The organism is Comamonas sp. w2-DMI, assembly GCF_040187735.1.
Lineage (GTDB): Bacteria > Pseudomonadota > Gammaproteobacteria > Burkholderiales > Burkholderiaceae_C > Comamonas > Comamonas terrae.
On the sequence record NZ_JBANEL010000021.1, the window covers coordinates 1 to 53337 of the forward strand.

At 63.9% G+C, this 53337-nt stretch carries 68 protein-coding genes (1 of these 68 only partly in view); 41 read left to right on the top strand and 27 right to left on the bottom strand.

Features of this window, described 5'->3' with window-relative positions; all coding sequences use genetic code 11:
* From V8Z74_RS19255 to V8Z74_RS19345, 19 genes are all read left to right on the top strand, one after another.
* Positions 1–382 (top strand): DUF4115 domain-containing protein (locus tag V8Z74_RS19255; RefSeq protein WP_349710717.1); only part of this gene is annotated, 382 nt, incomplete at its 5' end.
* Positions 383–399: 17 nt separating this feature from the next.
* Positions 400–1686, top strand: coding sequence for a flavodoxin-dependent (E)-4-hydroxy-3-methylbut-2-enyl-diphosphate synthase (ispG, locus tag V8Z74_RS19260; protein WP_349710719.1), 1287 nt, complete (start codon positions 400–402; stop codon positions 1684–1686).
* Positions 1687–1898: 212 nt separating this feature from the next.
* Entirely contained in the window at positions 1899–3167 is a 1269-nt protein-coding gene (gene hisS / locus V8Z74_RS19265; RefSeq protein ID WP_349710721.1) for a histidine--tRNA ligase, read from the top strand.
* Positions 3168–3206: 39 nt separating this feature from the next.
* Positions 3207–3884 (top strand): YfgM family protein, encoded by a 678-nt coding sequence (locus V8Z74_RS19270; RefSeq protein ID WP_349710723.1) that lies wholly within the window; start codon positions 3207–3209, stop codon positions 3882–3884.
* Positions 3885–3919: 35 nt separating this feature from the next.
* Complete coding sequence (bamB, locus tag V8Z74_RS19275; RefSeq protein WP_245633265.1) at positions 3920–5059, top strand: outer membrane protein assembly factor BamB; 1140 nt, start codon at positions 3920–3922, stop codon at positions 5057–5059.
* 59 nt (positions 5060–5118) lie between these two features.
* Positions 5119–6462, top strand: coding sequence for a ribosome biogenesis GTPase Der (der, locus tag V8Z74_RS19280; RefSeq protein WP_349710725.1), 1344 nt, complete (start codon positions 5119–5121; stop codon positions 6460–6462).
* Positions 6463–6564: 102 nt separating this feature from the next.
* Positions 6565–6819, top strand: coding sequence for an RNA chaperone Hfq (gene hfq, locus V8Z74_RS19285; protein ID WP_066471490.1), 255 nt, complete (start codon positions 6565–6567; stop codon positions 6817–6819).
* Positions 6820–6885: 66 nt separating this feature from the next.
* Positions 6886–8088, top strand: a complete 1203-nt coding sequence (gene hflX / locus V8Z74_RS19290; protein WP_066471488.1) for a GTPase HflX — start codon at positions 6886–6888, stop codon at positions 8086–8088.
* A 71-nt stretch (positions 8089–8159) separates the two neighbouring features.
* A complete protein-coding gene (gene hflK / locus V8Z74_RS19295; protein WP_066471485.1) occupies positions 8160–9551 on the top strand; it encodes an FtsH protease activity modulator HflK in 1392 nt (463 codons plus the stop codon).
* 9 nt (positions 9552–9560) lie between these two features.
* Positions 9561–10451 (top strand): protease modulator HflC, encoded by an 891-nt coding sequence (hflC, locus tag V8Z74_RS19300; protein WP_066471483.1) that lies wholly within the window; start codon positions 9561–9563, stop codon positions 10449–10451.
* Positions 10452–10537: 86 nt separating this feature from the next.
* Entirely contained in the window at positions 10538–10726 is a 189-nt protein-coding gene (locus V8Z74_RS19305; protein ID WP_066471481.1) for a DUF2065 domain-containing protein, read from the top strand.
* 93 nt (positions 10727–10819) lie between these two features.
* Positions 10820–11968 carry an ATP phosphoribosyltransferase regulatory subunit gene (locus tag V8Z74_RS19310; protein ID WP_349710728.1) on the top strand — a complete coding sequence of 383 codons (1149 nt, stop codon included), beginning with the start codon at positions 10820–10822 and terminating at the stop codon, positions 11966–11968.
* Between the two features lie 37 nt (positions 11969–12005).
* Entirely contained in the window at positions 12006–13382 is a 1377-nt protein-coding gene (locus V8Z74_RS19315; RefSeq protein WP_066471478.1) for an adenylosuccinate synthase, read from the top strand.
* Between the two features lie 47 nt (positions 13383–13429).
* Entirely contained in the window at positions 13430–13954 is a 525-nt protein-coding gene (locus V8Z74_RS19320) for a phosphoribosyltransferase (protein WP_066471472.1), read from the top strand.
* 130 nt (positions 13955–14084) lie between these two features.
* Positions 14085–14390, top strand: coding sequence for a hypothetical protein (locus V8Z74_RS19325; protein WP_349710730.1), 306 nt, complete (start codon positions 14085–14087; stop codon positions 14388–14390).
* A 285-nt stretch (positions 14391–14675) separates the two neighbouring features.
* Positions 14676–15620 carry a YncE family protein gene (locus V8Z74_RS19330; RefSeq protein WP_349710875.1) on the top strand — a complete coding sequence of 315 codons (945 nt, stop codon included), beginning with the start codon at positions 14676–14678 and terminating at the stop codon, positions 15618–15620.
* 129 nt (positions 15621–15749) lie between these two features.
* Complete coding sequence (locus tag V8Z74_RS19335; RefSeq protein ID WP_349710731.1) at positions 15750–16595, top strand: polysaccharide deacetylase family protein; 846 nt, start codon at positions 15750–15752, stop codon at positions 16593–16595.
* Positions 16596–16611: 16 nt separating this feature from the next.
* Positions 16612–17592 carry a sterol desaturase family protein gene (locus V8Z74_RS19340; RefSeq protein ID WP_349710732.1) on the top strand — a complete coding sequence of 327 codons (981 nt, stop codon included), beginning with the start codon at positions 16612–16614 and terminating at the stop codon, positions 17590–17592.
* 71 nt (positions 17593–17663) lie between these two features.
* Positions 17664–18572 (top strand): EI24 domain-containing protein, encoded by a 909-nt coding sequence (locus V8Z74_RS19345; protein ID WP_349710733.1) that lies wholly within the window; start codon positions 17664–17666, stop codon positions 18570–18572.
* A 26-nt stretch (positions 18573–18598) separates the two neighbouring features.
* Here V8Z74_RS19345 and V8Z74_RS19350 read toward each other — a convergent pair whose 3' ends face one another.
* Positions 18599–18757 carry a hypothetical protein gene (locus V8Z74_RS19350; RefSeq protein ID WP_349710734.1) on the bottom strand — a complete coding sequence of 53 codons (159 nt, stop codon included), beginning with the start codon at positions 18755–18757 and terminating at the stop codon, positions 18599–18601.
* Positions 18758–18814: 57 nt separating this feature from the next.
* Here V8Z74_RS19350 and glnA point away from each other — a divergent pair, with 57 nt between their 5' ends.
* The 5 genes from glnA (at position 18815) to V8Z74_RS19375 (ending at position 24784) form a co-directional block, all read left to right on the top strand.
* Positions 18815–20230: a type I glutamate--ammonia ligase gene (gene glnA, locus V8Z74_RS19355; protein ID WP_066471460.1), complete on the top strand. Its 1416-nt coding sequence runs from the start codon at positions 18815–18817 to the stop codon at positions 20228–20230.
* A gap of 199 nt (positions 20231–20429) precedes the next feature.
* A complete protein-coding gene (locus V8Z74_RS19360) occupies positions 20430–20930 on the top strand; it encodes a hypothetical protein (RefSeq protein ID WP_349710736.1) in 501 nt (166 codons plus the stop codon).
* A 126-nt stretch (positions 20931–21056) separates the two neighbouring features.
* The gene (gene glnL / locus V8Z74_RS19365) at positions 21057–22106 is read left to right on the top strand and encodes a nitrogen regulation protein NR(II) (protein ID WP_066471954.1); all 1050 of its coding nucleotides are present in this window, start codon (positions 21057–21059) and stop codon (positions 22104–22106) included.
* Positions 22107–22151: 45 nt separating this feature from the next.
* The gene (gene ntrC / locus V8Z74_RS19370; protein WP_349710738.1) at positions 22152–23693 is read left to right on the top strand and encodes a nitrogen regulation protein NR(I); all 1542 of its coding nucleotides are present in this window, start codon (positions 22152–22154) and stop codon (positions 23691–23693) included.
* A gap of 233 nt (positions 23694–23926) precedes the next feature.
* Positions 23927–24784 (top strand): hypothetical protein, encoded by an 858-nt coding sequence (locus V8Z74_RS19375; protein WP_349710740.1) that lies wholly within the window; start codon positions 23927–23929, stop codon positions 24782–24784.
* Between the two features lie 91 nt (positions 24785–24875).
* On the opposite strand, the gene xth is transcribed toward V8Z74_RS19375, so the two are convergent.
* The 8 genes from xth to V8Z74_RS19415 form a co-directional block, all read right to left on the bottom strand.
* A complete protein-coding gene (gene xth, locus V8Z74_RS19380; protein ID WP_349710742.1) occupies positions 24876–25655 on the bottom strand; it encodes an exodeoxyribonuclease III in 780 nt (259 codons plus the stop codon).
* Positions 25656–25788: 133 nt separating this feature from the next.
* Positions 25789–26079 (bottom strand): helix-turn-helix domain-containing protein, encoded by a 291-nt coding sequence (locus tag V8Z74_RS19385; protein WP_349710744.1) that lies wholly within the window; start codon positions 26077–26079, stop codon positions 25789–25791.
* Positions 26080–26115: 36 nt separating this feature from the next.
* A complete protein-coding gene (locus tag V8Z74_RS19390; protein WP_349710746.1) occupies positions 26116–26334 on the bottom strand; it encodes a hypothetical protein in 219 nt (72 codons plus the stop codon).
* Entirely contained in the window at positions 26331–27446 is a 1116-nt protein-coding gene (locus V8Z74_RS19395; RefSeq protein ID WP_349710748.1) for a phage Gp37/Gp68 family protein, read from the bottom strand. Before V8Z74_RS19395 ends, V8Z74_RS19390 begins: the two co-directional genes overlap by 4 nt.
* Positions 27447–27495: 49 nt before the next feature.
* Complete coding sequence (locus V8Z74_RS19400; protein ID WP_349710749.1) at positions 27496–27888, bottom strand: hypothetical protein; 393 nt, start codon at positions 27886–27888, stop codon at positions 27496–27498.
* A 62-nt stretch (positions 27889–27950) separates the two neighbouring features.
* Positions 27951–28313, bottom strand: a complete 363-nt coding sequence (locus V8Z74_RS19405; protein ID WP_349710751.1) for a hypothetical protein — start codon at positions 28311–28313, stop codon at positions 27951–27953.
* Positions 28313–28507 carry a hypothetical protein gene (locus V8Z74_RS19410; protein WP_349710753.1) on the bottom strand — a complete coding sequence of 65 codons (195 nt, stop codon included), beginning with the start codon at positions 28505–28507 and terminating at the stop codon, positions 28313–28315. The genes V8Z74_RS19405 and V8Z74_RS19410 overlap by 1 nt, the downstream gene beginning before the upstream one ends.
* Before the next feature lie 50 nt (positions 28508–28557).
* Positions 28558–28992: a hypothetical protein gene (locus V8Z74_RS19415; protein WP_349710754.1), complete on the bottom strand. Its 435-nt coding sequence runs from the start codon at positions 28990–28992 to the stop codon at positions 28558–28560.
* A 56-nt stretch (positions 28993–29048) separates the two neighbouring features.
* On the opposite strand from V8Z74_RS19415, the gene V8Z74_RS19420 reads away from it, so the two are divergent.
* Positions 29049–29234 (top strand): hypothetical protein, encoded by a 186-nt coding sequence (locus tag V8Z74_RS19420; RefSeq protein ID WP_349710756.1) that lies wholly within the window; start codon positions 29049–29051, stop codon positions 29232–29234.
* A 29-nt stretch (positions 29235–29263) separates the two neighbouring features.
* Here the strand turns inward: V8Z74_RS19420 and V8Z74_RS19425 are convergent, their stop codons facing one another.
* The 16 genes from V8Z74_RS19425 to V8Z74_RS19500 all read right to left on the bottom strand — a co-directional run bounded on the left by V8Z74_RS19425 (position 29264) and on the right by V8Z74_RS19500 (position 41346).
* Positions 29264–29500 carry a hypothetical protein gene (locus tag V8Z74_RS19425; protein WP_349710758.1) on the bottom strand — a complete coding sequence of 79 codons (237 nt, stop codon included), beginning with the start codon at positions 29498–29500 and terminating at the stop codon, positions 29264–29266.
* Positions 29500–30201: a hypothetical protein gene (locus V8Z74_RS19430; protein WP_349710760.1), complete on the bottom strand. Its 702-nt coding sequence runs from the start codon at positions 30199–30201 to the stop codon at positions 29500–29502. Before V8Z74_RS19430 ends, V8Z74_RS19425 begins: the two co-directional genes overlap by 1 nt.
* Positions 30202–30403: 202 nt before the next feature.
* The gene (locus V8Z74_RS19435; RefSeq protein ID WP_349710762.1) at positions 30404–31420 is read right to left on the bottom strand and encodes a hypothetical protein; all 1017 of its coding nucleotides are present in this window, start codon (positions 31418–31420) and stop codon (positions 30404–30406) included.
* Positions 31421–31434: 14 nt separating this feature from the next.
* The gene (locus V8Z74_RS19440) at positions 31435–31719 is read right to left on the bottom strand and encodes a hypothetical protein (RefSeq protein WP_349710764.1); all 285 of its coding nucleotides are present in this window, start codon (positions 31717–31719) and stop codon (positions 31435–31437) included.
* A gap of 127 nt (positions 31720–31846) precedes the next feature.
* Complete coding sequence (locus V8Z74_RS19445; protein WP_502879585.1) at positions 31847–32299, bottom strand: class I SAM-dependent methyltransferase; 453 nt, start codon at positions 32297–32299, stop codon at positions 31847–31849.
* An 86-nt stretch (positions 32300–32385) separates the two neighbouring features.
* On the bottom strand, positions 32386–34533 hold the full coding sequence (locus V8Z74_RS19450; protein ID WP_349710767.1) for a DNA cytosine methyltransferase: 2148 nt from the start codon (positions 34531–34533) through the stop codon (positions 32386–32388).
* 67 nt (positions 34534–34600) lie between these two features.
* Entirely contained in the window at positions 34601–34906 is a 306-nt protein-coding gene (locus V8Z74_RS19455) for an H-NS histone family protein (protein ID WP_349710769.1), read from the bottom strand.
* A gap of 14 nt (positions 34907–34920) precedes the next feature.
* On the bottom strand, positions 34921–35274 hold the full coding sequence (locus V8Z74_RS19460) for a hypothetical protein (RefSeq protein WP_349710771.1): 354 nt from the start codon (positions 35272–35274) through the stop codon (positions 34921–34923).
* A 145-nt stretch (positions 35275–35419) separates the two neighbouring features.
* The gene (locus V8Z74_RS19465) at positions 35420–36403 is read right to left on the bottom strand and encodes a recombination-associated protein RdgC (RefSeq protein ID WP_349710773.1); all 984 of its coding nucleotides are present in this window, start codon (positions 36401–36403) and stop codon (positions 35420–35422) included.
* Positions 36404–36430: 27 nt separating this feature from the next.
* The gene (locus V8Z74_RS19470; protein WP_349710775.1) at positions 36431–36610 is read right to left on the bottom strand and encodes a hypothetical protein; all 180 of its coding nucleotides are present in this window, start codon (positions 36608–36610) and stop codon (positions 36431–36433) included.
* Positions 36591–36866 carry a hypothetical protein gene (locus V8Z74_RS19475; protein WP_349710777.1) on the bottom strand — a complete coding sequence of 92 codons (276 nt, stop codon included), beginning with the start codon at positions 36864–36866 and terminating at the stop codon, positions 36591–36593. Before V8Z74_RS19475 ends, V8Z74_RS19470 begins: the two co-directional genes overlap by 20 nt.
* Positions 36867–36969: 103 nt before the next feature.
* Entirely contained in the window at positions 36970–37299 is a 330-nt protein-coding gene (locus V8Z74_RS19480; RefSeq protein WP_349710779.1) for a hypothetical protein, read from the bottom strand.
* A 762-nt stretch (positions 37300–38061) separates the two neighbouring features.
* Positions 38062–38286 carry a hypothetical protein gene (locus V8Z74_RS19485; RefSeq protein ID WP_349710781.1) on the bottom strand — a complete coding sequence of 75 codons (225 nt, stop codon included), beginning with the start codon at positions 38284–38286 and terminating at the stop codon, positions 38062–38064.
* Positions 38287–38810: 524 nt separating this feature from the next.
* Positions 38811–39884: a type II toxin-antitoxin system antitoxin DNA ADP-ribosyl glycohydrolase DarG gene (darG, locus tag V8Z74_RS19490; RefSeq protein WP_349710783.1), complete on the bottom strand. Its 1074-nt coding sequence runs from the start codon at positions 39882–39884 to the stop codon at positions 38811–38813.
* Positions 39885–40547 (bottom strand): type II toxin-antitoxin system toxin DNA ADP-ribosyl transferase DarT, encoded by a 663-nt coding sequence (gene darT / locus V8Z74_RS19495; RefSeq protein WP_349710785.1) that lies wholly within the window; start codon positions 40545–40547, stop codon positions 39885–39887. It abuts the gene before it with no gap.
* 49 nt (positions 40548–40596) lie between these two features.
* Positions 40597–41346, bottom strand: a complete 750-nt coding sequence (locus V8Z74_RS19500) for a LexA family transcriptional regulator (protein WP_349710787.1) — start codon at positions 41344–41346, stop codon at positions 40597–40599.
* A gap of 84 nt (positions 41347–41430) precedes the next feature.
* On the opposite strand from V8Z74_RS19500, the gene V8Z74_RS19505 reads away from it, so the two are divergent.
* A complete protein-coding gene (locus tag V8Z74_RS19505; protein WP_349710789.1) occupies positions 41431–41685 on the top strand; it encodes a transcriptional regulator in 255 nt (84 codons plus the stop codon).
* Positions 41686–41834: 149 nt separating this feature from the next.
* Here V8Z74_RS19505 and V8Z74_RS19510 read toward each other — a convergent pair whose 3' ends face one another.
* On the bottom strand, positions 41835–42071 hold the full coding sequence (locus V8Z74_RS19510) for a hypothetical protein (protein WP_349710791.1): 237 nt from the start codon (positions 42069–42071) through the stop codon (positions 41835–41837).
* 89 nt (positions 42072–42160) lie between these two features.
* Between V8Z74_RS19510 and V8Z74_RS19515 the strand changes: the two genes are divergently transcribed.
* Entirely contained in the window at positions 42161–42568 is a 408-nt protein-coding gene (locus tag V8Z74_RS19515) for a hypothetical protein (protein WP_349710793.1), read from the top strand.
* A 111-nt stretch (positions 42569–42679) separates the two neighbouring features.
* Here the strand turns inward: V8Z74_RS19515 and V8Z74_RS19520 are convergent, their stop codons facing one another.
* Complete coding sequence (locus V8Z74_RS19520) at positions 42680–42940, bottom strand: hypothetical protein (RefSeq protein ID WP_349710795.1); 261 nt, start codon at positions 42938–42940, stop codon at positions 42680–42682.
* 84 nt (positions 42941–43024) lie between these two features.
* On the opposite strand from V8Z74_RS19520, the gene V8Z74_RS19525 reads away from it, so the two are divergent.
* The 14 genes from V8Z74_RS19525 to V8Z74_RS19590 all read left to right on the top strand — a co-directional run.
* Positions 43025–43744: a phage antirepressor KilAC domain-containing protein gene (locus tag V8Z74_RS19525; protein WP_349710796.1), complete on the top strand. Its 720-nt coding sequence runs from the start codon at positions 43025–43027 to the stop codon at positions 43742–43744.
* The gene (locus V8Z74_RS19530) at positions 43741–44784 is read left to right on the top strand and encodes a hypothetical protein (RefSeq protein WP_349710798.1); all 1044 of its coding nucleotides are present in this window, start codon (positions 43741–43743) and stop codon (positions 44782–44784) included. Before V8Z74_RS19525 ends, V8Z74_RS19530 begins: the two co-directional genes overlap by 4 nt.
* Positions 44771–45427 carry a DUF6475 domain-containing protein gene (locus V8Z74_RS19535; RefSeq protein ID WP_349710799.1) on the top strand — a complete coding sequence of 219 codons (657 nt, stop codon included), beginning with the start codon at positions 44771–44773 and terminating at the stop codon, positions 45425–45427. The genes V8Z74_RS19530 and V8Z74_RS19535 overlap by 14 nt, the downstream gene beginning before the upstream one ends.
* Positions 45424–46170: a hypothetical protein gene (locus tag V8Z74_RS19540; RefSeq protein ID WP_349710800.1), complete on the top strand. Its 747-nt coding sequence runs from the start codon at positions 45424–45426 to the stop codon at positions 46168–46170. Before V8Z74_RS19535 ends, V8Z74_RS19540 begins: the two co-directional genes overlap by 4 nt.
* Positions 46171–46397: 227 nt before the next feature.
* A complete protein-coding gene (locus tag V8Z74_RS19545; RefSeq protein WP_349710801.1) occupies positions 46398–46730 on the top strand; it encodes a PDDEXK family nuclease in 333 nt (110 codons plus the stop codon).
* Positions 46730–46987, top strand: a complete 258-nt coding sequence (locus V8Z74_RS19550; protein ID WP_349710802.1) for a hypothetical protein — start codon at positions 46730–46732, stop codon at positions 46985–46987. The genes V8Z74_RS19545 and V8Z74_RS19550 overlap by 1 nt, the downstream gene beginning before the upstream one ends.
* Positions 46978–47292: a DUF4406 domain-containing protein gene (locus tag V8Z74_RS19555; protein WP_349710804.1), complete on the top strand. Its 315-nt coding sequence runs from the start codon at positions 46978–46980 to the stop codon at positions 47290–47292. Before V8Z74_RS19550 ends, V8Z74_RS19555 begins: the two co-directional genes overlap by 10 nt.
* The gene (locus V8Z74_RS19560) at positions 47286–47810 is read left to right on the top strand and encodes a hypothetical protein (RefSeq protein WP_349710805.1); all 525 of its coding nucleotides are present in this window, start codon (positions 47286–47288) and stop codon (positions 47808–47810) included. Before V8Z74_RS19555 ends, V8Z74_RS19560 begins: the two co-directional genes overlap by 7 nt.
* An 11-nt stretch (positions 47811–47821) precedes the next feature.
* A complete protein-coding gene (locus V8Z74_RS19565; RefSeq protein ID WP_349710806.1) occupies positions 47822–48382 on the top strand; it encodes a hypothetical protein in 561 nt (186 codons plus the stop codon).
* 87 nt (positions 48383–48469) lie between these two features.
* Positions 48470–49198 carry a hypothetical protein gene (locus V8Z74_RS19570; protein ID WP_349710807.1) on the top strand — a complete coding sequence of 243 codons (729 nt, stop codon included), beginning with the start codon at positions 48470–48472 and terminating at the stop codon, positions 49196–49198.
* Positions 49195–50508, top strand: a complete 1314-nt coding sequence (locus tag V8Z74_RS19575) for a PBSX family phage terminase large subunit (RefSeq protein WP_349710808.1) — start codon at positions 49195–49197, stop codon at positions 50506–50508. Before V8Z74_RS19570 ends, V8Z74_RS19575 begins: the two co-directional genes overlap by 4 nt.
* A gap of 8 nt (positions 50509–50516) precedes the next feature.
* Positions 50517–52250, top strand: a complete 1734-nt coding sequence (locus V8Z74_RS19580) for a portal protein (RefSeq protein ID WP_349710809.1) — start codon at positions 50517–50519, stop codon at positions 52248–52250.
* On the top strand, positions 52135–52806 hold the full coding sequence (locus V8Z74_RS19585; RefSeq protein ID WP_502879584.1) for a hypothetical protein: 672 nt from the start codon (positions 52135–52137) through the stop codon (positions 52804–52806). The genes V8Z74_RS19580 and V8Z74_RS19585 overlap by 116 nt, the downstream gene beginning before the upstream one ends.
* A gap of 212 nt (positions 52807–53018) precedes the next feature.
* A protein-coding gene (locus V8Z74_RS19590; RefSeq protein WP_349710813.1) for a hypothetical protein crosses the window boundary here: on the top strand, positions 53019–53337 show its beginning. It continues 662 nt past the right edge of the window; the window shows 319 of its 981 coding nt (coding positions 1–319); the start codon lies at positions 53019–53021; its stop codon lies off the right edge, out of view.

A 53337-nucleotide genomic window follows, 5' to 3' on the forward strand; every position in this document is an offset into this window, starting at 1 on the left:
GGCCGACGCGGTCAATGCGGCCACGCCGGTGCAGCCGCCTGCCGCAGCAGCGCCCGCGGCGGAGCCGGCCGGTTCCGCAGCGGCGGCAAGTGCAGCCGGCAGCGCTGCTGCCCAGGCTCCGGTGGCCGCCGCCCCTGCGCAAGCCTCTGGCGCCGTCCTGGAAATGCGCGCCAGCGCACAATCGTGGGTCAAGGTCCGGGATGCCAAGGGCAAGGTGGTGCTGGAAAAGACGCTGGCCAAGGATGAGGCCGTGACCGCCGGCGGCGAGCTGCCCCTGTCCGTGATCGTGGGCAATGCCAAGGGTACCCAGGTACTGGTGCGCGGCGAGCCGCTGGACATCGCGGGCACGCGCGACAACGTGGCCCGCTTCGAGGTGAAGTGATCCTCAAGGTGACAAGAGTGCAAGATTCCGAGAATTCGCAGCAGCCGGGCGAGGCGGCACCCATCGCGATCGCATCGCCGCTGCCGCGCCGCTCGCGCCAGGCGCGCGTGGTCTGGCGCAACAACGTGGTCACCGTGGGCGGCGACGCGCCCGTGCGCGTGCAGTCCATGACCAATACCGACACCGTGGATGCCGTGGAGACTGCCATCCAGGTGCGCCAGCTGGCCCAGGCGGGCTCGGAGATGGTGCGCATCACCGTCAACACGCCCGAGGCCGCGGCCGCCGTGCCCTATATCCGCGAGCAGCTGGACCGCATGGGCGAGTACGTGCCGCTGGTGGGCGACTTCCACTACAACGGCCACCGCCTGCTGACCGACTACCCGGCCTGCGCCGAGGCGCTGTCCAAGTACCGCATCAACCCCGGCAACGTGGGCAAGGGCGACAAGAAGGACCGCCAGTTCGGCCAGATGATCGAGATTGCCGCCAAATACGACAAGGCAGTGCGCATCGGCGTGAACTGGGGCTCGCTGGACCAGGAAATCATGGCCGAGCTGATGGATGCCAACAGCCGGCGTGCCCGTCCCTGGGATACGCGCCAGGTCATGTACGAGGCGCTGATCACCTCGGCCGTCTCGTCCGCGCGCCGCGCCGAGGAGATGGGCCTGAACGGCGACAACATCATCCTCTCGTGCAAGGTCAGCGGCGTGCAGGACCTGATCTCGGTCTACCGTGCGCTGGCGCAGCGCTGCGACTATGCGCTGCACCTGGGCCTGACCGAGGCCGGCATGGGCACCAAGGGCACGGTGGCCTCCACCGCCGCGCTGTCCGTGCTGCTGCAGGAAGGCATCGGCGACACCATCCGCGTCTCGCTCACGCCCCAGCCCGGCGAGGCGCGCGCGCAGGAAGTGGTGGTGGCCTCCGAAATCCTGCAGGCCCTGGGCCTGCGCGTGTTCGTGCCCAGCGTCACGGCCTGCCCGGGCTGCGGGCGCACGACCAGCACCACCTTCCAGGAGCTGGCCAAGCGCATCGACGACTTCCTGCGCGGCGAAATGCCGGTCTGGCGTGCCCGCTATCCGGGCGTGGAAGCCATGAAGGTGGCCGTGATGGGCTGCATCGTCAACGGTCCCGGCGAGAGCAAGCATGCCGACATCGGCATCAGCCTGCCGGGCACGGGCGAGGCGCCTGCGGCGCCGGTCTTCATTGATGGCGAGAAGGCGATGACGCTGCGCGGCGAGCGCATTGCCGAAGAGTTCCAGGCCATCGTCCAGGACTATGTGCAGCGCCGCTACGGCGCCCGCGGCTGAACCGGCAAACAGGGGAAGGAGCGGCTTGCTGGCACAATGGTCGCAAGCCTGTCTCAGGAATTGATAGCAGCTAGCGCGCTATCCATATGAATTTGAGTATGGTTTCTCTTTGAAATCGAGGTTTGCTGCGCGCAGCAAGCTCCTGTTTTCAGAGTAACCCAGATGTGAGATTTCACGTGGCCAAGAACGAAAAACTGACCGCCATCAAAGGCATGAACGACATCCTCCCGCCCGATTCCGCGCGCTGGGAGTGGTTCGAGGGCAAGGTGCGCGACCTGATGGGACGCTTTGCCTACCGCAACATCCGCACGCCCATCGTCGAGCCCACGGCCCTGTTCGTGCGCGGCCTGGGCGAGGTGACCGACATCGTCGAGAAGGAGATGTACTCCTTCGAGGACAAGCTCAACGGCGAGCACCTGACCATCCGTCCCGAAGGCACGGCCGGCGTGGTGCGCGCCATCGTCGAGAACAACCTGCTGTACGACGGCGGCAAGCGCCTGTTCTACATCGGCCCCATGTTCCGCCACGAGCGCCCGCAGCGCGGCCGCTACCGCCAGTTCCACCAGGTGGGCGTGGAAGCCATGGGCTTTGCCGGCCCCGAGCTGGACGCCGAAGTCATCCTGCTGGCCGACCAGCTCTGGAAGGAGCTGGGCATCGAGGGCGTGCGCCTGGAGCTCAACAGCCTGGGCCAGCCCGAGGAGCGCAAGGCCCACCGCGAGGCGCTGGTCGCCTATTTCGAGCGGCACACCGGCGTGATGGACGAAGAGGCCAGGCGCCGCATGTACACCAACCCGCTGCGAGTGCTGGACACCAAGAACCCAGCCATGCAGGAAATGGTCAACGCCGCGCCCAAGCTGTTCGACTACCTGGGCGAGGCTTCCAAGGCCCACCTGAAGGCCGTGCAGGACATCCTGGATGCCAACGGCGTGGCCTGGACGCTGAACCCGCGCCTGGTGCGCGGCATGGACTACTACAACCTCACGGTGTTCGAGTTCATCACCGACAAGCTGGGCTCGCAGGGCACGATCTGCGGCGGCGGCCGCTACGACTACCTGATCGAGGAAATCGGCGGCAAGCCCGCTCCGGCCGTGGGCTGGGGCATGGGCATCGAGCGCGTGCTCGAGCTGCTCAAGGAAATCGGCGCCGAGATCCCGCAGCCCGCGGCAGACGCCTATGCCATCATTCCCGATGCAGGGGCGCTGCCCCAGGTCTTCCAGACCGTGCAGCGTCTGCGCGCTGCCGGCGTGGCCGTGCAGATGCATGCGGCCGCCGGCGGCTCCGCCGAAGGCATGGGCTCGATGAAATCCCAGTTCAAGAAGGCCGATGCCTCGGGTGCGCGCTTTGCGCTGATCTTCGGTGCGGACGAGCTGGCCCAGGGCATGGTCACGGTCAAGGCGCTGCGTGACGGGCAGGGCGCGCAGCAGCAGCAATCCCTGGCGCAGGTTCAGGACTGGGCCGACACCCTAAAATCGGCCGACTGAGCTCCATCCCGTTAACGACCCAGCACAACAACACAAGCCATGGCAAGTCATTTCGACCTTGAAGAACAAGAGCAACTCGATCAGCTCAAGCATTTCTGGAACACCTGGGGCACGCTGATCACCAGCGTGCTGGTGGTGATCTTCCTGGGCTTGGCCGGCTGGAATGGCTACCAGTACTGGCAAAAGCGCCAGGCCGTGCAGGCGGCGGCGCTCGAGCATGCCGTCGACGTGGCCCTGGCCGGCAAGGACCAGGCCCGTGCCGACCAGGCGTTTGCCGAGCTCAAGAGCAAATTCGGCGGCACCGTGCAGGCGACCCAGACCGGCCTGCTGGTGGCCAAGGCTGCGGTGGATGCGGGCAAGTTCGACGATGCCAGGGCCGCGCTGGCCTGGGTGGCCGAGACGGGCGACGAGGGCTACAAGGCCATCGCCAAGATCCGCCTGTCCACCGTGCTGGAGCAGCAAAAGCAGTTCGACGAAGGCCTGAAGGCGCTGGAAGGCTCCATGCCCGAATCCTTCTCCGGGCTGCAGGCCGACCGCCGCGGCGACCTGTATGCGGCCCTCGGCAAGCCGCAGGAGGCCGTGGCCCAGTACCAGATCGCCTACAAGGCGCTGGACAAGGATCTGGACTACCGCCACCTGATCGAGTTCAAGCTCAATGCGCTGGGCGCCACGCCTGCCACCGTGGCCCAGGCCAAGACAACGCCATCGGAGAACTAATCTTGAAGACTTTTGCCTGCTCAATGAAGTCCGCAATGAAATCGCCTGCCGTGCCGCGCTGGCTGGCCGTGTCCGCGCTGTCCATGGCCCTGGGCGCCTGCTCCATCTTCAGCAGCAGCGGCGAAAAGCCCAAGCCGCTGGACCTGGGGCCCAATCCCGGCCTGATCCAGGTTCACCAGGCCTGGACGGCCAAGCTGGGCAGCGAAGCGCCCCTGGCCATGCCGGCGCTGGTGCGCGGCGATACCGTGACCCTGGTGGCCAAGGACGGCAGCGTGACCACGCTGGACGGCCGCACCGGCAACCAGCTGGGCAAGATCAGCGCGGGCGAGCCTCTGACCACCGGCGTGGGCAGCGATGGCGAGCGCACGGCCATGGTGACCGGCAGCAACCAGCTGCTGGTGTTTGCCGAAGGCAAGAAGCTGTGGTCCCACAAGCTGCAGGCCGCCGTCTACACGCCGCCGCTGGTGGCCGGCGGGCGCGTGTTCGTGATGGCTGCGGACCGCTCGCTGTCGGCCTTCGATGCCAACACCGGCCGCGAGCTGTGGTTTGCCGACCGTCCGGGCGAGCCCCTGATCCTGCGCCAGCCGGGCGTGCTCATCGCCGTGGGCAACACGCTGGTGGCCGGCCTGTCGGGCCGTCTCGTGGGCGTGGACCCGGATTCGGGTTCCGTGCGCTGGGAGGCTCCCCTGGCCAGCCCGCGCGGCACCAATGACGTGGAGCGCCTGGTGGATCTGGTCGGCCATGTCAGCCGTATCGGCAGCAGCGTCTGCGCACGCGCCTTCCAGGCCTCCGTCGGCTGCGTGGACACCAACAATGCCACGGTGCGCTGGACCCAGAACTCCAAAGGCAGCGACGGCATCGACGGCGACGAGCAATCCGTGTTCGGCGCCGAAAGCAACGGCACGGTGCAGGCATGGCGCCGCGCCGACGGTTCGCGCCTGTGGTCCGTCGACAAGCTGCAGTACCGCAAGCTGACGGCACCGCTGGTACTGGGTCGCTCGGTGGTGCTGGGCGACGACCTGGGCACGGTGCACTTGCTGTCGCGCGAGGACGGCTCGGCCCTGGCGCGCCTGGAAACCGACAAGACCGGTGTGGCCACGGCCCCGGTGGCGGTGGCCGATACGCTGGTGGTGGTCGGCCGCAGCGGAACTGTGTACGGCTTCCGGCCGGATTGATAAGCATGATCTGCCCGGGCTCTCGCGGGCCTTGCAGATCCCAATAGGTATTTTTGGTAATGAAGCCAGTTATTGCCCTGGTAGGGCGCCCCAATGTGGGCAAGTCGACGCTCTTCAACCGGCTCACGAAGTCGAGGGATGCCATCGTCGCCGACTTTGCAGGGCTGACGCGTGACCGCCATTACGGCCAGGGCCGTCAGGGCAAGCACGAATACATCGTCATCGACACCGGCGGTTTCGAGCCCGATGCGACGCGCGGCATCTTCAAGGAGATGGCCAAGCAGACGCAGCAGGCCGTGGCTGAGGCCGACGTGGTCGTCTTCGTGCTCGATGCGCGCGCAGGCCTGTCGGGCCAGGACCATGAGATCGCACAGTACCTGCGCCGCCTGAGCAAGCCCACGGTGCTGGTGGCCAACAAGGCCGAGGGCATGAAGGACGGTGCGCAGCTGTCCGAGTTCTATGAGCTGGGCCTGGGCGAGGTGATGGCGGTATCGGCCGCGCACGGTCAGGGCGTGCGCAGCCTCGTGGACGTCGCACTGGGCATGCTCAACCTGCCCGAACCCGAAGAGGAAATCTTTGGCGACGACGACCAGAAGCCCGTGCGCCTGGCGGTGGCGGGCCGGCCCAATGCGGGCAAGTCCACGCTGATCAACACCTGGCTGGGCGAAGAGCGCCTGGTGGCCTTCGACATGCCCGGCACCACGCGCGATGCGATCACCGTGCCGTTCGAGCGCAACGGCCAGAAATTCGAGCTCATCGACACGGCCGGCCTGCGCCGCAAGGGCCGTGTGTTCGAGGCCATCGAGAAGTTCTCGGTGGTCAAGACGCTGCAGGCCATCGAGACCGCCAATGTGGTGCTGCTGCTCATCGATGCCACGCAGGGCGTGACCGACCAGGACGCCCACATCGCGGGCTACATCCTGGAAAGCGGCCGCTCCGTGGTGCTGGCCATCAACAAATGGGATGCGGTGGACGAATACCAGCGCCAGATGCTGGAGCGCTCCATCGAATCGCGCCTGTCCTTCCTGAAGTTCGCTCCGCTGCACTTCATCTCGGCCCAGAAGCGCCAGGGCATCGAGCCGCTGTGGAAGTCCATCATCCAGGCCCACCGCGCGGCCACCTGCAAGATGCCCACGCCGGTGCTCACGCGCCTGCTGATGGAGGCCATTCAGTTCCAGACGCCCAAGAAGGTCGGCGCCTACCGTCCCAAGATGCGCTATGCCCACCAGGGCGGCATGAATCCGCCGGTCATCGTGATCCACGGCAATTCGCTGGAGCTGGTCACCGATGCCTACAAGCGCTTCCTGGAGACCCGGTTCCGCAAGGAGTTCAATCTCGTGGGCACGCCGTTGCGCATCGAGATGAAAACCTCCCATAATCCTTTCGCCGACAAGAACAAATGACGTGCCGCAGCGCGTAGGGGAAAACCCTTTTTTGCATGGACCCTGATGGCGCTGTGGTAACGTGTCGGTTTACAACAACACTCTTCGAACACGGAGAATATCGTGAGCAATAAAGGTCAACTCCTCCAAGATCCGTTCCTGAACGCGCTGCGCCGCGAGCATGTGCCGGTTTCCATCTACCTGGTCAACGGCATCAAGCTGCAAGGCCAAATCGAGTCGTTTGACCAATACGTGGTGCTGCTGCGCAACACCGTGACCCAGATGGTCTACAAGCACGCTATCTCCACCATCGTTCCCGGCCGCGCCGTGAATTTCTCCGCCGCAGCCACTGCGGACAACGAAGCCGCCGCCGCTTGATCGGCCGTGCCGCGCTGATGCCTCGCAGCACTGCCTGCGAGGCTCCTCACCCCACGGGAGAGGTATTTGAGTTCTGAATTCTTTGAACGCTCCGCGTCTGCACCGGTGCTGCTGGTGGGCGTGGATTTTGGCTTTCCCCATTTTGACGACGAGCTGGAGGAGCTGGGCCTGCTGGCGCAGACCGCCGGCCTGCAGCCCGTTGCACGCCTGACCTGCAAGCGCAAGGCGCCCGATGCCGCACTGTTCGTGGGCAGCGGCAAGGCCGACGAGATCCGCATGCTGGCCCAGATGCACGGCGCCAAGGAAATCTGGTTCGACCAGGCCCTGAGCCCGGCCCAGCAGCGCAATCTGGAGCGCCATATCCAGATGCCGGTCAACGACCGCACCATGCTGATCCTGGAGATCTTCGCCCAGCGGGCCAGAAGCCACGAGGGCAAGCTGCAGGTGGAACTGGCCCGGCTGCAGTACGTCAGCACGCGCCTGGTGCGCCGCTGGAGCCACCTGGAGCGGCAGATGGGCGGCATCGGCGGCCGCGGCGGCCCGGGCGAAAAGCAGATCGAGCTGGACCGCCGCATGATCGACGAGGCCATCAAGCGCACCAAGGAGCGCCTGAAGAAGGTCAAGAAGCAGCGCACCACCCAGCGGCGCCAGCGCGCGCGCCACGAGGTCTTCAATATTTCGCTGGTGGGCTACACCAATGCCGGCAAGTCCACGCTGTTCAACGCCATGGTCAAGGCCCGCGCCTATGCGGCCGACCAGCTGTTCGCCACGCTGGACACCACCACGCGCCAGATGTATCTGAACGAGGCGCAGGAATCTGTGTCGCTGTCCGATACCGTCGGCTTCATCCGGGACCTGCCGCACGGGCTGGTCGATGCCTTCCAGGCCACGCTGCAGGAAGCCATCGACGCGGATCTGCTGCTGCACGTCGTGGATGCATCGAACCCCGGCTATCCGGAACAAATCCAACAAGTCCAAAAAGTTCTGGCTGAAATCGGGGCTCATGATGTGCCCCAGATCCTGGTCTTCAACAAGCTGGATGCCATCGAGCCCGAGCGCCTGCCTGCCGCGCTGCAGGACGACTACGAGCTCGACGGCGTTCCTGTGCCGCGCGTGTTCGTCAGCGCCCGCTCGGGGCAGGGGCTGCCGCAGCTGCGCCAGATGCTGGCGGACCGGGTATTGCAAGCACGAGAGGGGGCTGGCAACGCAGACGATGAAAGGCAGGACGAATCCTCCGGGATGTCCCCTGATTCCGACGCGCAATACTAGGGACTCATGTCTCTATTGGGCACAATGCCAGCCATGGTTCATGTCTTTTTGGAAATACAGAGACTTCTCGCATGAATTTTTCACAACGCGTCCATCGCTGGGCGGTGCTGCCACAACGCATTCGCGGGATGTTCAATCTGAACGATCCCCGCTGGGGCCGCAGCGACAACAACAACGAAGAAGGCTCGCGCCCTGACGGCCAGCGCCCCGACAGCGAACGCCCGGAACTTCCGCCCGCCCCCGAGCAGCGTCCGCGGCCGCCTTCCCAGCAGGGCCAGCCGCCGGACCTGGACGAGCTCTGGCATGACCTCAACCGCAAGCTTTCCGGCCTGTTTGGCGGCAAGCCGGGCCGGGGCCTGCCGCCCGGCCGCAGCGGCGGCCAGCCTTCCGAGCCCTTCAATGCCGGCAAGGGCATCTTCGTGATCGCTGGCGTGGCCGTGCTGATCTGGCTGGGCACGGGCTTTTTCATCGTGCAGGAAGGCCAGCAGGCCGTCATCACCCAGTTCGGAAAGTACAAGAGCACCGTGGGCGCGGGTTTCAACTGGCGCCTGCCGTATCCGATCCAGAAGCATGAGCTGGTCTATGTCTCGCAGATCCGCTCGGCCGACGTGGGCAGCGACAACATCGTGCGCAGCACGGGCCTGCGCGAGTCGGCCATGCTGACCGAGGACGAGAACATCGTCGAGATCAAGTTTGCCGTGCAGTACCGCTTGAACGACGCGCGCGCCTGGCTGTTCGAAAGCCGCAGCCCGTCGGAAGCCGTGGTGCAGGTGGCCGAGTCGGCCGTGCGCGAAGTCGTGGGCAAGATGCGCATGGATTCGGCCCTGGCCGAGGAGCGCGACCAGATCGCGCCGCGCGTGCGCGATCTGATGCAGACCATTCTGGATCGCTACAAGGTGGGCGTGGAAGTGGTGGGCATCAACCTGCAGCAGGGCGGCGTGCGTCCGCCCGAGCAGGTGCAGGCGGCCTTCGACGACGTGCTCAAGGCCGGCCAGGAGCGCGAGCGCGCCAAGAACGAGGCCCAGGCCTATGCCAACGACGTGATTCCGCGCGCTGCCGGCTCGGCGGCGCGGCTGGGCGAAGAGGCGGCTGCCTACAAGGCCCGCATCGTGGCGCAGGCGCAGGGCGATGCCGGGCGTTTCAGCTCGCTGTTCACCGAGTACCAGAAGGCGCCGCAGGTCACGCGCGACCGCCTGTACATCGACGCCATGCAGCAGATCTACAGCAACGTGACCAAGGTGCTGGTGGAGTCCCGCCAGGGCTCGAACCTGCTGTACCTGCCGCTGGACAAGATCATGCAGAGCGTGAGCAGCAACACGGCCGCCGCAGGCGCGGCCGATGCCTCCGGGGTGCCGGCTGCCGGCGCCCCGGCATCGTCGGTGCCGCCTGCCGTGCGTGTGACGCCGGTGCCCGCGGGCGAGGCCCGCAGCCGTGACCGCAGCCGTGAACGTGAATCGCGCTAGGAGAATGCAGTGAATCGAATCGGATTTTTTGTCACCAGCGTTCTGGTCGTGCTGGCTTTGCTGAGTTCCACGCTGTTCGTGGTCGACCAGCGCCAGTTCGGCGTGGTCTATGCGCTGGGCCAGATCAAGGAAGTGATCACAGAGCCCGGACTGAACTGGAAGCTGCCGCCGCCGTTCCAGAACGTGCGCTACATCGACAAGCGCCTGCTGACGCTGGACAGCACCGACACCGAGCCCATGCTGACGGCCGAAAAGCAGCGCGTGGTGATCGACTGGTATGTGCGCTGGCGCATCTCCGACCCGTCGGAATACATCCGCAACGTGGGATTGGATGAAAGCGCGGGCGCGCTGCAGCTCAACCGCGTGGTGCGCAATGCCTTCCAGGAGGAAATCAACCGCCGCACCGTGCGCGAGCTGCTGTCGTCCAAGCGCGAGGCGCTGATGGCCGACGTCAAGCGCGAGGTGCTGGAGACCGTGCGCGGCGCCAAGCCCTGGGGCGTGGACATCGTGGACGTGCGCATCACCCGTGTGGACTATGCCGAGACCATCACCGAATCGGTCTACCGCCGCATGGAGGCCGAGCGCAAGCGCGTGGCCAACGAGCTGCGCTCCACCGGCGCGGCCGAAGGCGAGAAAATCCGTGCCGAGGCCGACCGCCAGCGCGACATCACGATTGCCAATGCCTACCGCGACGCGCAGAAGGTCAAGGGCGAAGGCGATGCCGAAGCCGCGCGCGTCTATGCCGAAGCCTTCGGCAAGGATCCGCAGTTCGCGCAGTTCTACCGCAGCCTGGAAGCCTACAAGGAAAGCTTTGCCAAGAAGAGCGACGTGCTGGTGCTCGATCCGTCGCAGAGCGATTTCTTCAAGGCCTACCGCAACGGCGGCGCCGCTGCCCGGTAGGACCGGCAGGACTGTCATCGCAATGGCCCCTTCGCGGGCCATTGTTCATTGTGTTGCGACCCAGTGAGGGAGATGGAGAGCGGGATATGGAGTGGAGCGATTCCCTGGGCCTGGCCCTTGCGCTGATGCTGATCTTCGAGGGGCTGATGCCGCTGTTTGCGCCGCAGCAGTGGCGCCAGCTGTTCCTGCAGCTCATGCAGCTGCGCGACGGGCAGCTGCGCTTTTGCGGCCTGCTCTGTATCGCAGCGGGAGTCATTTTGCTGATCCTGCTCTGAATACCGCAAATATCGGCCAGGCCTTGCGGGGCAAATTGGGCATGCCCGGCAAAGCCGGTAGAATCGCGTTTTTAACAGCCTCCCCCTTTCTCCATGTCTGCTTGGGTCCTGCCGGATCACATTGCCGATGTTTTGCCCTCCGAGGCGCGGCACATCGAAGAATTGCGTCGAGGACTGCTCGATACCGCGCGCGGCTATGGCTATGAACTGGTCATGCCGCCCATGCTGGAGTACCTGGACTCCCTGCTGACCGGTACCGGCGAAGCCCTGGATATCCAAACCTGCAAACTGGTCGACCAGATCTCCGGCCGCACCATGGGCCTGCGCGCCGACATGACGCAGCAGGTGGCACGCATCGACGCCCATTTGCTCAACCGCAAAGGCCTGACCCGGCTGTGCTACTGCGGCCCCGTGGTCCATGCGCGGCCCGACCGCCCGCGCGCGACGCGCGAGCCGCTGCAGTTCGGCGCCGAGATCTACGGCCACGAAGGGCTGGAAGCCGACCTGGAAGCCCTGCATCTGGCGCTCGATTGCCTCAGGAGCGCCGGCGTCACCGACATCAGCGTGGACCTGGCCGATGTCCGCATCGTGCGCAATCTGCTGGCCGGCGTGATGGTGGAGGCGCAGGTGCTGCGCAACGTGCATGCGGCATTGGCCTCCAAGGACGCGACCGAGCTGGCCCGCCTGACGCGGGATTTCCCCGCAGCTTCGCGCGAAGGCCTGCTGGCGCTGCTGCAGCTGTATGGCGGCATGGAAGTGCTGGACCAGGCCGAAAAGCTGCTGGAGCGCACGCCCGGCGTGCGCAAGCTGCTATCGCATCTGCGCTGGCTGGCCGAGCGGCTGAGCGGCGTGAAGGTGAGCTTCGATCTGGCCGACCTGCGCGGCTATTCCTATTACAGCGGCACGCGCTTTGCGATCTACGTGCCCGGCGGCAGCGATGCGCTGGTGCGCGGCGGCCGCTATGACGAAGTCGGCGCTGTCTTCGGGCGCAACCGCCCGGCGGCCGGCTTCAGCCTCGATATCAAACAACTGGTGGCTGTCGTGCCCGAGCGCCCGCTCAAGGCTGCCATTCGCGCTCCCTGGGGCGATGACGTGCAGGTGGCCGCGGCCATCGCCGCATTGCGCCAGAAGGGCGAGACGGTGGTCTGCGTACTGCCGGGGCACGAAAGCGAAGTGGACGAGTTCCACTGCGACCGCGAGCTCGTCCAGCAGGGCGGGCAATGGGTCGTGCAAGCCATTTAAGGCTTTTGACTAATTCTTCGATTTACCGGATTGGAATATGAAAACATCCAAAGGTCGCAATGTGGTCGTGGTCGGCACCCAGTGGGGTGACGAGGGCAAGGGCAAGCTGGTCGACTGGCTGACCGAGAGCGCCAACGGCGTCGTGCGTTTCCAGGGCGGCCACAATGCCGGCCACACGCTGGTCATCAACGGCGTCAAGACCGCGCTGCACCTGATCCCCAGCGGCATCATGCGCCCCGGCGTGAAGTGCTACATCGGCAACGGCGTGGTGCTGTCCGTGGGCAAGCTGTTCGAGGAAATCGAAGGCCTGGAAAAGGCCGGCGTGCAGGTGCGCGACCGCCTGCGCGTATCCGAAGCCTGCCCGCTGATCTTGCCTTTCCACCAGGCGCTGGACGTGGCCCGCGAAGCGGCCCGCGAGCAGGGCGGCGTGCAGAAGATCGGCACCACGGGCAAGGGCATCGGCCCCGCCTACGAGGACAAGATCGCCCGCCGCGCACTGCGCGTGCAGGACCTGAAGCACCCCGAGCGCTTCGCCGCCAAGCTGCGCGAACTGCTGAACCTGCACAACCATATCCTGGTGAACGTGCTGGGCTCGAAGAGCTTCGACTTCGGCGCCGGCCTGGCTCCGTACATGCGGGACGGCGAAGTCCAGTTCGACGCGGTGTACGACGAGGCCATGCGCCATGCCGAGTTGCTCAAACCCATGATCGCCGACGTGTCGCGCGAGCTCAACGAAGTGCACGCAGCCGGCGGCAACCTGCTGTTCGAAGGTGCGCAGGGCACGCTGCTGGACGTGGACCACGGCACCTATCCCTACGTCACCTCGTCCAACTGCGTGGCCGGCAATGCGGCTGCCGGCGCCGGCGTGGGCCCGGGCCTGCTGCACTACATCCTGGGCATCACCAAGGCCTACTGCACCCGCGTGGGCGGCGGTCCCTTCCCGACCGAGCTGGAATGGGAAAAGGAAGGCACGCCCGGCTGGATCATGAGCACCGTGGGCGCCGAGAAGGGCGTGACCACCGGCCGTTCGCGCCGCTGTGGCTGGTTCGACGCCGCGCTGCTCAAGCGCTCGGCCCAGATCAACGGCCTGTCGGGCCTGTGCATCACCAAGCTGGACGTGCTCGACGGCATCGAGGAGCTGCAGCTGTGCGTGGGTTATGAACTCGACGGCGAGAAGATCGACCTGCTGCCCCTGGGCGCGGACGATATCGAGCGCTGCAAGCCCATCTACGAATCCATTCCCGGCTGGACCGAATCCACCGTGGGCGTGACCGAATACGACAAGCTGCCCGTCAATGCGCGCCGCTACCTGGACCGCATCGCCGAAGTGACCGGCGTGCCGATCGCCATGGTCTCGACCAGCCCGGACCGCGACCACACCATCCTGATGCACAACCCGTACAGCGCGCAATAACGGCGGCTCACGGTTTTTACTGAACCCACCATTCAATAGGACCCCATATGCTGACGGAAGACGGCAAGCACCTGTATGTAAGCTATGACGAGTACCACGGTCTCATCGAGAAGCTGGCAATCAAGATCCACCAGTCGGGCTGGGAGTTCGACACCATCCTGTGCCTGGCCCGTGGCGGCCTGCGCCCCGGCGACATCCTGAGCCGCATTTTCGACAAGCCCCTGGCCATCATGTCCACCAGCTCCTACCGTGCCGAAGCCGGCACGGTGCAGGGCCATCTGGATATCGGCCGCTTCATCGCCACGCCCAAGGGCGAGATCGCCGGCCGCGTGCTGCTGGTGGACGACCTTGCGGACTCGGGCGCCACGCTCAAGGCCGTGATCGCCATGCTCAAGACCAACTACCAGCCCATCACCGAGCTGCGCAGCGCCGTGATCTGGACCAAGGGCATCTCGACCTTCGAGGCCGATTACTCGGTGGACTTCCTGCCGACCAACCCCTGGATCCACCAGCCGTTCGAAGGCTACGACACGCTGCGCCCCGAAAAGCTGCTGGAAAAGTGGAAGATCTGAGCGTACAGCCTGTCTTTGCGCCCGCCAGAAAGAGCCCTTGGGGCTCTTTTTTCATGGGACGGTCCCTGTGTGGTTTGCTCCTGGATCACGAGCTGCAAGCGCATGAAAATAAATGAGTTCAAGGTGTTTTATGTTTGAAGTCATTGAATATCAGGCGCAAGCAGCTCACTTTTTTCATGCAAGGCTGGGTACGGCGTCTGTGCAAGGCGGCGATTTCGCCATGTCTTGCGGCAGCGCAAATGCCGTGCAGTTGGTGGGCAAGGCCGGGCCAGCTGTGGTTTTTTTGCCGGCGGCCCGGGTGGACGGGCGCAGTTCCCACGCCGTGGCCGGCGTTCCATGCCCGGCGGTGCCCCAGCATTTTTCACAGTTCGCAGCCGGCTATTGGGCCCTGAGTCCGGCGGGCTGTCCGGGCGCGGCTACACTGCGTCAATTCTGAGAAGGTGGTGGTTTTGTGAGACGTCTCTCTATTGGGCGCATCAGTGTGCTGGGCGCGGTCGTGGTGCTCGCGGTGGGCGGCGGAGCCGCCGCATGGCTGGCCACTTCGGGTTGGCCGGGCTTGAAGCCGGCCAGGGCGGCTGTGGCGCAGCCCGCGGCACCGGCGGCTGCGGCTCCGGCGGCCGGCGGTGCAGCCGCTGCTGCACGCAATACGGCTGCCAGCCCGGCTGGCCAGGGGCAGGCGGCAGCGCCGGCGGCCTCTCTCGCGGCACCCGTGGGTGCCGTGATGCCGGCCAAGGCCGCGCAGTCCGTGCAGGGCACCACGCCCATCTTCGTGCTCAATTCGCTCGACGCCTCCATCAGCGTGATCGACCCCGTGGGCTGGAAGGAGCTGTCGCGCATTCCCACGGGCAAGGAGCCCCATCACCTGTACCTGACGCCCGACGAGAAATCCCTGGTCGTGGCCAATGCGCTGGGCGACTCGCTCACGCTGGTGGACCCGCGCACGGGCGCCGTGCAGCGCGTGATCCGCGACATCGTGGACCCCTACCACCTGCGCTTTTCGCCGGACATGAAGTGGTTCATCACCGCGGCCAACCGCCTCAACCACATCGACTTCTACCGCTGGGATGCGGCCACGCAGACGCCGCAGCTGGTCAAGCGTGTGTCCACGGGCAAGACGCCCAGCCACCTGTTCATCGACGCGGACAGCAAGACCGTGTATTCGACCATGCAGGACAGCGACGCCCTGGTCGCCATCGACATCGCCACGCAGACCATCAAGGCGCGTGTGCCCACCGGCCCCATGCCGGCCGACGTCTACGGCAGCCCCGACGGCAGAAAGCTGTTCGTGGGCCTGACCGGCGGCGATGGCGTCGAGGTCTTCGACATCACCGGCCCCGAGCCGCGCAGCCTGGGCCAGATCAAGACCGCGGCCGGCGCCCATGCCTTCCGCGCCGCCGGCGACAACCGCCACCTGTATGTGAGCAACCGCGTGGCCAACACCATCAGCAAGATCGACATGGTGACCGACCAGGTCGTGGCCAGCTACCCGGCGCCCGGCGGCCCGGACTGCATGGATGTCTCCGCCGACGGCCGCTACCTGCTGGTCAGCTCGCGCTGGGCGCGCAAGCTTTCGGTGATCGACACCGTGGAAAAGAAGGTGGTGCAGCAGGTGAACGTGGGCAAGTCGCCGCACGGCGTGTGGACGCTGGCCCACGCGGCACGCTGATCGCCGCGGAACTTCGCGCCTGCGTCCGGCTCCATCCAGGCAGCCGGGGCCGCGGCGCGGCCTTTCGGCCGGCTGCCGCTTCCGTCCGCATGCGGCGGACCGGCAATCCGGCCACCTCAAGGAGGGTGGATGCTAAGACGTCAATTCATCTCGGCCACGGCGGCATTCGCCGGTTCCGGCCTCTGGGCGCTGCAGGCTTCGGCCGCGGCGGCGCAGGGCGGTGCGCCCGCTACGCCGGGCTGCGGCAAGCCCGTGTACCTGACCTTCGATACCGGCCACATGGGCATTGCCCAGTTCGTGGCCCAGGTGCTGCAAAAGCACCGGGTGCCGGTCACCTTCTTCGCGGCAAACGAGCCCACGAAGGAGGGCGGCAGCAGCCTGGGCGACTTCTGGGCGCCCTGGTGGAAGGCGCGCGCCGAAGAAGGGCATCGGCTGGCCTCGCACACCTATGACCACATGTACTGGGTGGCGGACATACGCGATTCGGCAACGGGCCAGGTGACGCATTTCAAGGTCCGGCCCTCGGCCGGCGAGCGTGCCAACCAGACCTTCGTGGTCTCGGCGGACGAGTATTGCGCCGAGATTGCCAAGGCCGCGAATCGTCTTGAAAGCATCACGGGCCACAAGACACTGCCCCTGTACCGCGCGCCGGGCGGCAAGACATCGCCGGCCCTGATCGCCGCGGCGCAAAAGGGCGGCTACCAGCAGGTGGGCTGGGCGGCGGCAGGCTTTCTGGGCGACGAGCTGCCCAGCGACAGGTATCCGAATGACAAGCTGCTGGATCGGGCGCTGAAGAACATCCGTAACGGCGATATTCTGCTGGCGCATCTGGGGATCTGGTCGCGCAAGGACCCATGGGCGCCGGCGGTGCTGGAGCCCTTGATCGTGGGCCTGCTGGAAAGAGGCTTCTGTTTTCGAACGCTGGCCGAGCATCCGGCGTACCAGGGCTGGATCGCCCGACCGCATGCGGCCTGAGTGTTAGGAGAAAGTTGTGGACTGGCTGGTTCAGTTGTTTGGGGATGCGCAGCAGCGCCTGTTCGAAGGCGTGGTTCAGCCTGTGCTGTTCCACGCGGGCCTGGCGAACCTGCTGGAGGATGGCTATGCGGCCACCGGCTGGCTGCTGGTGGGCCTGTTGCAGATCGTCGTCATGGTGGCCGTGATCGCGCCGCTGCAGCGCTGGATGCCCGTGGAGGCCGTGACCGACCGCAAGGCCATCCGCGTGGACATTTTCTACACGCTGATCCATCGCCTCGGTCTGTTTCGCCTGGCGCTGTTCTTCACGCTGGACCCGCTGTGGGACCTGGTCATGGGGCGCCTGCATGTCTGGGGACTGCCGGTGTTCCACCTGGACGATATCTGGCCCGGCGTGACCGACAACGCATGGATCAGCCTGATCCTGTACCTGCTGGTCTTCGACCTGGTCGAATACTGGATCCATCGCGGCCAGCACCATTACCGCTGGTGGTGGAAGCTGCATGCGCTGCACCATTCCCAGCGCCAGATGACGGTCTGGAGCGACGACCGCAACCATCTGCTCGATGATGTGATCCACGACACCATCGTGGTTCTGGTGGCCCAGCTCATCGGCGTGGCGCCAGGGCAGTTCGTGGCCATCGTGGCGCTGACCCAATTGAGCCAGAGCTTCCAGCATGCCAATGTGCGCATCTGGTTCGGCAGGCTGGGCGAGCGCCTGTGGATCAGCCCGCGCTTCCACCGCCGCCACCATGCCATCGGCATAGGCCACGAAGCCATGGCGCCGGTGCGCAACAAGCGCGCCCGCGGCAACAACTTCGGCGTGCTGCTGCCCTGGTGGGACATGGCCTTCGGCACGGCCAATTTCGATCTGCGCTACGACCCCACGGGCGTGCGCGACCAGGTACAGCCCGATGCCCAGGGCCGGCTGCGCGACTATGGCCGGGGATTCTGGGCCCAGCAGTGGCGCGGCATTCTGCGGCTGGTGGGGCGGGCCTGAGGCGGCGCGGGGCCTGAACAGTTCCTCACAATCGTAAACACGCTTTTGGCAAGCTCGGGTATGCTTTGCCCATGGGCTTGCTACTCGACTCTTTCTGGCGTGCGATGGCGTATTGCCTCCATAGGCGGGTGATTGCGTGGTCGCTGTTTCCGCTGGTGCTCATGGCCGTGATGGTCTGGGTGCTCGGCTATTTCTTCTGGGCGCCGGCCGTGCTCAAGGTCCAGCAACTGCTGGACGGCGTGGGCTGGCTGCACTCCCTGTGGCTGTGGCTGCAGAGCCATGGCGTGGGCTATGCGTCCGAGCTCGTGGCCTCGGTGCTGGTGGTTCTGGGATCCACGCCCATCGTCATCGTCGTCTCGCTTCTGCTGGTCTCGCTGTTCATGACTCCGGCGCTGACCCGCTGGGTGGCCCAGAGACGCTTTCCTGCACTGGAGAAAAAACATGGGGGCGGTACGCTGGCCAGCATCACGTGGTCGGGCGGCTCCACCCTGATTGCGCTGATCGCCTTGCTGGTCACGCTGCCGTTGTGGTTCATGCCGCCGCTGATGCTGGTGCTGACGCCGCTGATCTGGGGCTGGCTGACCTACCGCGTCATGGCCTTCGATGCGCTGGCGGAGCATGCGAGCAAGCAGGAGCGTCGCCGACTGTTCGTGCGCAACCGGCTGGCCCTGATGCTCATCGGGGTGATCTGCGGCTATCTGGGCGCCGCGCCTGGCATCGTCTGGGCCTCGGGCCTGGTGTTCATCGCCGCGTTCTGGATTCTGGTGCCGATTGCGATCTGGATCTATGCATTCGTGTTCGCCTTCTCCTCGTTGTGGTTTGCCCACTATTGCCTGGCGGCGCTGCAGCAGATGCGCGAGAGCCGGGTGGGTGGACAGGACGAACTGCAGGTTCCCTTCGCGCCCGAAGCCGCTGCAGGCCATGCCCCGCAGGCAAGAGCCGGCGGTCCCCGTGGCTCCATGCCCTTCACCGGTGCATGAATGTGGAATGCGCTTTTTTGGTGCAATCAATATGCACCAATCAAGTGCATTTCAACGGGCGCTTCAGGCAATGAGACAATGCGCACCGATTTGGTGAAGGTGCGTGGCATCTCGCGGGCAGGCTCCAGCCGTGCCTGTGCGGCAGGAAAGCCGTGTGTCCGGCGCTGCGGCAGATTGGCACGCAAACTGCTTATCCCTATCTATCTTTTATTTTGATCAGCCAATTTGGCGGGAGTGATCCGATGGCAAAGACCGTTGCAGACGTCATGCAGATGGTGGAAGAAAACGAAGTCAAGTTCGTGGACTTCCGTTTCACCGATACCCTGGGCAAGCAGCACCACACCACGGTGCCCGTGTCGCATTTCGACGAGGAAAAATTCTCCTCGGGCCATGCCTTCGACGGTTCGTCGATTGCAGGCTGGAAGGGTATCGAAGCTTCCGACATGCAGCTGATTCCCGACCCGAACACGGCCAACATCGATCCGTTCTTCGAAGAGACCACGCTGATCCTGAGCTGCGACGTGATCGAGCCCAGCGACGGCAAGGCCTATGACCGCGATCCGCGCTCGGTGGCCAAGCGCGCCGAAGCCTATCTGAAGGCATCCGGCCTGGGCGATACCGCCTACTTCGGTCCCGAACCCGAATTCTTCATCTTCGACGGCGTGCGCTGGAGCACCGAGCCCGGCAGCACCTTCTATGAGATCGAAGAGTACGAAGCTCCCTGGAACACGGGCGCCAAGTTCGACACCGGCAACCGCGGCCACCGTCCGCGCGTCAAGGGCGGCTACTTCCCCGTGCCCCCGGTGGACACCACGCAGGACCTGCGCGCCGAGATGGTGCTGATCCTGGAGCAGCTGGGCATTCCGGTCGAAGTATTCCACCACGAAGTGGCCGGCGCCGGCCAGAACGAAATCGGCACCAAGTTCTCGACCCTGGTCGAGCGCGCCGACTGGACCGTGCTGCAAAAGTATGTGATCCAGAACGTGGCCAACAGCTACGGCAAGACCGTGACCTTCATGCCCAAGCCCTACCACGGCGACAACGGCTCGGGCATGCACGTGCACCAGTCGGTCTGGAAGGACGGCAAGAACCTGTTCGCAGGCGACGGCTATGCCGGCCTGTCGGACTATGCGCTGTACTACATCGGCGGCATCATCAAGCACGCCCGTGCCCTGAACGCCATCACCAACCCCGGCACCAACAGCTACAAGCGCCTGGTGCCGCACTTCGAAGCTCCGGTCAAGCTGGCCTACTCGGCCAAGAACCGTTCCGCCTCGATCCGCATCCCTTATGTGGCCAATCCCAAGGGACGCCGCGTGGAAGCCCGCTTCCCCGATCCGCTGATGAACCCCTACCTGGGCTTTGCGGCGCTGCTGATGGCCGGCCTGGACGGTGTGGAAAACAAGATCCACCCCGGCGAAGCCGCCACCAAGGACCTCTACCATCTGCCGCCCGAGGAAGACAAGCTGGTGCCCACCGTGTGCCACAGCCTCGACCAGGCACTGGAAGCCCTGGATGCAGACCGCGCCTTCCTGACCAAGGGCGGCGTCTTCACCGACAGCATGCTCGACGCCTACATCGAACTGAAGATGCAGGAAGTCACGCGCATGCGCATGTCGGTGCACCCGGCCGAATACGATATGTATTTCTCGCTGTAATGGCAGCGCAGGTGCAACATCTGCATCGGCAAAAAGGCGGCTTCGGCCGCCTTTTTCATGGGCGCGATGATTCAACAGCCGCAACCTGGTGAACCAAACAGGGGCAGGAGAATCAGGCAATGGCAGCTGTTTGCACGTATGGAGCGATACTTGCTGCATTGACCGGCCGAGTGGGGCCGGGGACTGCCCGAGGAAACTGATGAAAAAAATGTTGGTGCCATTGCTGATCGCCCTGCTGGCGGGGGCAGCATGGTCGCAAAGCGTGATCTACCGCTGCGGCAACGAATACACGAACAATGTCTCGCAGGCCAAGGCCAAAGGATGCAAGCCCGTGGACGGCAGCGGCGTGACCGTGATCCATGGCTCTTCCCGCCCGGCGGGCAGCGGTGCCGATGCTGCCCGTCCCAAGCCGGCCGCGCCGGCTGCGGGCAGCCCGGCACCCGCGCGCGTGGACAACAGCGCCCAGCGCGCGCGCGATGCCGATGCGCGGGCCATTCTGCAGAGCGAGCTGGCCAAGGCCCAGGCACGGCTTGCCGAGCTGAAGACCGAATACAACGACGGCAACCCGGTGCGCACGGCCCTGGAGCTGCGCAATCCCCAGGGCTATCCCGAGCGCGTGGAAAAGCTCAAGGCCGATATTGCGCGCCAGGAAAGCGATGTGGCGGGTATCAAGCGGGAACTGGACCGCTTGCCCAACTGATCCCTGAGTGGCTCCGCCCGGCTCCAGCGGGAGCGAGGGCCGCGTGGCGGCCCATGCCGCCTTGCGCGCCTGGATTGCGCCGCCTTCATGGTCGGTTATGAATAATTGGCAGGAGGCTTGCCCTTCATGAAAAGTTACCAGGCATTGGACTGGCTGTGCACGCTGATCGCCGTGCTGGACGAGCAGGGCTGCGTGTGCTTCGCCAACGCCGCGCTGGAAAATGCGCTGGGCCAGTCCCGCAGGACCATGGACGGCAGCGAGTTCGCGGTCTGCTTTGCAGAGCCGGCCTTGCTGGAAAAGGCGTTGTCCGGGGCGCGCGACAACGACTTTGCGGCTCTGCGCTTCGAGGCCAGCCTGTTGCGCCAGGGGCAGGATGCGCTGCCGGTGCATGTCACCGTGTCCTTGATGGAACCCGAAAGCCAGGTGCTGGTGGAGATGTGGCCGCTGGAGCAGCAGGCGCGCCAGGACAGGGAAGAGCGGCTGCGCGAGCAGGCGCAGGCCAACAAGGAGCTGATCCGCAACCTGGCCCATGAGATCAAGAATCCGCTGGGCGGCATTCGCGGCGCGGCCCAGTTGCTGCAGATGGACCTGGATTCTCCCGAGCTGCGCGAATACACCACGGTCATCGTCCATGAGGCCGACCGCCTGCAGGCCCTGGTCGACCGGCTGCTGGCGCCGCACCGCCACCCGCACGAGGTGGGCGATGTCAATATCCATCAGGTCTGCGAGCGCGTACGCTCCCTGGTGCTGATCGAATATCCGCAGGGGCTGTCCATTGCACGCGACTACGATATTTCCATTCCGGAATTCAGGGGCGACAGCGCCCAGCTGATCCAGGCCCTGCTCAACATCGTGCAGAACGCGGCCCAGGCGCTGCACCGCCACATTGCCGCAGGCGATGCGCAGATCACGCTCAAGACCCGGGTGGCGCGCCAGGTCACATTGGGAAAGCAGCGCTACAGGCTGGCACTGGAATTGCATGTCATCGACAACGGACCAGGCGTGCCCGATGCCATCAAGGAGCGGATTTTCTATCCTCTGGTGTCGGGGCGGGATGGCGGCTCCGGCCTGGGGCTGACGCTGGCGCAGACGTTCGTGCAGCGCCACCATGGCTTGATCGAATGCGACAGCCAGCCCGGCCGCACGGATTTCCGCATACTCATTCCGCTGCCGTGACGCCTGGAGGCACAGCTAGCTATTGAAGGGAAGGATGCAGCACCAATGAAGCCAATCTGGATTGTGGATGATGACCCTTCCATCCGTTTCGTGCTGGAAAAAGCGCTGGCGCGCGAAGGCTGGGCCACGCGCAGCTTCACCCAGGCGCGCGAGGTGATCCACGCGCTGGCGGATGCCAGCTCCAGCGATCCCGAGCGCCTGCCGCCTCAGGTGCTGGTCAGCGACATCCGCATGCCGGGCGGCTCGGGGCTGGAGCTGCTCGAACAGGTGCGGGCGCAGCAGCCCGGCCTGCCCATGATCATCATGACGGCCTATTCAGACCTGGACAGCGCTGTCTCGGCCTTTCAGCGCGGGGCGTTCGAATATCTGCCCAAGCCCTTCGACGTGCCCAAGGCCGTGGAGCTGATCCGCCGCGCGGTGGAGGAAAGCCAGCGCGAGGAGGAGTCCGAGGTCCATGCGCCGCTGCAGGCCGAGATGCTGGGCCAGGCGCCGGCCATGCAGGATGTGTTCCGGGCCATAGGCCGGCTGAGCCAGAGCCAGGTCACGGTGCTGATCACCGGCGAGTCCGGTTCCGGCAAGGAACTGGTGGCCCGGGCACTGCACAAGCATTCCCCGGTCAGCGCCGGGCCGTTCGTGGCCATCAACACGGCAGCCATTCCGCGCGATCTGCTCGAGTCCGAGCTGTTCGGCCACGAGCGCGGCGCCTTCACGGGCGCACAGACCCAGCGCCGCGGCCGCTTCGAGCAGGCCGAAGGCGGCACGCTGTTCCTCGATGAAATCGGCGACATGCCGTTCGAGCTGCAGACCCGCCTGCTGCGCGTGCTCTCGGACGGGCACTTCTACCGTGTGGGGGGACACCAGGCGGTAAAGGCCCATGTGCGCGTGATCGCCGCCACCCACCAGGACCTGGAGCGCCGGGTGCGCGAAGGTGAATTCCGGGAAGACCTGTTCCACCGCCTCAACGTGATCCGCCTGCGCCTGCCGGCACTGCGCGAACGCCGCGAGGACGTGCCCATGCTGACCCAGCATTTTTTGCTGCAAAGCGCGCGCCAGCTGGGGGTGGAGCCCAAGCGCATCGGCGCGGCGGCGATGGAGAAGCTGCAGGCCTTCAAATTCCCCGGCAATGTGCGCCAGCTCGAGAACATCTGCCACTGGCTGACCGTCATGGCGCCGGCGCAGCAGATTGCCGTCAAGGACCTGCCTCCCGAGGTGCTGGGCACGGATTCCACGGTGGCGGAGCCACCGCTTGCACCTTCTCCGGCGCAGCCGCCGGCGGCGCATGCGGAAGCGGCCATGACCCTGCTGGCTTCCTCCTTCCCGCCGCCGCGCCTGGCGCCGTTCGCAGGAGACGGCGACATGCAGGACTGGCTGCAGGGGCTGAGCCAGGAAGCCAGGCAGTTGCTGGCGCAGGGCGACAACGATGTGTGGGATCAGCTGTCGCGCAAATTTGAAGCCCAGCTGCTGCGCGCGGCCCTGGCGGCCACGCATGGCCGGCGCGTGGAGGCTGCCAACCGCCTGGGCATAGGCCGCAACACCATCACGCGCAAACTGCAGGAACTGGGGCTGGACGACGAAGTTTTTGAGTAGTTTGTGAGCGCGCAGGCGCCTGCCGGCAAGCATTTGCGAGTGAAAATTCCTCGAAGACAAGGTAGATCAAGCGAAAGAAGCTCACTTTTCAGGAGTTTATTTGTAGGCATGCTCCTAATCCGAGCAGCTGCGAGGACTGACGGAGTGACTCCGCGGGCAAGGCAATAATTTGCCTCGTGTCCTTTCCTGGATTGCCGGCAGCCATGGTGGCTGGCTGCTGGCACCCGTACCGCATGTTCTCGTCATTCTTTCGTCGTTCCGCGCTGGCCGTAACCCAGCTGGCCAAGGAGCGCACCTCCCAAAAAACAGGTACGCAAAGCATCGGCCTGCCTCTTGCGGAAGATCTGTTCTGGCATGAGCACTATTTGTCGGAACCGTATTTCGTGGCCGGCCGCGGCTACGACCAGTACCAGCCCGCCTATGCGCTGGGCTGGCAGGCCGCGCAATCGCAATCCGCGCCGGTGCCGCTCTCGGCCGAAGCCTGCAGGCAGGAGTTTGCCGCCCGCGAGTCGGAGCTGTGCGAGCGCTGGAGCCGGGAGCACGCCTCCAGTTTTCTGACTTGGCCGCAGGCACGGCTTGCGGTGAAGGCAGCCTGGGAGCGCGCGCGCCTACCGCGCACGATGGTGCCTGCGGTGCGGCTGGAACCGGAAACCGTGGAGCGCATCCAGCGGGTGATCAGTACCGGCCGGCGCGTACAGCGCAGCTATGAAGCCTGCCTGGGCGAAGAGCCCGAGGGCATGCTGCGTTCGGTACTGCTGCGCTTTGCCCGCGAGCATCCGGTTCTGCTCAGGGAGCTGGAACAGACTTTTCTGCCGCTCAGCCCCCGGCTTGCGCGCAAAAATGTCAGGTTGCGTGTGGGGGCTCGCTACAAGCAGGTCGAGAAAATAGTGTCCGAATGGCGTGATTCGGGCCTCATGGTGCAAGAGCCCATCGAGGGGCTGATCGACGAGCTGCAGGCCTGGCTCGACAGCTACGGGCGCATCGACACCGGCAGCTTGCCCCTGCCTGCCGCGCAGGTGATCAAGCGGCAGATGCTGGTCATCCGCGGGCATCTGGACGCCGTGCTGCTGCTGGGCCGGGATGCGGCCTGACCGCGGCGGTAGCCGCGGTCCTTATTACGGTCCATGAAAAAAGCCAGGAGGCGCCTCCTGGCTTTTTTCATCTGCGCAGGGCTGCGGCCGGCTAGAGGTCCAGGCACACGACAACGGGCGCATGGTCGCTGGGCTGCTTGTTCTTGCGCGGCAAGCGGTCGATGGAGCAGGCGCTGACGCGGCTCTTGAGTTCGCTGCTGACCAGGATGTGGTCGATGCGCAGGCCCCGGTTCTTCTGGAAGCCCAGCATGCGGTAATCCCACCAGGAAAAGCTCTTCTCGGGTTGCTCGAACAGGCGGAAGGCGTCGCTCAGGCCCAACTGCAGCAGCTGCTGGAAGTGGGTTCGCTCCTCCACCGTGTGGTGGATGGTGTCTTTCAGTCCCACGGGATCGAAGGAGTCGCGGTCCTCCGGGGCGACATTGAAGTCCCCGACCAGCACCAGGCGCGGATGCAGCGCCAGTTGCCCCTGGACCCAACTGTGCAGCGCTTGCAGCCAGCGCATCTTGTACGCAAACTTGTCGGTGCCGGGCGCCTGACCGTTGACGAAGTAGCCGTTGATCAGCCGGATATCGCCCGCCGGCGAGGCAATGGTCGTGGCGATGATGCGCGCCTGTTCGTCGTCCAGCCCCGGAATGTTGCGCACCACATCCGCACCCTGCGTGCGCGTGATCCAGGCCACGCCGTTGTAGGTCTTCTGGCCATGGCTGACGGCCTGGTAGCCGGCCTCATTGAATTCGGCGTGGGGAAACTTGTCGTCCGTCAGCTTGAGCTCCTGCAGGCCCAGCGCATCGACCGGGTTGGCCTGCAGCCAGTCCAGCACCTGCGGCAGGCGCACGGACAGCGAGTTGACGTTCCACGTTGCAATCTTCATTGTAAAAAATTCCTTTTTAAAATCAGTAACTTGAGATTGTCTCAAGACTTGATTTTGCTGGCAGCTACCCAGCTAGCTACCCAAAATTTAAGGCCTGGGAGAAGCTGCAGCGCCCCGGGTATTTGAACCCAAGTTAGTGCGGTTGATTCAAGACGCCGGCAATGCTTTCTGCGGTAATCCGGCTGCCTCGCTTGCCTATTTTCACCATGACCAAGCGTTTCTCCTTGACCATGCGGTAAATGGTGGAGCGTGACACGTCAAGCAGTTGAGCAGCACGGTTAACTTGGTAGGCCTTTGCGGGGGCCGTTGTCATGGCGGAAGATTCCGTACTCACTTTTTCCTCCTGTAATGGATTCGGTTTTTGACGAGGCAAAGCAGGCCAGCGCGGCATAGGCGCAGCGGAGTGAATGCAAGAAGTTGTCATATTTTTGTCTCGTGCTGTAACGGTCTAAGCAATGGCTCAGCGGCCGGCCCTGGTATGCCCGGCGCGCAGCCGATTCCTGGGCTCGGGTGGTGTGCCTGCCGCCCGGTTGTATGTGTCCCACAGCGCCTGCCCATCGGTGCAGCGCGCTTGCTTGCCGCCGGAGATACCGGCTGCGCAGCACAGCGGGCAGCTGAAGTGGTGAATGAGATAGGCCCGGTCTTCCGCCAGGCCCACGGTGCTGGCGCAGGTCTTCATGGCGCCGGGAAGCCGTCCCAGGTGCGGCCGTCCAGCAGGCGGCCCGCGGCCTTCTTTCCGACCCTGTGCATGATCGTCACGGGGAAGTCGCCCTGATCTCGCGCCCGGGCCATGTCTCCGCCGTTCTTCAGCTCGCGGCCGTGGCGATCCAGGCAAATGCCTCCCTGCACCCAGGTGCTGGCCTTGTTCACCCACTGCTGATGGCTGTCGAACTGGCGGAACACGGGCCGGCCCGTGCTCGCGTGGTAGGCGGCCGTATGCCACTCGCCCCACTGCTTGAACAGGAATGGCACGCCGGCCGCATGGCACTGATCGCGCAGGGAGCGCGCCCAGTCGGGATGCATCGGCCGCGCGCCGGGGCCGCTTTCGCCGCCGGCGATCACCCAGTGGATGCCGGCTCCAGCTGCCGTGGTGATGTAGCTGCAGTAGCCGTCCATGTCCTGGCGGTCATCCTCACGCGCGGGGCGCTGCAGGCGTAAATCCACCGGTCCCAGCAGCGGCTCCATGCTCAAGAAGCGCACGCGCGCGGGCACGGCCAGCAGCTTGGGTATGTCGCGGTCAGCTTCTTCCTGGGTCACCACTGTGGCGCCGATCCAGATGTTTTGCGGAGGCTTGCGCAGCAATACCCAGTCGGCCAGCATGTTGCGCACTGTCTCCAGGGGGTGCGGTTCTTCGCCAGCCCAGTCGGGCAGGGATTCAATATGGCGAATGGATTCATCGAGCAACTTGGGTACTGCACCGATGCGCTTTGTCAGCAGCAGCCAATCCAGATTGGGCGTGGCCTTGATCAACCGGAACAGGTCAACGCGCCACTGCGGATCCACGGCGTTGTCGAACACGTCGGCCAAGCTGGCGCAGAACACGCGCTGTCGGCGGCCATGCTGGGCAAAGAATGCGTCGTGGTTGGCGCTCCATGCCAAGGGCTTTCGCCAGTTTGCCGCGCTGGTCCTGCGCCGTGGTGCGCCTGGGCCCCAGTTGATGGCCTGGCCACCGGCATAGCGCACGTTGCGCGTCTCGGCGTAGCAATGGTCGCAGCCCGGGCCCACCTTCTGGCAGCCTTCCCAGGGGTTGAAGGTGTGATCGGTCCATTCGATCTTGGTGTTTTCGGCCATGTGGCGCTCCAGATGAAAAAGCCCCGCGGAGGCGGGGCGTCGTTTGTGGTTACTCGTACACGTAGATGCCAGCCAGGTCGTCATCGGGATAGTCCGTCTGCATCTCGCAGACCAGCGCTGTGACGGTGCTTGGCTTGATCGGGTGGTAGGCTTTGCCTTCGTGGAAGACCGGCTGGGCGTCAATGACAACGATCACCTTGCGCACGCGCAGCTGGTCCAACTCGTCGCAAAGCGTCAGGCCCAAGGTGCTGGCCAGCTCGCCAGGCTTGGACGCAATGCATCCGGGTGGCGCAGCCTGCCCGTCATGGCTCACCAAGATGACAGTGAAGCCATCCTTGACGAATGCGGTCGCTATGGCCTGTGCGGCGCCTTCGGGTGTGCCGGCTGTGGATTGATGGCGGGAGATTTCCGGGTATTTCGCGGTTGCGGGGTCTTTTGCCATGTGTCCCTCTGGAAAAAGGAAAGCCCGCAATGCGGGCCCTGGAGTGGTTGTTAAAACGGTGGTCAGCCGATGCGGCGCCGGCAGGGCAGGAGGGCCCTGTGATACGGCATCCCGACGAATATCCCCGCTGGGTCGCGCACCCATGTGGTGCCGTCTTCCTTGAGAAATTCGTCGTTGGCCTCGATGCGGTCCTCACCGGTCCGCAGCAGCCGATAGGCTTGGCCTGCTTGCGGCGGGCGCACGCAGGGCTCCAGCACCTTCAGGTAGCGCGTGGAGATTCCGGAAAAGCGCCGGCTGTACCATGCGTTGCTCTCTGCGTCGTAGCAAGCGGGCGCAACATTGGCTTGTTCGCCGGCCCAGGTCTCTATTTCGACCCAGTACCAGGCTCCATCGACAAGCGCCTCTGGATGCTGTTCTTGGTTCATTATTTGATGTCCTCCAATGGGCCGCTGCTGTAGCCCCATGGCTTTCCGTCAATGGTGATGATGTGGGTCAGCCATCCATTCCTCGGATCGCGCCGCGATTCGTAGGGCTTCACCTCAATGGCTGCTCCAGGTCGCACCCCAGCGTGAGCCCTGATCCCCTCGATGCTTGCGGCGATCAGCACGGCTTCACGCATGGATTCGTGGAAGCCGCCACGATGTGGGCGGACCATGATTTGTGCCCGGGTCATCCTTCCTCCCCGATGCCGTGGGCGCGCTCGATGGCGCGGGTGATTTCTTGCCGAGACTCAGGCCAAAGCCCGACGAAGTTGGCCCAAATGGGCAGTCCCTCTATCTGCTCATCCGTCAGCGGCTTGCGCTGGGCCTCGAGCTCCGCGATGCGTGCATACGGGTCGAAGGTCTCCGGCCGCTTGCCATCTGCATAGCTGTCGGTGATCGCTCGAATGGGCGGGTAGTGCTGGATGCACGACAGCGCCTCGGCCGGCGTGCAGCTCGGTTTGCTGCCAGCCCAGCGCTCCACGAATTGCAGCGTTTCCCGCATCTCCTCGTTTTCGGCATGCAGGCGGCGCAGCTCGGCGGCGGCTTTTACATTGCATGGATATGCATAGTTTTCCAGTGCATCAGCCAGCCGCAGCGCCTCAGGTTGCTGTTCTTGGGTCATTGCTCAGTCCCTCGGGATGTTCGGGCAAAAAAGGAAATGGTCTGCGGAGCATTCGTATGGGCCAAAAACGTGGCCGCACCACATGCACCGATATGGGTAGCGTTTCATCACTGCTGCCGCTCCTGCGCCTGGGCGCGCTGTGCATTGAAAATCAAAACGCCAGGGCGGGCATCGAAGCACTTGATACCTCCATGCTCGATGGTTCCGCTGTGGCGTCGTGCGAGCCACCGAACGACGAATAGCGGCAAGATTTCAGTCCATGCTGCGAGCATCACTGTCCCTTCTGCGCTGCGGAGCGCTGTGCGGCTTTCGGTGGGTGAATCGTCACATCGCGCTGATCGCCGCCGTTGATCGTGATGGGCTTGTTGGTGTCTTCCCCTTTGTGCTTGAGGTAGCCAACAACCAGGGAAACGAACATGCCGGTTGCGACCGACATGGCGTCTGCAATCCCGACCTCATCAAGAAAGCGGTCAAATGCCGCGCTGAAATCGTCGTGTGCTTTTGACATCACGCCCCTTTTGCAGCCTGGACTGCTGCTTCAACGCGCTTGAACTCCACGACCCATACCCAGGGGTTCGCGGCCCATGCACCTGATCCGTTGATGTCGTTCCAGAGGCGTGCATAGGCGCTTCGTGCGTCAGCGTGCACTGCGCCGTAGTCGTGGCGCCACCCGCTGTGGCCGATACCCTTGCCGTCGTGGTAGCTCGCGCCCTCGGCCCGGGCATCGTTCTCGCTGATGGTCTGCAGGCGCTCGATGCGCACGGCGGTAATCTCCAGCAGGATGCGGCTCGCAGCGCGCGGCATGTGGATGCTCGGCTTCCACGGCACTTTGGTTTCCCAGCCGTCGTCATCGCTCCAGCCGATGCCCGAGTCAGTCGCGCGATACCACGTCTTCATGGGCAGCTCGTTGCCCTCGTCGTCGTATTGGCGCAGCCGATCCGCCACGGCGTCGTACTCGAAGCCCTGCACGAACGTTTCTCGTACCCAGAGCCGGTCGCCGGGCTGACCATAGGGGCACAGAATTTCAGCCTCACGGGCCTGTTTGGGTAAAAGGTACACGGCGGCATGCTTCTTCCCGCGATGCGGGGCCAGCAGCGAGTCGTGTCCCATGGTGATTTCAGTTTTTGCAACGCGCCGCGTCTGCGTCTTCGTGCCGGCCAGCAGGGCGCGGACCATCGGTCCGCTGAAAAGGATCGGGCGTTCTTTCATGCTGCATTTCCTTCCTTGGCTGCCTGGGCTGCGAACGATGGATGAGGCGGCAGCGGGCACCAGTCGGGCACGCTGGTAACGATGCCGTTCTCAGCCTGCAGCTTCGGTATCACCTGGAAATTCATCTGCGAGCACTCGTCCTGGCCGTAGTGGCGCTGACGGTATGGGCACTGTGCACATGTAGGCACTGGGATGCATCTGATCATGCTTCACCCCCTTGTGCTGCATCCTGGGCTGCGATGGCGGCGTCGATGGCGGAATCCAGCCCTCGCTTGCGAGCAGGCGCCAAATTGATGGAGCCTGGGTCATCTCCGATGTGCTCATCTCGCAAATAGCGATACCTTGCGGCATCCAGCGCATCCGCTGCAGACGCTGCGTAGAGCGGCATTTTTCGCGCAGTGCCACCCAGGCGCTTTATCTCTGTGTCCAGCAGCGCGCCATCACCCTCCGGCCACAGTGCATACGGAGTTTTCCCGTCATAGCTGATGGCCCACGCCACAGGATCAGGCAACACCGCGGGCGCGGCTGCTTTCAGCTCGAAATAGCGCTCAAGCCACTTCTTCAGGCGATCCATCATCACCTGGGGGCCGTATGCGACCTCTTCGGGGTGCTGGCCTTCATACGTGACGATGCAGGGCACCCAGCCAGAAGGCAGCACCACGGGCGCTGCTGCGGAAACCAAGCCTTGTGGGCATACACGATTTGCGCATTTGCTTTGACATACAGCGCTTGCAGTAGCGCCGCAATGCACACACCATTCAGCGGCTGCCGGGGCGGCGGCAAGCGCGGCGCGGGCTTCAATGAGAGCATTCCACAGCGCGCATTCATGCGACGATGCGGGGCACACACCACCAGCATCCTCTACAACTACCCACACATCGCCGCGCTGTTCAACTGTAAATCCGAGATTGCTGCTATCAGGCGCTGCCACGGCCACAGGCGCTGCAGCAGCTTTAAAGGCGCGTACTTCATCGACAGTGCACGCAGTGGGGTGGGTTGGCTCGGCGATCTGGTGGAGGCACTGGCCAATTTCTCGTTCATGCGCAAGCAGGGCAGAAGCCAGGCGGCGGACAGCATGGGCGCTGCATCCTGCTCCTTCGGCTGTGCTGCAATTTCCGCGATTGCGCTCATCGTTCTCTAAGCCTTCAAGCATGGAGGCAGCCTGTTCCAGCAGAACCGCGTCTTGCTCGGTCAGCTTGATGACGTTCTTGTCTTGCATGTTGTTCTCCCACTTCAGTGCTTGGCGGCTTGGCAGCCAAAGTCGACGGTTTTGAAGGTGTCCACCATGAGCTGCGCGATTTCGATGGCGCGCTCATGGCCGAAGTCAGCCGCCATCGCACCGAAGCAGGCCTGGATGTGGCCTGCGTACAACTGCACCAGCTGATCCAGGGTTGCATCTGGGTTCTTGCAGGCCGCTTGTACTGCAGGGAGGCAGAAGCGGTGAAAAATCTCCGCGCCGACATGCACGGGTGTGCCATCGATGACGCTGCTTGCAGGATTCGGGGTTTGCTGGGTCATGTTTGCCTCGATCAATGCCCGCAGGGCAGGCCTTCGCCCTCGGCGGGAATTTCATAGACGGGTGCGCCGCAGCTGCCGCAGTGCGCAATGGGCTCGGGCTGCTGGCCCTGGGGTGGGGGAGTGGTATTCATGAGGGTTCCTTCATGAAGACAAGCCAATGGGTCATTCCTGAGCGGCCGCTAACTTGCCCGTAAAGCGGCCTTTCAGGGGTGAGGGCGAGCACGTCGCGGACCTTCACCTGGGTTTCGTTCCACTTGAAAACCAGCGTGCCGTGCGGCCTCAACACGCGGAAGCACTCGGCAAAGCCCTGGCGCAGATCGTCGCGCCAGTCCTGGCTGAGCTTCCCGTACTTGGCCGCCAGCCAGGAGCGCGGGCCGGCTCGTTCCAGATGAGGGGGATCGAAGGCCACATGCCAGAACGTGTCATTGGGGAAAGGCAGGGAGCGGAAATCCATCAGGAAGTCGGGTTCAATCACGAGAGTGCGTGTGCCGTCTTCTCGATGCGTGCGGTCTGTGACCGTGATGATTTCGCTGCGCCTGTCGCCGAAGATCGCGCGGGAGTCGGCTTTGTTGAACCACATCATTCGGCTGCCACAGCACGGGTCTAGGACTGCAGGTGTATTCATGGGAATCGGGAATAAAAAAGCCCGCTGGTGCGGGCTGGTTGCTATGCGACTTTGGCCCCGTAAACCCGGGCCTCGTGCTTGAAGTTGGCCAGCACCAGGGCCTTGGCCAGCGGCGGGCAGACGCTGTTACCAGCCATCCGCACCTGGGCGGTGGTCGTGAGCGGGATGCGCGGTAATGAGCGCGGGTCAGCCACGGCCTGCTTGCCGTCCTTGAACAGCAGGGCAGGGTCCGGGATCTGCTCAATCTCGTAGCCCTCCGGGAACCCCTGGGCCCGGTAGAGCTCGCGCGGCTTGAGCATGCGCAGCGTGATGTCCACCAGCACCCACCAGCCACCCTGATGCGACATCAGCACCATGTCCGCCTTCTCGGGGAACTGCTCGGGCAAGTGCTGATGCAGCAGCTCGGCGCACAGGCGGGCACGCTCGATGTTCTCGGGCGCCAGGGTGGCCGCTGGCAGCTTCACGGTTTGCACCAAGGCCATGCGCGCCTTGGTGGGCACGGTGTGCATGGGCTCGTTGCAGGCGCTGTCCTGGCCGCCCTCGCTGTAGTACTTGACCAGGCAGGCCGTGACCAGGCGCTGCTGCGTACCGCTGGCCGTGATCGTGGATATGGGCTCATCGACGCCGCGGCCTTCGCCCTCATAGAAACCCCCGTTGGCCTGCTCCAGGCAGACGGCTGCCAGCGCACTGGTAGCTCCGCTTGCCGTGACCGTGTTCAGCGGCACCTCCAGGCTGCGCACGCCATGGCTCCAGCGCTTGCCGCCGGCCTTGCCTTCGCCGTGGCCCATGTCCACGAGGTGCGCTGCCACGAGCGCGCTTTTCACGCCGCCGGAAACCACGGTGCCCAGAGGCGTCTCCACCGACTGCACCCGGGCGTCCTGTCCGGGCCGCTCGCCGTAGCCGATGGTTGCCAGATGCGCAGCGACCACACCCATCTGGATGCCGGTGCTGGGCCGCTTGGGCGTTCCGCCAGCTGTCACGGTCGGCAAAGGCTCATCCATGCCGCAACCCACCGCGCCCGTGTTGAACTTGGTGATGTGGGCCATCGCCAGCGCGTGGTGCTGGCCGCCGGCGGCAACCGTGGATAACGGGGCTTCTACGCTGTGGCCCAGCAGGTGCTGCTCGCTTGTTCCACGCAGCGGAGCCAGGGCCGGCGCTACGACGGAGAAATGCCCGCCCTTGACCTGGGCGCACACCGTGCGCAGCGGCTGGTCTGCGGGCATGGTCCGCTGGTTGCTGGCATTGGCATGCTCGGAGAGGTAGGGCGCCAGCACGGGCTGGGCCACGCAGCTGTCCGCCTTGCTGGTGATCGTTTGCGCCGGCGCGTGCACCGACCGGGCAGGGGACTGACCCATGCGACCACCCACGCCGACGATGAACGGGCTGGCGCTGGTCAGCACATGGCGCCACAGGCCCTTCGCCACGCGCCGCATGGTGTTGTGCACCAGCGGGCGCTTGCGGCCGAACACACTTTCTGCAGGCAGGCTGAAGTCAATGCACTCGGCGGCCGTGCGTTGGGGAGCCAGCTTGCCGGCCAGGACGCGGCGGTCGCCGGGCTCCGCATGGGTGGGCTCCGGGAACTCGATGGGCAGCCCGTCACGGCGGGCCACCAGAAACAGGCGCTTGCGGATGGTCGGGGTGTCGTGGTCGCAGGCGCGCAGCTCCGTCCAGTCCACTGCGTAGCCCAGGCCGCGCAGCTGCCGCACGAACGATTGGAAGGTCTTGCCCTTGCGTGCAGGGTCTGGCCGGGCCTTGCCGTCCGCATCCACGATCAGAGGCCCCCATTCCTGGAATTCCTCGACGTTCTCCAGCATGATGACGCGCGGCTTGCATTTCGCGGCCCAGCGCATCCCCACCCAGGCCAGGCCGCGAATGCGCTTTTCCACGGGGGTGCCGCCCTTGGCCTTGCTGAAGTGCTTGCAGTCCGGCGACAGCCATACCAGGCCCACCGGCTGGTTCTTCGTCACTGCAATGGGGTCCACTTCCCAGACGCTCTCGCACAAGTGCAGCGTGTGCGGGTGGTTCATGGCGTGCATGGCCAGGGCCTCGGGGTCGTGGTTGATTGCAATGTCCACGGGCCGGCCGAATGCGGCTTCCAGCCCTGTGCTGGTGCCGCCACCACCGGCGAAGTTGTCAATGATGAGTTCACGGCCGAGATCCAGGGCCATGGTGAAGTCGTCGCGGCGCATCGATGCTCCCAAAAAACAAGCCCGCTCGTGGCGGGCTCTGGTGATGTGGAATTCCTGGCGGGTTGGGCTATGCCGCTGGCGATCCGGCAATCAGGAATCCGGTCCGGTCCTTGCCGCATATCCATGCCGGCTCTTTGCCGCGGCCGGTCCAGGTTGCGCCGGTAGCCGGATCCCGGTACTTGGGCGCCACCTTGCCGAGCTGGCGCTGGGCAGCGCGGGGCCGGCCGGCAAAAATGTCGGCAGCCGTGATGTCGTAGGCTTCGCAGAGGTCCTTGATGGTCTGCAGCGACTCGGCACGCAGGCGCGTGCGCTCAGCGGCAATTCGTTCGTCCAGCTCTTCGCGCTGGGCCAGCAGGTCTTGGTAGGTGCTCATGTTTTTCTGCGGGGTCAGTTGAGTGAGGGCAGTTCGCGTGGCGCGCTGGCGATGGCGGCCAGCTTCGGCAGGATCTCGTCACCCCATTGGGGGTGATTCAGCAGCAGGTGGATGGCACCGGTTGCCAAGGAAAGGTTGGGGTGCAAGCGCTTGGTCTGCGCGATGAGCACACCCAGCACCTTTGCATAGGCCCTGGTCTTCATGATTCCCCAGGCGCTGAATTCCGCAGGCATGCGTTTGTTCAGCAGCTCGGCCGCGGCCAGCACCTTCTGGTTAGTCGCTGCCTTGTAGGTGTCGGACGACTCTTTCAGAGCCTTGGCTTGATCTGCCAGCGGTTTGGCCTGTTTGCGCAAGTTGGCGGCGTCCACCGTAAGTGCAGCGGCCTTGGCCTCGCGGCGCAGGCGTGCTGCCTCTTCCCGCAGTTCTCGGGATTTGTTGCGGGCCTACACATAGCTGGCGTGCAGTTCCACGGCCAGGAGGCCGGGGTGTTTTTCCTGGTCTTGCATGGCATCCTCAGAACGGTTGTTCGCCGGGGTGTGAATCTGCAGGGGCGCCCCGCGGCCCGGTGGTGCTGGAGGCAAGCGCCGCAGGCAGGCCAGCGCCCAAGCCCGTGCGTCCTTCCCCGCCCAGCGCCTCGATCAGATCCGGAATCAGGCGCGACAGCTCGCCCGTAGCAATGGCCACATCGGTATCGAAGCCGCGGTCATCGGCGCCGGCGCCGTCCATAACGGCATCCAGCAGGTCGACGTTTCTGATCTGCAGGCCCTCCGTGAGCACAAAGCTCACGCGGTCGTCCCACGTCATGGCAAGACGGGTCGGCAGCTTGCCGTGCTCGACGTGCTGGCGCACCTCGGCAATGTCCAGGGGATGGCGGCCGTAGCGCACCACGGCCTTGGATTCGTCCGGTGATTTCAGCTCGCAGTGACGATCCACGCTGAAGCCGGCCGGCGGTTCCTGCGTCATCAGCCAGTGCGCCATGGCCGCCTGCGGGCTGGTCTGGGTATCGACCAGGGCCAGCGCGAAGCCTGGCAGGCCTTCCACCAGCAGGCTCACCACCTCGTCGGCACGCGCCTGGCTGCCGGTGTCCAGCACCAGGAAGCGGGCCTGTGGATCGATCCACACCCACATGCTGCCCTGCTTGGTGAAGGCCATGGGCAGTAGGTCCAGCTTGGCCTCGTCCTTCAGCTCGCGGCGCTCCTTCTTGCCCGGCTTGCGGCCGTCGCGCTTCTCGAGGGCTTCCGCCTTTTCACAGACCTTGCGGTTGAGCACGCTGGCCGGCAGCATCTTGGTCTCGGTCATGAAGCGCAGCACCCACTGGCCTGCCACGCTCTCGGCCAGCGGCCCGTGCTGCTCGCCGCGCGGCGGCACCCAGCCGGCGCTGCGCTCCTGGGTTGCGCCGCACTCGGCAAACGGCGTCTTGCTCAACGCCTCCTCCAGCACCTGCAGGTCGGGCGACCAGCCGGGCGCGATGCGGTAAATGATCATGTTCTTGAACATCGGGGCTCCAGAAAACAGAACCCGCCATCAGGTGGCGGGTTGTTGGAAGGAGTGAGGCGCAGGGATCTGCTCCACACGGCCATCGGGGTAATAGAGCCGCCCGTCGGCGCGGCTGGGCAGCTCGAAGGCGCGAAAACGGCTGTCCGGGATGCCGGGATTGCGTTTCAGCTCCGGGCATTTGTATGGCTCATCGACACTCTTGAGCATGCTCTGCCTCCGTGCTGGCGCTGGGTGTCTTGGCCGCGGCGCTCACCAGGCTGTGCACATATTCGAGGATGGCCAGCGGGCGGTATTCCTGCACCGTGTCGGCGCCGGGCGCGGCCGGCGCGGCGCGTTTGGTGGGCAAGGGGAAGTTCACCGGCTTCCTGTCGCCCAGCACCAGGACAGGCATGGACGTGTTGGCAAGAAGGTGAGAGAGGGCGGCAGCAGCGAGCTCGCCGTGGGGAGATTCGGTTGTCAGCATCAGGGAAGCCTTGTTCACAGAGGATGAAATACGGTGATGGCGGCGGCAGCCAGGCCCGAGACAGCGCACAGGACCAGCCAGATGAAGAGCAGCTGCAGGATCTTCACGAGTTGCTCTCCCGCAGGCACCTCACCGTCTTGTCGTCCTCCCACTCGGCATGCATGCCCGGGCAGGCCTTGGCCGCAGCAGCCGCGAGCTTGACCTCGTGCGCGCTAGGGGCAGGCGTGATCACCCCCCGGTCGTAGACCGTCAGCGCGACCAGCACCATGGACAGCAGGGCCAATGCCAGCCAGCGGCCGTATCGAATCCGGCGGACCGGTCGGTAAATGGACACGGCTTCGGCCGCGCCACAGGGGAACGCGGACTGCAGCGAGCGGTGAAAGCGCGCGCCGGGGTCCGGGCAGACATCAGATGGAAATGCAATGCGTTGCATGGTGGGCCTCCTGGAATGAAAAAGGCCCGCGAGCGGTTGCTGCGGGCCATGGATAAAGAGCCGGTGCCCGTGAGGGCATGCCTGGGGAAGTGGTAGAGGGAGGGGAGGAGATGCCCCGGCCCGGCTGGAAAGGTAGATGGCGCAGCGGCTTGAGGGCCAAGCTATGCGCACTTGGTTTTGGAAAGAGTGCCGCACCATCTGGCGAGGCTGCACAGCCCGTTTGCTTGCCCTGGCGCATTCCAGTGCGAGTGTTTCCAACTTCTGTGCAGCCTCGCCGGATGGCCCTCGTGCTTTCCGAGGTGTCAGGCTTCCGGTGACGGTTCCGGCTTCGTTTCGCCTGCTGCAGCAAGGTACTCTGAACGTCAGGGGGTTAGCGATCCGCAGGCCTCGCCAGGGCTCACGGGACGGTATCGAGGCAGGGCTTTCACCTGCTGCGGCTGGTAAGGCCTCTGCACCCGGCCACGGGTATTTGTTGATGGCTGCCGTGTTCGCCCCGGCTTGTTGGTGAGAGGGATGTGTTCCGCAGACTTTCACTGTTTGCAGGCGGGCAATTGCCTGTCACACCATCATTGAAGCGGGCTGGGCTTGATACCAGCTGCCAAATCGCCACGCATTACGAAGTCTTTTTGAGTGCTGCAAGCTCGATTGGCTGGCTTGCTCGCTATGCGTTTTGTTGCGTGTCCTTCCACGCCGCCGCTTCAATGATGGCCCCGCTTAGCCCTGCGGGGACGGGCGCATACCTGGCCGGCATGCTGGCGTTGATCACATTTCAGAATCTCCCTTGGTGTCAGTTGCGTTGAGCATTCCGTGGTCGCGCAGGTATTCGAGCTCGGTCTCGAGATCGGTGTCTTCCAGCACTAGGGCGCCGTCCGGGCCGTAGACATTGCGAACAGGTGAACCCATGGCCTGCTGGATCCGCTCAAGGCGGTAGCCGTGCTGGGCCCAGATGGGGGCGGTGTCGTGTATCTTTCGAGTGGCTTTTTGCATGGAATGCTCACTGTGAGTTGCAAACCGCAGCACTCTCGATGAAAGCGCTCTGGTTTGTCCCCGGATTCGCTCCGGGTGGGCGGCGCACATCTCCCACGGTCACTGGCTTGCGCTTTGCTCTGGCAGCTTTATGCAGATCACTATCTGCGCCGGTTGCACCATCTACCGCTTCGGGGCGGCAGAGTCGCGGCGCGTTCCGGAAAGTCATCGGGGCGCAGCGTGTCTCTCGACGTGCATTGATTCACTGGCTTTTTAAAGATCCGGGCGGGCCCGGTCAATGCCGTGGTGCCCATCACAGCGGCCTTGTGCTGTGATGGAGTTGATAATAGCGATGCGCTAATGATTATGTCAATAGCGATACGCTAATTTGTTAATTATTTGAGTGCTGGCAAAAAATGCCCCCTGCTGCAAGCTTGGGAGGGGGCATCTTGGCGGAGGGTGGGGGCTCCGCCAGGATCAGCTTGTGGCGGGCGTGAAAAAGCCCGCGTGACGCGGGCTTGTTGACGTGCGGATGCCAGAGTCAGTTAGGAGGCCAGCCACCCACATTCATCTAGATGCTTAACTGCCACCTCCAGCACTTGGTCGGTGAAGATACGAGCCTTTCGCTCTGCGGCCCACTCGGTGGAAGGCCAGTTGTGTATGCCTTGGCGAAGAGCATCCGCATTCGGTTCAACAGCTTGCTTACTGATAAGCCAGTCACATGTGGCAAGAAGTTCCATGCCGAACGGTGATTGGAAACCGTCAATGATCTTCGTCGTCTCCTCAAGTGCCGCGAGGTACTCCTTGGCTTCGCTTTGGAGATAGGCTCCAACCAACGCCTTCTTCGCATCATCGAACCAAAGAGCTTCCGAAGGATCTGCGTCGCTTATGCGCTTTTCGCAATGCAAGTAACTTCCATCGAGGGAGTTGAGTAGATGAGGTAATTTTTCTGCGTACGGGCCGTAGAAGTGAGCTCGAAACTTGAGATCAAGAGGGCTTGCGATAGATAGTCGCTCAAGCGACCTCTCTAAGAACCAGCAAAGCTTTTGGATCTCCAGCAAGCTGCATTCCATCCCAAGGACGGAATAGCGCCGGACGAGCTCGGAGACCAAAGCGCGAGCGTGGGTGAGCTTCTCAACACCACTTCTTTTCTGGACGTTCTGATACTTGTCTGTAGGCTCGTATACCAAAACGCGCGTTCCAAGGTCTGAGAGCGCTTCCACGATGTGGGGCTTCACTTTGGCCCACTCAAGGCCTCCGTTGCCAGCGCCGAGAGGTGGCAGCGCAACAGATTCAACATTGTTGGTCTCGAGCCAGGCGCGTAGATCCGCCAATCCATCGACAATCCAATCTATGCGGGAGTTGCCTCGCCAATGCTGCTTTGTGGGGAAGTTGACGATCCAGCGGGGACCAGAGAGCTCGCCTGTCTCGGTTACAAATATTTTGCCCGTTTGGACTTGATGCTGCTTGCAGGCGGCGGCGTAGAGTTGGTAGTTGTGGGGGAACCGCTCTTTGAACATGAGCGCGATGCCTTTCCCCATGACACCAACAGTGTTCACGGTGTTCACAAGCGCTTGGGCGCCTGATTCCAGCAAATTACCTTGCTTGAATTCGAACATCTAAAAGTACCAGCCTGTTTTTGACAAAACCTTCAATTGTAGCTGACGCTGCTCAACGGCGAGCTGCACTTGCTGCCGAACTTCTTCTGTGTAGCACACTATACCTAGCAATGCTGTAACTGGAACATGGGTGTGAACGAGAGCTTCGGCTTGGTAGCGCTCCATCTTGTTCAAGTCATTGAAATCGCGCGCAAAGTCGCGACGTTGAAGAATGCCCCAGTCAATGTGATGGAGATCTTCAAGGTCGTTGAAGAAGTTTGCATATGCCACGTACGCGTGGGCATCTGTGAACCAGTAGCGCAACTGCATCCGTGCGATTCTTCGCAAGCTACTAACGAGGATCACGATTTCCGAATTTGGGCGCTGCGGGACACCATTTCTTCCGCTCTTGATGTTCAGGAGCATAGGTGAGAACGGTGTGAAGTAAAAAGGGACGTAGTCGTTCAGGAAGCCTGCATTGGGCTCCGGTATCAGGTGTTGTGCTCTACGAGCAGTGAGGTCTGCATTACCAATAGATACCCATTCAGGATTCCTATGAACTACGTTATTTCCACAGTACAGGCCATTGTCGAGAATCCAGGGCACGTTGCTGAGGTGGACGATCCGGAAGATGAGCGCTTTCTCGGGGTTGAGCTCCGCTTCGTAGGTTCTGTGAGTTGCCATCTACCGATCTCAAATTTGGTTGACGTGCGGGGGGGCAGCTCCCAGCAAGCTACAGCCTTTTCCCATTCCAGGCCCAGACCACTCGTCCCACCACATCCACTTGGTGATCGCCGTTGAGAACCTGAACCGTCTTGGAGCTTGGGTTGTCGCTGGTGACCTGCAGCTTTCCGTCAAACGTAGGCGTGACGCGCTTGACGTAGTTCTTGCCATCGGCTTGAAGCACATACACACCTTCGCGAGTGTGTGGGTCTCGCGCGCCAGGGCCTGTGTCCACAAGCAGCACATCACCATCAGTAAAAGTAGGAGACATGCTGTCGCCGTAGGCATGGATAAAGCGAAGTTCGCGTGGGTTCTGTGGACGGATGTATTGGTTGATCCAGTGAGGTGATAGCGCCAAGTCTCCCACGATGACATCGGACTCAAGCAGATCTGCGCCTGGACCCATGCTGCCGCAGTTGGCCAGCACTGGGACGATTACCGCATCTGCGGCGTGATAGACAGGAATGGCGGGATGGCTCTGGATCAGCTTTCCACTGCTTACCGCAGGTTCACTCTCGCTATTTGCTTGAATGGGCTGGTCCATCCAACCTGGCTCCAAGCCCAGTAGCTTCTCGATTTCCCGGGCGATTTCGCGGCTCATTACACGCGGTTTCCCTGTCTTTGAATCCGGCAGGCCGCGCACCCACTGGCTGATTTGTGCTGGCGCCTTCCCAATCCTGTTGGAGAGTTCTGCTTGTGAGCCGACCTCCTTTATCAGGATGGACAGTCTCTTGCGTCTTGTAATTTCTATGGGGTCCATGTAGCGATGGTTTAGCAAAACGCTATCGTTTACAAAGAGCGAGGCGCTATTGACTTCGTATAGCGACACGCTAACAATGAGGGCATGAAACTCAATGAGTACATCCTTACCCAAGGGCGCGGGGCAATCGGCCGGCTAGCGGCAAGCATTGGCGCACATGCTCCTGATGTGTCGCGCTGGATATCTGGCAAACGACCCATCCCCGAAAAGGCGGCTGTAGCAATCGAGACTGCTACCAGAGGTGCCGTGACGCGCCCGGAAATGCGGCCTGATGACTGGCAGGACATCTGGCCCGAGCTGGCGCTGCCCGCTCATCAGCAGGAGGCGGGGCATGCATAAATCTCTCATCACGCCCCCGCAAATCACAGCCAAGGCCCAAGAGGTCTTGCAGCTGCTCAATGGGATGTCATTCGCAGAGGCTGGGTATGTGCTGAGCGAGGCATCGGTCTTGTTCGACCGCGCCCGCGAGCAATTGAGTGCGCAAATTTTCAGCTCGTGCCAATCGTGCGCTCCCACAGAGGCGGGAGATCGTCTTTGAGCAAGCGATGGAGTTTTTGCGAAAGCGCTTCTATGTGGTCCAGCGTGTTGTTGGCGTATTCGTATTTGTCGGCACGCGTGTGCTCGGAAATGTCCAGCTTCCGGCGAATTTCCTGCAACTCGATGAAGTTTGCGACGCACATCAGTTTGATGGTGCGTAGCTCGTCCAGGACCTGTTTCTCGTTCATGCCTGCCCTCCTTGTGGCTGTTGATGGTTGCTGTGGAAAGCCCATCGTAGCCCAGGGTTGGGTGGGCACCATCACGCAGGAGGCCACACATGGCTGAATCCAAAGCGCAAACAAAGGCACTGGCCGCAGTGCTCGCAGCCCTGGAGGGTTTGGCGGGGCAGGACGCCCAGGAAGTTCTGGAGCGCGCGATGGCGCAGCTGGCTCATTCCGAGCCGCCGCCCGCATTTGCCCGCGGCGTCGCTGGCCCGCTGGGCAAGCTGGATACCCCCGTCAAAACCTGGCTGGATTCGGCTACTGCGGAGCTGTTCCGCCAGAAGGCGGCCGCGCGCCGTCAGGACGCTTCCAGCGCCCAGCGCGATTGCATCTACGCCTGGGTGCATGGAAAGACTTACACGGTGATGGTTGCTGAAAAGGCTTTGCATGACGCGAATGCTATGGACATCCGCGAGCAGATGGCAGTGCCATTTGCGGGACTCGAATTCGGAGGTCGCCAGTGATCAAGCCGCTTGACGCTGCCCAGGCAGTACAGAACGCAGAGGCCACGCAGCGGCGCGTGCAGGGACTGTATGAGGCGATGACTTCGCCCATCGATCCCGTTGAGCCGTCTATCAGCGAGTTGCGCTGGAGGCTTTCAATCTTTGCCTCACAAGCTGAGCCGTCTGATCTGCCCGCGCACGAAGTTCAACAACCTGTTCCAGATCCACATCGTGAGGACGGGCAACGCTCATTTCGTCAATGGCTCGTTGGAACCGCTGCAGCAGTTCTTCTGGGTTGGGTGATTGCGCAATCAGTTCGCCCAGGAGGATGCGAGTGATCTGGCTTTCGCATTCAAGCGCTAAGAGCGCTTTCTCCAGTTTTTCTTCGTTCATGTCTGCCCCTCTCGGGAATGGTTGTGTGGAAGCTGCCATTTTGTCCCGAGAGGCGGCGGGCACCTTTGCCGTGGGAGGCCAATGATGAATGCACTGACCACTGCATCCATGCCCATCACCATGAGTAGCCGCGAGATCGCGGAGCTGACGGGCAAGCGCCATGCCGACGTGATGCGCGACATTCGCATCATGATGGACGCGCTCATGCAAAACGCAGATTTGCGTTCTGTTTGTATTTCAAGCACTTACGTTGGCGAGAACGAACAGCGCTACCCCCAATACGAGTTGGACAAGGACACCAGCCTGACCCTGCTGCTGGGCTACGACGCCGTGGCCCGCATGAAGGTGGTCAAGCGCTGGCAGGAGCTGGAGGCCCAGCAGACCCCTAGGCTGCCACAGACCATGGCCCAGGCCCTGCGCCTGGCCGCCGAGCAGGCAGAACAACTGGAAGCCCAGGCAGAGCAGCTGGCGCTGGCCGCGCCCAAGGTCGAGTACGTGGACCGCTATGTCGCGGCCAATGGTGCCATGGGATTCCGGCAGGTGGCCAAGCTGCTCGATGCCAACGAGCATGAATTCCGGGCCTGGCTGCAGGACCAGAAGATCATGTACCGCCTCAATGGCGAGTGGACTGCCTACCAGAATCACATCGACGCCGGGCGATTCATTGTGAGAGCTGGCGTTGCCCGGGCCAACGAGCACGCCTTCAGCGCCACCAAGTTCACGCCCAAGGGTGTGCAATGGATTGCCGGCCTGTGGGGCCAGCACAAGGCCAGGCTGGCGCAGGAAGGCGGCGCCAGCACATGAGCCTTTCCGCATCCCTGGCCAATGTCGGCCACCCAGTTGCCTACTACCCCCGCCTGGCGCGCTTCTTCGGCAGCGTGAACGTGGCCATCCTCTTCGCCCAGCTGTATTACTGGAGCCAGCGTAGCGAGAGCGACCTTGGCACGCACAAGACCGCCGACCAGTTCACGGAGGAGACCGGGCTTTCCTACCGGGAGCAGGTCACGGCGCGCAAGCAGCTGCGCGAGTCTGGCTTCCTGATCGAAACGAACCAGCGTCTGAAGCACCGCATCTATTACCGCCTGAACCTGGAAGCCGTGGACGCGGCTTTTGACGCCTGGTCCGAGGCACAAACAAAAGCGCAATCCCCGAACGACGAAAACGCAGTTCGGGAAATGCAGAAACCGCAATCCGGCATCGACGCCAAGCGCAGTTCGGGGGCGTCTGAAACGTCGCTCGACGAACTGCGCCAAGCGCAATCCGTCATTAATACAGAGACTACACATAAGACTCCTACAGAGACTCCTTCTCTTGCAGCCCAGGCTGGCGCCAAGGCTGCGGAGAAGAAGGACAGGAAGGCACCGAAAGAGCCGAAGGAACCCAAGGACCTCCCTCCCATGGTGGTGGCGGCACCCAACGGAGTGACCCATGTAATCCCTGGTGAACTGCGTTACCCGGGTGAGAACACCAAGAGCCACAAGACCTGGGTGGCCTACGCAATTGCCTACCACGGCCGCTACAAGGACTGGCCGTTGTGGAATGCATCGGTGGCTGGGCAAATCTCCCAGTTCATCGACAAGGTGGGCGCGGAGCGTGCGCCACGCATCGCGGTGCATTACGTGCGCCGGGTCGAGGAGAAGTTCATCTGCGATCAGCTGCACCCCGTGGGCCTGCTACTGCGCAATTCCCAGAAGTGGGCCACGCAGCAGCAGGTGGGCGTAAGCCATGGCGCTGGCGCTACCGGCCATGGCACCCCTGGGAACCGCCAAGAAGCGCAGGAGCAGCGCAACCGCGATGTGGCGGCCGCCTGGGCAGCGGAAGGAGGCAGCCATGCAGCAGTCTGATCGCCCGGCCTTCGCGCAACTGATCACCGACGTGCTGGCCTATTACCGCCAAGATGCCAGCCGCTTTGTGCTGGACTTGTGGTGGAACGCCTGCCAGGGGTTTGAGCTGGAACAGATTCGCACCGCAGTGCAGCGCCACTGCACCGATCCGGAGCGCGGCCAGTTCGCCCCCAAGGTGGCCGACATTGCGCGCGTGCTGATGGGCACCAGCACCGAGCGGGCGGCCCTGGCCTGGGGCAAGGTCCAGGAAGCCATGGGCGCTGTGGGCGGCTGGCAGGACGTGGTGTTTGACGACCCGGCCATCCATGCCGTGATCGAGGACCTGGGCGGCTGGCCCAAGGTCTGCAGCACGCTGCTCAAGGAGATGTCGTACCTGCAGCACCGCTTTCAGGAGGCATACCGCGCCTATGTGGCCGCCGGCCAGTTCGAGTACCCGCGCCGTCTTGCTGGCGCGCGGGATGCCGACTGGGAGTACACCAGCCGCGGCTTGCCGGCCCCGCGCCCGGTTTTTGTGGGCGACAGGCAGCGCGCGCTTCTGGTGCTGCAAAACGGCAGCGCCAGCGGCAAGACACAGATTTCATCGGTGGGGCGCGAGGTGCTGGCAGCCCTGGCAGCCCCTGCAAAGAAGGAGACATGGGCATGAAAACGCAGCACACACGCGAATCCGTGCTGGCGCGCATCGCTCAAGGGCCCGTCAGCTACATCGAACTGTCCGGCAGCCGCAAGCGTCACCATGCCGCCCGCGCGGCGCTGCGCGCAATCCTGGACGAGCTCAAGAACGAAAAGCTCATCCGCAGGGTGCTGCTGGACCGTTTCCCCTTCTTCGTGCTGCACGACTGGCAGATGAGCGACGAGCTCAAGCTGCAGCTGATCGAGGGCAAGTGCCGCCGGCGCCTGGACGGCTGCCTCGACTGGACGGGCTACATCGATGACGTGCGCGGCCCCATGCACCGCTTCGGCGCGGACGAGTCGCCGCAGTCTCTGCGCCGCGCCATCTGGGTCATCAGGGCCGGCCGTCTGAAGCCGCATCAAACCGTCAAGGCCACATGCGGGAATCCCGCCTGTATCGAGTTCACGCATCTGGTGCGCGGGCAGCGCAACGATGAAAGCCGGGGTACGCGCCTTTCGCACATCCACCGCGAACGCATTGCCAGGAGCCGGCAGGAGCGTCAAGGCAAGCTGAACTGGGCAAAGGTCCGGGCCATGCGCGCCCTGGCGGCTGATCCGCCTTCGCGCGAAGAGTTGGGCGGCAAGACCCTGGCCCAAGCGCTTGCGCTGGAACACGGCGTGTCCCTGCCGACCGTGTATCAGGTGCTGAGCTACCGCTCCTGGCAGGAGCCCTGCGGGATGTTCACCTCTCTGATTGCGGGAGGAGCCGCAGCATGAAGAAAGCCAATGACGGACGTATTCAAGGAGGCCAGGGACCATCTGGTCCGGTTGGCGATGACGCCGGGGTTCTGGGATTACTCAAGGCACAGGGCTATGGTCCTGGAAGAGGAGTCCGAGACACATGGGCACGGGCTGTTCCGCGGAATACGGCAGGCGGTCAAGGAGGAGCTGCAGTGCCTGAGGTTCCGGCCGGCGCTCGGCGAGCTGGCGCAGGAAAGCAGGCCATGTACGCCCTGGGCCGGCTCAAGGCCCGGGAGATGAACAAGACCGAGCAGGCGTACCACGCCCATCTGGCCCAGCGCCAGCATGCGGGCGAGGTGGCCTGGTTCGAGTTCGAGGGTATCAAGCTGCGCCTGGCCGACAGCACCTTCTACACGCCGGACTTTGCGGTGATGCTGGCCGACGGCCGCATGCAGATCCACGAGACCAAGGGCTTCTGGACGGATGACGCGCGGGTCAAGATCAAGGTGGCCGCAGAGCTCTATCCCTTCGAGTTCCTGGCCATCAGGAAGCAGGCGGCCAAGAGCGGCGGCGGCTGGGAAGTGGAGGTGTTTTGATGGACATCGCATTTTTCGGACGCCCGTCTACGCCGCTGGCCGGGCAGCGCAAGCCGCTGCCGACCGTGCAGATCAATCCGGGAGCCGTCCAGACGTATCCCGACATCAAGCGCCGGCTCGATGGGCTCTATGAACGGGTGCTGCTGTTTCGCAATCGCTGCGGAAATCTGGTTCCACTGGGCGCGGCCGACATCTGCGTGCTGGACGACTATGGATTTCTGGTACGGGTAGGCGAGGGAGAGCGGCCATGGTGGTGAAGCGTATCTATATCGCCGGGCCCATGACAGGGCTGCCGCAGTCGAACTATCCGGCATTCCATGCCGCGGCGGCCGTATTGCGCTCCCAGGGCCACCACGTCGAAAACCCGGCGGAGAACCCCGTGCCTCCATGCGGTGGTAGCTGGCTGGGCTACATGCGCATGTCACTGCGGCAGATCGCCGACTGCGACTGCATTTACATGCTGCCGGGTTGGCGCAACTCGCGTGGTGCGCGCATTGAGCACGGGCTGGCGATGGATCTGGGCCTTGAGGTGCAGGACTTCCAGCAGGTGGTGCCATGCTGACGACACGCAAGCCCATGAAGCGTTCTGGCTTCCTGCGCCGCACGCCTGGCGATAGATCCGAAAGCCTCGAGAGCCGTGAAGCTCGCCTGCAGGACCGCGCTCGGCGCCAGCTGGCCAGCGCCCAAGCTACCGCGCATCTGCTCCCGGACCTGACCCGCGCCGCGGCCGGGGCGGCCAGGGTGGTGACTGTCGCCAAGGAGGACATCCAGACGAGCGAGGCTTACCGCCGGGCTGTGGCCGGACTGCGCTGCATCTGGTGCGGCATTGAGGGCTACAGCCAGCACGCGCACTTGAACCTGGGCAAAGGCTTTGGCCTGAAAACCGATGACCGCACGGGCTTTCCCCTGTGCTGCACGCGGCCGGGCGTGGAGGGCTGCCATGTGGCCTATGACCAGTACCGCCTGGTGTCGGGCGGCAGGGATGCGCACCGCGCCTACGGCGTGGAGTGGGGCCGCATCACCCGCGATGAAATCCTTTCCCTGGGGCTCTGGCCCTCGAATCTTCCCCGCTGGCCCTGAATGGAGAACCAATGCCAACGAAACCGCTTGCCGCTAAAACCGTCGCTGCTTTGAAACATCGCGCCCAGGATGGCGGCGTGGACCTCGGCGTGACAGAGGAGGGGGCCTCGAGTCTGTTTCGAGTGTTCGATGCCATCCGTGAATTGCATATGGCTGGCGAACGGCCGACGCGCGAGCGCATCATTGCGCTGACAGGACTCAAGCCCACGACCGTGGATGACCGCATCAAGGCGCTGCGCGGCGAAGGCCTGATTACCTCGGAAAAGCAAAGCTACACGCCTTTGGAGCAGCATGCGCCGGCGCAGGCCGTATCCGTGACCGTCTTGCCCGACGGGCGCTACAAGCTCGAGAGAGGAGACGATGTTGTGCTGCTGGTGCCCGCGGAAGCCAGGCAGGTCGGCCAGCTGTTCGCCGGCAAGTCCATGGAGGCCTCGGCGCTGGAACGCGCGCAGGAGCTGCAGGCCCAGGTCCTTATGCAGGCGCAGCAGTTGCGCGAGGCGCAGCGCAAACTGGATGCGATGGCGGCCAATCTGCGGCGCCGAAACGTCGATCAGCTGATTCTGGATGTGTAATGACCCAGGGCTGCCAGTCAGCCCTTTTGCCGCGCTCCCGCCCCTCTAGGGTTCGACACCCACTGCGCCAGCCGGGACTATCCCGGTATGGAATCCAGTGAGGCAGTATCCAAGTCCAAAAACGTCACCACGCCTGCCCCCGCCAAGCCGGGTGCGGGCAAAGCTGCATCTGTCGATTGGGAGCGCATCGAGCTCGACTACCGTGCGGGCGTGAAAACGCTGCGGCAGATCGCGGATGAGGCGGGCATTACGCACGGCGCTATCAACAAGAGAGCGAAGCGCGATGGATGGGAGCGCGACCTGTCCGAGAAGATCCAGCGCAAGGCCGATGCCCTGGTATCCAAAGCGGCAGTATCCAGCGAAGTATCCAAGGAAACCAGAGCTGCGGAGCGCGCTGTAGTCGATGCCAATGCCCAGGCCATTGCGGACGTGCGCCTGGCTCATCGCCGCGACATTCACCGCGCACGAAAGATCACCAACGCCCTGCTCGATGAACTGGAGCAGCAGGCCGATGCCGATACCATTGCGCTGCTGGAGCAACTGGGCGAGAACATGCGCAACCCCGACGATAACGGGATTGACCGGCTCAATGACCTCTACCACAAGGTGATCAGCCTGCCCGAGCGTTCCAAGACCATGAAGACGCTCTCGGAGAGCCTGCGCATGCTGGTGGACATGGAGCGCACAGCCTTCGGGATGGACGACAAGGAAGCCGACACGCCGCAGCCGGGCAGCGCCGGCTATGTGCCGCCGGCCATCCAGATTGTCCATGTCAAGCCTCCGGCGCGTGCGCGCGAAGAGGAAGAGCAGGAATGATGCACTCTGCGACCCTTGCCGCGGCGCCGGGGATGCCGCCCGCGCCGGTGCTGGCCATCCCGGAGAAGCTCGCAGGCATCTGGGAGCCCAGGCGCTACAAGGTCATGCACGGTGGCCGCGGCGGCGGCAAGTCGTGGACGGTGGCGGCCGTGCTGCTGGTGATGGCCGCCAGCCGGCCGCTGCGCGTGCTGTGCACCCGCGAGATTCAGAAGTCCATCAAGCAGTCGGTGCACCAGCTGCTCAAGGATGTGATCGCCCGGCTGAACCTGCATGCCTTCTTCGAGGTGCTGGAAACCGAGGTGCGCGGCATCAATGGTTCGCTGTTCCTGTTTTCCGGGCTGCAGAGCCATACGGTGGATTCGATCAAGTCCTTTGAAGGCTGCGACATCGTGTGGGTGGAAGAAGCCCATGGCGTCAGCAAGAAGAGCTGGGACACCCTGATCCCGACGATACGGAAAGAGGCCAGCGAAATCTGGCTGACCCTCAACCCGGACATGGAGACCGATGAGACCTACCAGCGCTTCATCGCCACGCCCAGCCCGGACACCTGGGTGGTCGAGATCAACTGGCGCGACAACCCATGGTTCCCGCGCGTGCTGGACGACGAGCGCCGCAAGGCCAAGCGCACCATGCTGCCCGACGACTATGCGCATATCTGGGAGGGCAAGGCCAGGCGGGTGGCGGCCGGCGCGATCTACCGGCATGAAATGGAGTCGGTCTACCTGGACAACCGGGTGCGCGACGTGCCCTACGACCCGACGCTGCCGGTGCACACCGTATGGGATCTGGGATGGAACGATGCGATGAGCATCGCCCTGGTGCAGCGCGGGCCGCAGGACGTGCGCATCATCGGCTATATCGAGGACAGCCACCGCACGCTGGACTGGTATGTAGCCAGGCTTGAGAAGCTGCCTTTTCGCTGGGGCACCGATTACCTGCCGCATGACGGCAAGACCAAGAATTTCCAGACCGGCAAGAGTACCGAGCAGCTGCTGCGGGAGCTGGGCCGCCGTTCTGTGAGGGTGCAGGCGCGGCCCACGGACGTGGAGGAGGGCATCAAGCAGGTGCGGATGCTTCTGCCGCGCTGCTATTTCGATGCGACCAAGGCTGCGCGGCTGCTGGAGTGCCTGAAGCGGTACCAGCGCCGCATTCATGCAGTGACCAACGAGCCCATGGAGCCGCTGCACGACGAGTTCAGCCACGGCGCGGACTGCATGCGGTATGTGGCGCTATGGGTGCCGCAGATGGCGGGCATTCCCAGCGCGAACGACCAATACCAGGAACAGGATGCGCCCGACTGGCGCGCGTGAGAGCAACCATGCAATACATCAAGCCTCCTCGAAACGCCGACATGGGCGAGCCCATCACACTTCCCGAGTACGCCAGGATCATCGAGGAATGCATCGACCAGCCCCCGTGGCGCGCGGCCGCCGACAAGGAGGCGGACTATGCGGATGGCAACCAGCTGGGCACGGAGCTGCTCAAGCGCATGCAGGCCACCGGCGTGCCGCCGGCCAAAGAGAATGTGATCGGCCCGGCCATCGCGGCCATCTGCGGGTATGAGGCCAAGACCCGTACCGACTGGCGGGTGACTCCCGATGGCGACCCGTCCGGCCGGGATGTAGCTGAAGCGCTGAATTTCCGGCTCAACCAGGCCGAGCGTTTCAGCAAGGCCGATCAGGCCATGAGCGAGGCCTTCAAGCCGCAGGCGGCCGTGGGCCTGGGATGGGTGGAAGTCGCGCGCAACAGCAATCCGCTGGAGTACAAGACGCGCTGCCGGTACATCCACCGCAATGAAATCTTCTGGGACATGCGCGCGGCGGAGAAAGACCTGTCCGATGCACGCTGGCTGCTGCGTGAGCGCTTCATCGCCAAGGAGCGCGCGGCGCGGGCCTTCGAGGACAAGGCCGATGTGATCCTGCAAGCTGAATCCGTCAGCGGCATGGGTGGCTATGGCGGCTATGTGACCGAGGGCGGCGTGTCGACGGGCCTGATGTCGGCCGCCGATACCAACCGTGCCTGGACCACCCGCGAGCAGGCATGGTACCGTCGTGAGTCGGATGAGGTGTGCCTGGTGGAGCTGTGGTATCGGCGCTGGGTGAACGTGGTACTGCTCAAGATGCGCGGCGGCCGGGTTGTCGAATTTGATAGCGAAAACCCCATGCATCAGGCGGCTGTCGCCAGTAAACAGGGGGAGTTGCAGCGTTCCACGGTGGCCCGCCTGCGCCGTTCCTACTGGATGGGGCCGCATCTGCTGCATGACAGCGCAAGCCCGTATCCGCATCCGCATTTCCCGTATGTGCCTTTCTGGGGCTACCGGGAAGATATGACGCGAGTGCCGTTCGGGCTGGTGCGCGACATGATCTTCCCGCAGGACAACCTCAACAGTTCCATCGCCAAGCTGCGCTGGGGGATGGCCTCGGTCCGAACCGAGCGGACAAAGGGCGCCGTGGCCATGACGGACGAGCAGTTTCGCCGCCAGATTGCCCGGCCGGACGCGGACATTCTGCTGGATCCGGAGGCGATGGCACAGCATGGGGCCCGCTTTGAAGTCAAGCGGGACTTCCAGCTCAACAACCAGCAGCTGCAAATGATGGCCGACAGCCGTGCGGCGCTGCAGCGCGTGGGCTCCATCACCGCGGCGTTCCAGGGTCAGAAGGGAAATGCGACCAGCGGCGTGCAGGAGCAGACCCAGGTGGAGCAATCGCAGATCAGCATTGCGGACCTGATGGACAACTTCGCCGAGGGCCGCGCCATGGTGGGCGAGCTCATGCTGGCCCTGGAGATCGAGGACCTGGGCAGCGAGCGGGAGGTGATCGTCATCGAGGGTGACACCATCAATCCGCCACGTACCGTGGTGCTCAACGAGGCGGTCGAAGAGGGGGGGGCTGCGCTATTTGTCCAACGACGTGCAGCGCACGCGCCTGAAGGTGGCATTGTCGGATGTCCCATCCTCCTCGAGCTTCCGCGCCCAGCAACTGGCGGCGCTGTCCGAGGCGGTCAAGTCGCTGCCACCCCAGATGCAGCAGGTGGTGATGCCGTTCATGCTTGACCTGATGGATCTGCCACGCAAGGAGGAAATCATCCGGGTCATCAAGGAAGCTACCCAGCAGCAGGACCCGGAGCAACTGCGTGCGCAGATCGAGCAGGAGCTGCAGCGGGACCTGAAGATGCGCGAACTGGACCTGCGCGAGCGCGAAGTGGTGGCGCGCGAGAAGCTGATGGGCGCCCAGCAGGTGCAGACAGGTGTTCAGGCCGCCTACAGCGCCATGCAGGGCGGCGCGCAGGTGGCGCAGATGCCGATGATCGCGCCCATTGCCGACGCGATCATGCAGGGCGCGGGGTACCAGCGGCCCGCACCGGGCGGCGACGATCCGAATTTCCCGACACCGGCGCAGACCGCGGCCATGAACATCAAGAGCCCCTATATCCAGGGGCAGGGGCCGGAGGGTGAGGGCGCGGCCACGGGCCCGGCCGAGTCGGAGGCGGGTGCGGCGCCTGCCGTGCGCCAGAACACGAGCCCGGCCTACCCGCCCGTACCCTCGCAGCCTGGCGATGGCCTGCGCGGCATCGAGACGCTGCGCACGGGCGACAACATCGGGCAGTAGCAGGACCCCACTAGAGTTGGACGCAGTTGTCAGGGGGATGGAAACTGCGCTCCAGGTTAGAGGCGAAAGCCCCCAACCAGCCCGCTCGTGATGAGCCGGCCCGTCCCACCGCTGGAGAGTGTGAAGGTCAGGGCTTCGGCCCTGGCCAACGCCTCGAATCGGTGTGCCCCATAACAGGCCCAGCCGGATAGCTGGGAACGGAGCACGACAGAGTGACCACCGAAGCTCAAAAACTCTTGGATGCCGCCTTTGCCGGTGAACTGGATCTGGACGCGGATACGTCCCATCCCGACGCCCCTGAAAGCGCAGCAGCCGCCCCCCAGGCTCAACCCGAGCCGCAAACCCAGGATGCCCCCGCCGCAGAGACAGCGCCACAGGCTCAGGAAGAGACCGAAGGCGCTCCGATTGCGAGCAAGTCCGGCGGTTACACCATTCCCTACGAGAAGCTGACCGAGGCCCGCGCGGCCCGCGATTCGGCCATTGCCGAGCGCGACCAGCTGCGGGCGCAACTGGAGCAGCTGACTGCTGCCC

Excerpts from the sequence above, each read along its gene's own strand:
- hisS (WP_349710721.1), top strand. The coding sequence starts at position 1,899 with ATGAACGACATCCTCCCGCCCGATTCCGCGCGCTGGGAGTGGTTCGAG.
- V8Z74_RS19270 (WP_349710723.1), top strand. The coding sequence starts at position 3,207 with ATGGCAAGTCATTTCGACCTTGAAGAACAAGAGCAACTCGATCAGCTC.
- bamB (WP_245633265.1), top strand. The coding sequence starts at position 3,920 with ATGAAATCGCCTGCCGTGCCGCGCTGGCTGGCCGTGTCCGCGCTGTCC.
- der (WP_349710725.1), top strand. The coding sequence starts at position 5,119 with ATGAAGCCAGTTATTGCCCTGGTAGGGCGCCCCAATGTGGGCAAGTCG.
- hflK (WP_066471485.1), top strand. The coding sequence starts at position 8,160 with ATGAATTTTTCACAACGCGTCCATCGCTGGGCGGTGCTGCCACAACGC.
- V8Z74_RS19305 (WP_066471481.1), top strand. The coding sequence starts at position 10,538 with ATGGAGTGGAGCGATTCCCTGGGCCTGGCCCTTGCGCTGATGCTGATC.
- V8Z74_RS19310 (WP_349710728.1), top strand. The coding sequence starts at position 10,820 with ATGTCTGCTTGGGTCCTGCCGGATCACATTGCCGATGTTTTGCCCTCC.
- V8Z74_RS19315 (WP_066471478.1), top strand. The coding sequence starts at position 12,006 with ATGAAAACATCCAAAGGTCGCAATGTGGTCGTGGTCGGCACCCAGTGG.
- V8Z74_RS19320 (WP_066471472.1), top strand. The coding sequence starts at position 13,430 with ATGCTGACGGAAGACGGCAAGCACCTGTATGTAAGCTATGACGAGTAC.
- V8Z74_RS19325 (WP_349710730.1), top strand. The coding sequence starts at position 14,085 with ATGTTTGAAGTCATTGAATATCAGGCGCAAGCAGCTCACTTTTTTCAT.
- V8Z74_RS19330 (WP_349710875.1), top strand. The coding sequence starts at position 14,676 with ATGCCGGCCAAGGCCGCGCAGTCCGTGCAGGGCACCACGCCCATCTTC.
- V8Z74_RS19335 (WP_349710731.1), top strand. The coding sequence starts at position 15,750 with ATGCTAAGACGTCAATTCATCTCGGCCACGGCGGCATTCGCCGGTTCC.
- V8Z74_RS19345 (WP_349710733.1), top strand. The coding sequence starts at position 17,664 with ATGGGCTTGCTACTCGACTCTTTCTGGCGTGCGATGGCGTATTGCCTC.
- glnA (WP_066471460.1), top strand. The coding sequence starts at position 18,815 with ATGGCAAAGACCGTTGCAGACGTCATGCAGATGGTGGAAGAAAACGAA.
- V8Z74_RS19360 (WP_349710736.1), top strand. The coding sequence starts at position 20,430 with ATGAAAAAAATGTTGGTGCCATTGCTGATCGCCCTGCTGGCGGGGGCA.
- glnL (WP_066471954.1), top strand. The coding sequence starts at position 21,057 with ATGAAAAGTTACCAGGCATTGGACTGGCTGTGCACGCTGATCGCCGTG.
- ntrC (WP_349710738.1), top strand. The coding sequence starts at position 22,152 with ATGAAGCCAATCTGGATTGTGGATGATGACCCTTCCATCCGTTTCGTG.
- V8Z74_RS19375 (WP_349710740.1), top strand. The coding sequence starts at position 23,927 with ATGTTCTCGTCATTCTTTCGTCGTTCCGCGCTGGCCGTAACCCAGCTG.
- xth (WP_349710742.1), bottom strand. The coding sequence starts at position 25,655 with ATGAAGATTGCAACGTGGAACGTCAACTCGCTGTCCGTGCGCCTGCCG.
- V8Z74_RS19385 (WP_349710744.1), bottom strand. The coding sequence starts at position 26,079 with ATGACAACTTCTTGCATTCACTCCGCTGCGCCTATGCCGCGCTGGCCT.
- V8Z74_RS19390 (WP_349710746.1), bottom strand. The coding sequence starts at position 26,334 with ATGAAGACCTGCGCCAGCACCGTGGGCCTGGCGGAAGACCGGGCCTAT.
- V8Z74_RS19395 (WP_349710748.1), bottom strand. The coding sequence starts at position 27,446 with ATGGCCGAAAACACCAAGATCGAATGGACCGATCACACCTTCAACCCC.
- V8Z74_RS19400 (WP_349710749.1), bottom strand. The coding sequence starts at position 27,888 with ATGGCAAAAGACCCCGCAACCGCGAAATACCCGGAAATCTCCCGCCAT.
- V8Z74_RS19405 (WP_349710751.1), bottom strand. The coding sequence starts at position 28,313 with ATGAACCAAGAACAGCATCCAGAGGCGCTTGTCGATGGAGCCTGGTAC.
- V8Z74_RS19410 (WP_349710753.1), bottom strand. The coding sequence starts at position 28,507 with ATGCGTGAAGCCGTGCTGATCGCCGCAAGCATCGAGGGGATCAGGGCT.
- V8Z74_RS19415 (WP_349710754.1), bottom strand. The coding sequence starts at position 28,992 with ATGACCCAAGAACAGCAACCTGAGGCGCTGCGGCTGGCTGATGCACTG.
- V8Z74_RS19420 (WP_349710756.1), top strand. The coding sequence starts at position 29,049 with ATGGGCCAAAAACGTGGCCGCACCACATGCACCGATATGGGTAGCGTT.
- V8Z74_RS19425 (WP_349710758.1), bottom strand. The coding sequence starts at position 29,500 with ATGTCAAAAGCACACGACGATTTCAGCGCGGCATTTGACCGCTTTCTT.
- V8Z74_RS19430 (WP_349710760.1), bottom strand. The coding sequence starts at position 30,201 with ATGAAAGAACGCCCGATCCTTTTCAGCGGACCGATGGTCCGCGCCCTG.
- V8Z74_RS19435 (WP_349710762.1), bottom strand. The coding sequence starts at position 31,420 with ATGCAAGACAAGAACGTCATCAAGCTGACCGAGCAAGACGCGGTTCTG.
- V8Z74_RS19440 (WP_349710764.1), bottom strand. The coding sequence starts at position 31,719 with ATGACCCAGCAAACCCCGAATCCTGCAAGCAGCGTCATCGATGGCACA.
- V8Z74_RS19445 (WP_502879585.1), bottom strand. The coding sequence starts at position 32,299 with ATGTGGTTCAACAAAGCCGACTCCCGCGCGATCTTCGGCGACAGGCGC.
- V8Z74_RS19450 (WP_349710767.1), bottom strand. The coding sequence starts at position 34,533 with ATGCGCCGCGACGACTTCACCATGGCCCTGGATCTCGGCCGTGAACTC.
- V8Z74_RS19455 (WP_349710769.1), bottom strand. The coding sequence starts at position 34,906 with ATGAGCACCTACCAAGACCTGCTGGCCCAGCGCGAAGAGCTGGACGAA.
- V8Z74_RS19465 (WP_349710773.1), bottom strand. The coding sequence starts at position 36,403 with ATGTTCAAGAACATGATCATTTACCGCATCGCGCCCGGCTGGTCGCCC.
- V8Z74_RS19470 (WP_349710775.1), bottom strand. The coding sequence starts at position 36,610 with ATGCTCAAGAGTGTCGATGAGCCATACAAATGCCCGGAGCTGAAACGC.
- V8Z74_RS19475 (WP_349710777.1), bottom strand. The coding sequence starts at position 36,866 with ATGCTGACAACCGAATCTCCCCACGGCGAGCTCGCTGCTGCCGCCCTC.
- V8Z74_RS19480 (WP_349710779.1), bottom strand. The coding sequence starts at position 37,299 with ATGCAACGCATTGCATTTCCATCTGATGTCTGCCCGGACCCCGGCGCG.
- V8Z74_RS19485 (WP_349710781.1), bottom strand. The coding sequence starts at position 38,286 with ATGCAAAAAGCCACTCGAAAGATACACGACACCGCCCCCATCTGGGCC.
- darG (WP_349710783.1), bottom strand. The coding sequence starts at position 39,884 with ATGTTCGAATTCAAGCAAGGTAATTTGCTGGAATCAGGCGCCCAAGCG.
- darT (WP_349710785.1), bottom strand. The coding sequence starts at position 40,547 with ATGGCAACTCACAGAACCTACGAAGCGGAGCTCAACCCCGAGAAAGCG.
- V8Z74_RS19500 (WP_349710787.1), bottom strand. The coding sequence starts at position 41,346 with ATGGACCCCATAGAAATTACAAGACGCAAGAGACTGTCCATCCTGATA.
- V8Z74_RS19505 (WP_349710789.1), top strand. The coding sequence starts at position 41,431 with ATGAAACTCAATGAGTACATCCTTACCCAAGGGCGCGGGGCAATCGGC.
- V8Z74_RS19510 (WP_349710791.1), bottom strand. The coding sequence starts at position 42,071 with ATGAACGAGAAACAGGTCCTGGACGAGCTACGCACCATCAAACTGATG.
- V8Z74_RS19515 (WP_349710793.1), top strand. The coding sequence starts at position 42,161 with ATGGCTGAATCCAAAGCGCAAACAAAGGCACTGGCCGCAGTGCTCGCA.
- V8Z74_RS19520 (WP_349710795.1), bottom strand. The coding sequence starts at position 42,940 with ATGAACGAAGAAAAACTGGAGAAAGCGCTCTTAGCGCTTGAATGCGAA.
- V8Z74_RS19525 (WP_349710796.1), top strand. The coding sequence starts at position 43,025 with ATGAATGCACTGACCACTGCATCCATGCCCATCACCATGAGTAGCCGC.
- V8Z74_RS19530 (WP_349710798.1), top strand. The coding sequence starts at position 43,741 with ATGAGCCTTTCCGCATCCCTGGCCAATGTCGGCCACCCAGTTGCCTAC.
- V8Z74_RS19535 (WP_349710799.1), top strand. The coding sequence starts at position 44,771 with ATGCAGCAGTCTGATCGCCCGGCCTTCGCGCAACTGATCACCGACGTG.
- V8Z74_RS19540 (WP_349710800.1), top strand. The coding sequence starts at position 45,424 with ATGAAAACGCAGCACACACGCGAATCCGTGCTGGCGCGCATCGCTCAA.
- V8Z74_RS19545 (WP_349710801.1), top strand. The coding sequence starts at position 46,398 with ATGTACGCCCTGGGCCGGCTCAAGGCCCGGGAGATGAACAAGACCGAG.
- V8Z74_RS19550 (WP_349710802.1), top strand. The coding sequence starts at position 46,730 with ATGGACATCGCATTTTTCGGACGCCCGTCTACGCCGCTGGCCGGGCAG.
- V8Z74_RS19555 (WP_349710804.1), top strand. The coding sequence starts at position 46,978 with ATGGTGGTGAAGCGTATCTATATCGCCGGGCCCATGACAGGGCTGCCG.
- V8Z74_RS19560 (WP_349710805.1), top strand. The coding sequence starts at position 47,286 with ATGCTGACGACACGCAAGCCCATGAAGCGTTCTGGCTTCCTGCGCCGC.
- V8Z74_RS19565 (WP_349710806.1), top strand. The coding sequence starts at position 47,822 with ATGCCAACGAAACCGCTTGCCGCTAAAACCGTCGCTGCTTTGAAACAT.
- V8Z74_RS19570 (WP_349710807.1), top strand. The coding sequence starts at position 48,470 with ATGGAATCCAGTGAGGCAGTATCCAAGTCCAAAAACGTCACCACGCCT.
- V8Z74_RS19575 (WP_349710808.1), top strand. The coding sequence starts at position 49,195 with ATGATGCACTCTGCGACCCTTGCCGCGGCGCCGGGGATGCCGCCCGCG.
- V8Z74_RS19580 (WP_349710809.1), top strand. The coding sequence starts at position 50,517 with ATGCAATACATCAAGCCTCCTCGAAACGCCGACATGGGCGAGCCCATC.